The sequence below is a fragment of the Paenibacillus sp. FSL H7-0942 genome, from assembly GCF_045040715.1.
Classification (GTDB): Bacteria; Bacillota; Bacilli; order Paenibacillales; family Paenibacillaceae; genus Paenibacillus; species Paenibacillus amylolyticus.
In genome coordinates this window covers 2537541-2595211 of record NZ_CP150279.1, presented here as the reverse complement: position 1 = coordinate 2595211, position 57671 = coordinate 2537541, and the positions used below count along the sequence as shown (strand labels likewise).

Here is a 57671-nt window from a genome sequence, read left to right as displayed (position 1 = left end):
TCTCACGACCTTGTCCTAAACGCTCGCCTTCGTAGGAATACCATGCACCACTTTTATTAACGATGTCCAGCTCTGTACCAATGTCAATGATACTGCCTTCTCTCGAGATACCCTCGCCATACATGATATCTACTTCCGCTTGTTTAAACGGAGGTGCCACTTTGTTTTTCACAACTTTAATACGAGTACGGTTACCAATCATGTCATTGCCTGATTTGATACTCTCAATACGACGCACATCCAGACGTACTGTGGAATAAAACTTCAGAGCACGACCACCAGGTGTTGTTTCCGGGTTACCAAACATAACGCCGACTTTCTCACGAAGCTGGTTAATGAAGATTGCGATTGTTTTGGATTTGCTGATTGCACCAGACAGTTTACGCAGCGCCTGAGACATCAAACGCGCTTGCAAACCAACGTGTGAATCGCCCATTTCGCCTTCAATCTCTGCTTTTGGAACCAATGCGGCTACAGAGTCAATAACGACGATATCTACTGCACCACTGCGTACAAGAGCTTCTGCAATTTCCAGCCCTTGCTCACCCGTATCTGGCTGAGACAGAAGCAATTCATCAATATTAACACCAAGTTTACTTGCGTACTGTGGGTCAAGAGCATGCTCGGCATCGATAAATGCAGCTTGTCCACCCGCTCTTTGTACTTCAGCGATAGCATGCAATGCTACGGTTGTTTTACCAGAGGATTCAGGTCCATATATTTCAACAATACGGCCTTTAGGCAAGCCGCCTGTTCCTAATGCAATATCCAAAGCCAAGGAACCACTGGGAATAATTTCCACATTCATATGAGTGGACTCACCCAGTTTCATGATGGATCCTTTACCAAATTGCTTCTCTATTTGACGGAGCGCCATATCAAGCGCGGCACGACGGTCTGACAATAAGCTCACACCCTTTACTGTTTATAAGATAATGATACCTTGTTTTAACACGTTTGCCAAGCTTTTTTTCGAACATACATTCGTTTTTTTGTAAAGGCCGAGGCGCCTCTTCCTCAAGGAAACTTTCCATTAAACAGAAAAAAGAACCGTAAACAAGGCTGTAAAGCCTAATTCTACGGTTCTTCCGTCTTCCTTAATTATACTTGCTTGGAACTGTAAATGCAATCGAAGCTATTAACTAATCAATCCATCGCCACAAGTTTTTGCCATAAGCGATATAGAATTGCTTTGGCTGAACGAATGCGAACCGTCTCGCGATTACCATTAATACGCAGCTCATGGATTTCCGTCTCTTTTCCACGTTCTGCAAGAGCGATGAAGACAAGTCCGGGTGGCTTGCGTTCCGAATATCCCGGTCCAGCTACACCGGTAACAGCCAAGCCAAAATCAGCATCGCCAATCATGCGGATCTGCTCAGCAAGCACTTTTGCAACCTCAGGACTTACCGCCCCAGGTGCATCTTCACCCTCCAGATAATCATGAGGCACATTCAGCAGCTTTTCTTTAATTTCATTGGAGTAACAAACAATACCACCTTTGAGCATTGATGCACTTCCGGGTACAGAGGTCAGACTCTGCATGACAAGCCCTCCTGTACAGCTCTCAGCAGCGCTGAGCGTCAGCCCCATGTCAGACATCATAGTTACAATCGTGTACTCTATAGGCACATCCTCGTTCGCGTAGAGATGTTCTGTCAAACGTTCCCGAATCTGAACCTCCATCGCATCCAGCTTCAGCTTCGCCTCTCCCTCACTCGCAGCCTTTGTGGAGACACGTACCGTAACTTCGCCTTCGCTCGCGTAAGGAGCAATCGTAGGGTCTGTCTGCGCGTCAATCAGATCCAGAAGTCGATCTTCCAGAGCAGATTCACCAATACCTGCGAATTTGAGCATTCGGGAATAGATCGGCATCTCTTCTGTGAGTACATGCTGGAACAGCCAAGGTTTGACTTCCTGTTCAAACATTGGAATCAACTCTTTAGGTGGTCCAGGCATCACAACATAATATTTGTCATTGTCAGAAATCGCATTTCCTGCCGCAAGGCCCGTTTCATTGGCCAGAGGTGTTCCGCCATCAATAACGATCGCCTGACGTCGGTTATTCTCTGTCATATCCACATTACGATCTCTGAAAAAGCTCTCAATTTTGTCCATTGCCATTCGATCTGTATGCAGGTTCCGGTTAAGAACAGCTGCGAGCGCATCCTTGGTCAGATCATCTTGTGTAGGTCCGATGCCACCGGAAAATAAAATAACGTCTGCACGGCTCTGCGCAATACGAATAGCTTCACTAAGTCGGTTCAGGTTATCCCCAACCACCGTTTGGAAATATACATCGATCCCCATCGCAGCCAATTCACGGGATAGGTATCTGGCATTGGTATTGACGATTTGTCCAAGCAGTAGCTCTGTGCCAACTGCAATGATTTCTGCCTTCATTGAGCATCCTCCTGTACACGTGGTGAGTGATCAAAGGGCAATAGGATAATTTCCTATTGCCCCTGACCCAATGCTTCCTTCATGATTACCCATTTAAGAACAAACCATTATGCTTTTGTTAAATGAAGCAGGTTTTTGTTTTTGATAAAGTAATCGATACCCGACCAGATGGTAATAAGCGCTGCTGCCCATACCGCGATAATATCAACGTGAATACCCGTGTATGAAAACGGGAAATTGTTCAACAGCAACAGCACAATCGCCACAATCTGCACTACAGTCTTCAGCTTGCCCCAAGCACTGGCGGCAACAACCGACCCATCCAGCAAAGCAATTTGACGCAAGCCGGTAACTGCGAATTCACGACTAATAATCACAACTGCAATCCAGGAATCCAGCTTGCCCATCTCCACAAGCGAGATCAAAACTGCAGTAACCAGCAACTTGTCTGCGAGTGGATCGAGCAGTTTCCCCAGATTGGTAACCATGTTATTTTTCCGCGCAAGGTATCCGTCAATTCCATCTGTGCTTGCGGCGATGATAAAAATAACAGCAGCAATCAGTTGATTATACGGAAGCGACAAGCTTCCAAGCTGCAACGGCTCTGGATAAAATGGAAAATCCACGAGCAGGAACACCATCAAAAAAGGGATTAAGCAAATTCGTGCAAGCGTAATCCGGTTGGGTAAATTCACAAGACGCCCTCCCTCATATCCTCCATTACTCCAAACAATCATCATAATCCCGTTATCATCATCCGGAACATGAAATGTACAGTTTCAATGTCAATCATCCATATTAACATGATCCCACTATGTAGAAACGCAAAAAATAAAGTCAACCGCTCAAAAGCAAAACGCTTTAAACGTTCCGGTGACTTCCAGAAGATGTACTGCTTTTCACAAAGTCAGCAAACGATGAGGACTGGACTTGATGCTTGACTGCCAGCAATGCACACTTAGTATAATATACGCCCAATACCGTGTCAAAAAACACTTTTGCTACAAAAAGGCCTTATTACTTGAAATTTGTATATTGCAAATCCAGAGGCAGGTTAGCACCATTTAGCAACTGCATGACAGCTTGCAAATCATTTTTACTCTTACCAGTTACCCGAAGTTGATCTCCCTGAATCTGACTCTTCACCTTCATCTTGGAATCCCGAATCAGGATATTGATTTTCTTGGCGATGTCCTGATCAATCCCCTGTTTAAAATTCAAACGCTGGCGGACTGTACCAGAAGACGCTGGCTCTACCTTTGCGTAATCAATGTTTTTCAATGGTAGACCACGCTTCGCCATTTTGGATTGAAGCACGTCAATGACAGCCTTGAGTTTGGTTTCATCATCAGATACGATCGTTAACGCATCCTTATCCAGTTTCAGGCTACTCTTGCTGCCCTTGAAGTCATAACGAGCGCCAATTTCTTTCTCGGTTTGTGTAACGGCATTTGTCAGTTCTTGCAAGTCCATTTTGGACACGATATCAAATGAATTTTCTGAGCTCAAACCAGTCACCCTTTCAGTTAATCGTATGTTCTGTAACATTATAGAGGATACCTTAAGCAAAAGTCTAATTTCAAGCTGTTTTACACAAAGAAAAAAGCATTTTTGGCTTCCACTTCAAGTGGCTGCCAAAAATGCTTGCTGGTTTAGCTTCCAACCTAATAGCGGCTACGGTTGGGCTGTCTGAACATATCGAGCACACCCAAAAGTACATGTGCAAGTCCAAAACCCAATATTCCGTAACCCCAAGCACTTGGAGTCAGGTAATAACCCAGGAGGCTGACAATGATCCCTAAACCTATTACGATCCAGCTGACTGTCACAGCCATCCACCTCACTTCACCAAAAGTTAACTGCAAGTTAAGACACGATTATTGTCTCCTGCAGTTGACCCGGTTATTCGCTACCAGTGGTACCCCCTGTACCGTCCGTTGATCCATTTTCAACACCTGTGGAAGAAGGAGTGCCACTACTATCTTCACCAAGCTTCAAACGGATCCGATTGGTCGCCTTGCCATCCGTTACAACCTGCCCGCCAACCTCAATCGTGGTCGCTGCAGCGTAACCGGACTTAATATACATGCCTGTACTATCAAGCTCAAAGGTATAGCTGTCACCTTCGGCTGTGTTACCATACTCCAACTTCTCTCCACTGGAGTTTTCGCCTTTGTACACTTCCAGCCAGCTATGACCTGTGGCTTTGATCGTAACCGTTACAGGTTGCCCTGCACTACCGTTAACTTTAAAGTTCGTAATATTTCCTGATTTCCCATCTTCTGCAACACTCACATTAGATGGTGAATTGTCAGTTGGTTCTTCCTCAGTTTCATCCGTCTGTCCGTCCGTTTGGCCATCAGTTTGACCGTCCGTCTGTCCTTCCGTGTCTGTACCGCCACCGTTACCGCCAGCGTCGCCCTCACCAGTACCGTCAGTACCTGAGTCTGTCGCAGGCGGATTAGATGCCTGTCCGTTGTCGGCAGGTTGATCCGGTTTGTCCTCAGGCTGTTGTTGACTGTCTGTAATTTTGACCTGATCAAGACCCGGATTATCTGATTCATCACCATTGTTATACACCACGTATACATACAACAGTACTACGATCAAAACAGGGAATGTCCACATCAACGCGACAGACATCCACCGATTACTACGCTCAACCGGACGGCTGGAACGCTTCTGAATAACCGGTTCCATCGTTGCTTCCGTCTCTTCTTCGGGTACGTCTTTTTTGTGTCCCTCCAGCAGCTCATCAGGGTTCAGTCCCACGGTCTCCGCATAGGTTTTGATGAAAGCACGCACATAGAAGCTACCCGGCAGCACTTTATAGTCTCCTGCTTCTATGGCCTCCAGATACCTCTTGCGAATTTTTGTCATTTCCTGTACATCGTCAAGACTCATCCCTTTTTGCAGCCGGGCCTCCCTTAACTGCTGACCCAGTTCAGACATGCCATCTCCTCCTTATGTTTATCTCTTGAGTTGTTGCTAATCTATTCCATGATTCCGTACGGTTCCTTACAATTCATCGGTGTAGCTAGCCGTAAACGTATCATAAATAATCTCTTCATTGGGAATGTTACGCAATTCAATAATAATATCAAAATCATTAAAATCATATTCGGATTCCTGTACAAAAATATCCGGATGTTCAATAACTTTGGTGCTAGGCATGGACATAATATCCTGCAACAGGTTGTAATGCCGCTCACTGGAACGAATCGTACTTACAATTCCGTCAATGATGAAGACATTGTTTGGGTTCAATTCGTCTTCGGACATTTGACTCCTTATCGTCTGACGAAGAAGTGTGGAGGAAACAAACGTCCATCGCTTCATTGCACATACGCTGCCCGCAATAATAGACTCTGTTTTGCCAACACGAGGCATTCCGCGCAAACCGATGACCTGATTGCCTTCCCTCTTAAATACTTCACCCAAAAAGTCCACAAGTAACCCAAGTTCATCTCGAGTGAAACGAAATGTCTTGCGATCATCCGAGTCACGGTCAATGTATCTGCCATGACGTACGGCCAAAATATCCACCAATTTAGGTTGCCGCAAAGCCGATACGGTGATGCTGTTTACTTTGCCAAGCATTTCACCAAGCAAACGGATTTTTTCATCATCATCCGATTCAAGCAGCATGCCTCGAGTTTTGCCTTCAACACCGTTAATGGTCAATATATTCACTTCAAGCATCCCCAGCATAGAGGCAATATCGCCTAACAAACCGGGTCTGTTCTTATGTATTTTATATTCCATGTACCATTGTTTAGATTCCATTTCAACACCCCGTAATGCATTATTCCCCATTATTCGACAGCAACAGAACATATCCACTGGACAACAATCTGAGACATCTTCTAAAAATGGGTCACGTTAATGATATATAAAATGAAAATGAATTACAAGAACAGCTCTGTAATCCGTTTGTAATCATTAGAGAAAAGCCCCCTTGCGGGAGCTCTTCATCTGTAATCTTATGCGTTTTGTTTGGCCAATTTGACCATCAGGCACGCAATCGTACGACGCTCATCAGCATCGCCGACATCCCATAACTCTTTCAATGCCCGGTTGGAATGGTTCGCCGGATCGACTTTCTCATCAAGGAAGTCGCCGATTTCATACGCAAGTTTGTTGATGGTTTCTTCACTCATCCCCATCTTCTCTGCTTGCAGTACGCGGTCACCCAGGAACTTCTTCCATGTGTCAAAACTGGAGAGCACTGTTTTTTCTGTTGACATGATAAATCCTCCTTAGATGACGCATGAGATTTAAAATCAACAGTTGTAATATGTGCTTTCGAGGCATTTTATATACGAGCATTTTGAAAATAATCCGGAAGACGACTGCTTCTCAGCAACCTTCACCCGGTTCGTTCACAGCCAGGCAAGTTTTCTTGCTTTTTTTACGTTAACCAACCGCCATTTGGACTGATGATCTGCCCATTGATATAACCCGATTCAGGGAGAGCCAAAAAATAAACCAATGATGAGATTTCATCAGGTTGAGCAAGTCTTCCTGCCGGAATTTCCTCTTCCAGCATCTTCAGTTCACTCTGATCCAGATGGCTCAGCATGGATGTCTGAACGGCACCAGGAGCAACGGCATTTACAGTTACTCCGGAAGGTGCGAGTTCTTTCGCAAGCGCTTTGGTGAATGCATTCACCCCACCCTTAGTTGTGGAATACAGCACCTCACAAGAAGCACCAGACAGCCCCCAGATCGACGATACATTAATGATCCGGCCGTACCTTTGGGAGATCATGTGAGGCATCATTTCCTGTGTACACATAAACGTGCCTTTGAGGTTAATCGCCATCACTTCATCCCAGATCTCCTCTGTAACATCAGACAACATCCCATAGTGCGAGATTCCTGCATTGTTCACAAGGATATCTGGCATGAGATTGTGCGACTCCAGCTTCTCACGCATACGCTCAATCTGTTCCCGGCTGCGAAGATCCGCAGACACGGTCATGATTTTTCCACTGCCTTGTTCCATGCACCGTCTGGCGGCTTCATTCGCTGCTTCATGCGATCTCATATAGTGTATAACAACATTCATTCCCACTCTGGCAAAGCGTTCTGCGATAGCCGCTCCGATGCCACCGCTTGCGCCAGTTACCAGTACAGTCATTTCCCCGATTGCCTTCAATTGTCCCGTTCCCCTCTCCATATCAAGGACTCACGACTAGCGATACAGCCAGATGATCCCACCGAATATGCTCTCTCAGTCTGAGATTTACATCTTCCAGTGTAATCGATTCATAGAGCGGCAGCATATTGAAAAAATCACCGCCACGGAATTGCTGACGTGTAAATTCATGCGCAATGTTCTCCGGAGAATTGAGCATACGCAAATATCCGCCTATTTTCTTTTTGCGTGCACGTTCAAAATCCGTGGAATCGAACCCTTTTTCTACAATGGCATCCACTTCTTCACGTATACGCGCGAGCAGTTGATCCGGGTCTTTTGTATCACCACCAATGGCTGAAAAAGCATATTGCGGCGAACTGTTATACTCATGTCCAAAGCTGTCCGAGATCAGATCTTCATCGTAGAGCTTCTGAAATAATCGTGTGCTTGAGCCAAACAAAAGGTCCATCATCAGCTGCGTTGTCATATCTTGCCGTAACAATTGTTCCCCCGTGAGTCCAACGTCCGTCTCCTTGAATCCAAACAGACATTTGGGCAGTGAAACAGCCAGTTTCGCTTCCCGTCTGGCTTCTCCTACCTGCTCAGGCTCCGGTTCGAAGAAACGTTGAATGCTCCCCTGTGGCTTATAATCCTTCTGCTCCTGGTTCGATCGAACCATATCAATGACTTCTTGTGGATCTACACCACCCACCACAAACAAGAGCATATTACTCGGGTGATAGAAGGTGTTATAACACTCATATAACATCTCTTTGGTAATCGTACGGATGGATTCCACCGTTCCTGCAATATCGATATGCACCGGATGTTTTTGATACATGGCTTCGATCAATCCAAAATAAACACGCCAGTCCGGATTATCAGCATACATGTCAATTTCCTGTCCAATAATGCCTTTTTCCTTTTCCACATTTTGATCCGTGAAGTAAGGATTTTGCACAAAGTCGACTAATGTTTGTATATTTTCATTCACATATTCGGTCGCTGAAAACAAATAAACCGTCTGATCAAAGCTCGTAAATGCGTTAGCTGAAGCACCATGAGACGCAAATGTTGCAAAAATATCACCTGTTGGTTCTTCAAACATTTTATGCTCCAGGAAATGAGCAATCCCATCCGGGACCTTCACTGCTTCCTGCCCTTCAACCTGAAAATGATTATCCACCGATCCATACTTGGTTGCAAACGTAGCATACGTTTTCTGGAATCCCGGTTTAGGCAAAATATACACATGCAGTCCGTTATCCATTACTTCGTAATATAGTGTCTCCTGCAAATGCTCATACCGAATGCTCTCCACCGATTATTCCTCCTTCTCGTCCCGCAAGAAATAAATCGTATCCAGACGGAATTGTTCTGCCGCCTCACGTACATCTTCCTTGCTAATATGTTCTACCTGAGCCAACAGTTCTTCAGCCGTTCTTTCTTTGCCAGACAACTGTCGATTGAAGTCATAAGCGATCATCTCAAAAGCAGAATCCTGCATTTCCTTAAGCAAGTTACGGATCATTGCTTTGGTCTGAGACATTTCCAGATCACTGATTGTACCGCTTTTCATTTCTTCCAGCTGCTGCTTGATGATAGTAACGGCCTTCTCATAATTAGGGATTTCAATCCCGGATTGAATCGTTGCAATGCCCTTATGTCCGTCATATCGCGAAGACGCGTAATATGCCAGGCTTTCTTTTTCACGAACATTTACAAACAGTTTGGAATGAGGATACCCACCGAGAATCCCGTTGTACATTAGTGCTGCGGCATACTGAGGATCTCCATAAGTGATAGATGTACGGAGTCCCATATTGAGTTTTCCCTGACTCACATTCAGTCGCTCAACAACGGTCTCCACTTCCTTATCTCCTCGAACCGCTGCCTGTGTCTGGTAATCGGAGGAGGACGTTCGATCTACATTGAAATGACGCTGAACAAGGTTCTCGACCTCCTCCAGTGTCGTATCCCCTACCACGTACAGATCCATACTCGCCTGCTGCAGCCACTCCTGATAAGACGCAGTAAGTGTGTCAGGCTCAATCCCGGGCAGATCCTTTCGCTCACCCAGTGGGTGAAGACGGTACGGCTCGTTCTTGCACATTTCCTCAATACTGCGTTCAGCGGCATAGCGCATTTTATCATTCACGATGGACTCCAGCTTTTTACGAACAGTCTCTCGCTCTGCTTGTACATAAGACGTCCTGAAATGTCCATTCTCCTGTGCAGGTCGTGTAAGAACCTCTCCTAGGAAGGCAAATGAACGATCCAGTAGCTGTTCATCTCCTCCAACAAAGGAATCATTAATGGTATCCATTCGGAACTGTACAATCTGGTAATCCCCGCGTTTATAGACGTCAAAACCAAAACCTGCTCCATACAGATGCTCCAGTTGCTCACGAAATTGCGTTGTTTCCGGATAGGACTCCGTGCCGCGTCGCAGAACAAAAGGTGTCAGCGCTACTTTGGTTACTGTATCCTCCCGTAAGGGAACTCCTGCATATAACGATATAGCAAACGTTTTAAAACGTTTAGTTGGAAGCACATGTATACGAAACTCTCTCTTGCTACCTCGTTCGAATCCTGATGTATTCAAATGTCAAAACCCCTTTACGGCGTCATTTATCATGCAATCATTTTAAGCTAAACGTAACAACCATTTTAACCCATTCAAAAGGCAAGAAGCAACCGAAGTCACGCCTTCTGGTTGCTTCCAACATCATCACATACAAAAGATATGCTGTCCGATTGTTTTCACTTGTGGACGGGTCCAGATCCATTTGGATGTTGCTGTCTTAGGGTTAAAATAATAGAGACATCCACCGGACGGATCCCATCCATTCAGGGCCTGCTCAACTGCCTTTTTGGCTTGTGCGTTTGGTTCCAAATAGATCTGTCCGTCCGCTACAGCCGTAAATGCACCTGGCTGAAAGATCACGCCAGAAGGCGTATTTGGAAAGCTTGGTGATTTCACGCGATTCATAATTACTGCTGCTACTGCGACTTGACCTTCAAACGGTTCACCCCGGGCTTCACCATATACAGCGTTAGCCATAATCTTGAGTTCATTCTCTGAGAGACCAAGGGCATTGGCAGATCCCATATTGTCTTGCTCTTTATCTGCCGTATTGTTGCTGTCTCCACCCCCACCTGAGGATTCCTTGTGTAGCGGTGGCTCTGTTGGCGACCATTTGGTTGACGCATTGTACAGCTTGAGCTTGGTCTCAGCTCCAACCACACCATCTGCCTTCATGCCAAACTCGGATTGAAACCATTTAACGGATTTCAGTGTGCTGCTGCCAAAATTACTGTCGATTTTACCATTGTAAAATCCCAGGTACTTCAGACGCCCCTGAAGCTCATATACATCCTGACCGTAACTTCCATATTTCACTGTATTGCTGCTAAACGTAGGCAAGGCCTTTTCTTCTACCTGCGGTGTACGCTCGGCTGAACTTTCAGTTGCTGTATTCCCAGGAAGCAAATAACGAATTCCCAATGCGGATATCAGCAAAATAGCAGTGAAAAGCCATAGGTTCATTTTTCGCATCGACTGTGCTCTACCTTTCTCTTGTGGGATTAACAGAATCGCTAAGGTTATTATGACAAGCCTGCTTGTTTCCTATGCACCAAAACATCCGATCTTTGGAGTAGATGGCAAAACTTCAGTCTGCTGAGCAAGCAAAAAGCCCTCAACCAATACGGTTGAGGGCTTAAACGATTCGTTGTAACCATTTTACATGTTAAACTACGAACTTATTTTATTCTGCTGATACTGTTCAAGTGAAACCAGTACTTCCCTTGGTTTGCTACCCTCGTAAGGACCAATCACGCCCCGGGATTCCATGGAGTCAATCAAACGTGCAGCACGGGTGTATCCTACTCGCATTCGACGTTGTAGCAGAGAAACAGACGCTTGCTTGGCCTCCAGAATAATCTGTACTGCCTTTTCGTATAACTCGTCCTGTACTTCATCTTCAGCCTGGATAGAGTCGTCCACCTCAGGTACAAGGGACTCATCATACTGTGCTTCACCTTGACCACGTACATAATTAACAATATTTTCCACTTCTTCATCACTCATAAAAGCACCTTGTACACGAACCGGTTTTGATGCGCCCATTGGCATGAATAACATGTCTCCGCGACCCAACAGTTTCTCAGCCCCCCCCATATCCAGAATGGTTCGAGAATCCACCTGTGAGGATACACCGAAGGCGATACGAGAAGGTATGTTGGCTTTGATTACGCCAGTAATAACATCCACAGAAGGCCGCTGTGTAGCAATAATCAGATGGATACCGGCTGCACGAGCCATCTGGGCAAGCCGAGCAATCGCATCTTCAACATCTCCGGCAGCAACCATCATGAGATCTGCAAGCTCATCCACTATGACAACAATATAAGGCAGAACAGCCGCAGGATTATCTTTCATCAGATTATTGTAACCTTCAACGTTACGAGTGCCTGATTTGGAGAACAGTTCATATCGTTTCTCCATCTCAACCACAATCTTTTTGAGAGCAAGTGACGCTCTCTTAGGATCAGTTACTACCGGTGCCAGCAAATGGGGAATCCCGTTATATACGTTCAACTCAACCATCTTGGGATCGACCATCAGGAACTTCACTTCATCCGGCTTGGCTTTGTACAATATGCTGGTAATAATTCCGTTAATACACACCGACTTACCGGAACCTGTAGCACCCGCAACCAGCAAATGGGGCATACGAGCCAAGTTACCAATAATCGTCTGTCCCGAGATATCTCGGCCAAATGCAATGGTCACTTTGGATTCTGCATCCTGGAACGTTGCTGTCTCCATTACTTCACGCATCGTTACAACCGATACTTCACCATTAGGTACTTCGATACCAATAGCAGACTTTCCGGGAATCGGTGCTTCCATCCGAATATCTTTTGCCGCCAGAGCCAACGCGATATCATCAGTTAGGCTGACAATTCTGCTGACCTTGACACCAATGTCAGGTTGAATTTCATATCTTGTAACAGCAGGACCCCGAACCACTTCAAGTACTTTGGCACGAACACCGAAGCTTTCCAGTGTGGCTTCCAGCTTACGTGCTGTTTGCATATAATCCTTCTGGTCACCCGCCTTACCCCCATTGTTTGGCTTGGCAAGTAGACGGAATGATGGCAACTTGTACGGCTTAGGAGGTGGCGGTGGTGGTTTCACCGGTTGTGTGTCCTGCCCTTCAGGAGTTGGAGTATCTGTTCCCTGCATTGCATCATTAGATACTTCTTCTCCACTCTGAATCTCATCCACAGCATTCATCCCGTTTGTACCCGCATCGGATGCAGACCACTCTGTCTCTACAAGTTCATCCGTTATTTTAATGGTATGCTCGCCCTGTTGTACTACGTTTGGATCGGCCAGATTATCCGGGAAAGGATAAGCATCGTCCAGATCATCTTCAATGCTTGCCTCTTCTGTTCTGACGTGCTCGAAAAAGTCTCGAATGATCGGCGCTGAATTAGGTTTAGCCTGAACAGGAACACGTGATGAAGCTGATTTGTTAGTTACGTCTTCGGTTGCATCCTGCCACGCCTCTAGATTGTGATCTTGTTCGGCGCGGTACACAATCTGTTCTGTTTCTGCCGAATCGACCTCATCCATTTCACGTCCTGATGTCGCCTGTTCCCGTTTAGCTCCCCATTTCCCAAAAAGTTGGAAGAATATGGGCGAGTTTCGTTTTGGTAGATGCTGTTCCTCTAATTCATCCTCATACTCGTCTTCGTCATCTTCAACAGGAACAGGTACCACTTTACGGGCGTTACCTTTCTTTCTGGCATCAGAAGTTGAAGCAGAACGTGCAGAGGGTCTCGACTCCAGCTTTTTGTACATCGAACTCCCGGCATCCCAAATCTTTGTTCGGAATATTCGTATCAAATCCACATAAGATAGACTCGTAATCAGCATAAAACTGATGATAAACATGACAATCATGATGAGTCTCGCCCCAAGACTGCCGAACAGCCACAGGAAAAGAGCAAATTGCCCAGCTCCGAGATAACCACCGCTGATGTCCTTGTTAAGCATGGAGTCCCTCTCACCTGGCACAGCAGGGGTTAGCAACTCGGTTTGCATATCATTATGTACCTGCGTAATCACAGCACCAGGCTCAAGCGCACCAACCGGAATGAGCTTCTGGTGCATTGCAGAGACAGTACTCATCAAGGTTAAGGCAAAGACCAGCAAAACAAGTCCTGTCTTGCGTGTGGTCCAACCACTAGGCCATTTCCGGTGAATCATCACCATGAGACCATAATAAATACCAACAAGTGGAATCGCAAAATAAAACTTACCAAGCATCAGTCCGAACATCTTGGAAAGCGAACGTCCAACGGTGGCTTCACCCGATAATGCTATGACAGCAAGGGTAATAAGCACAATCCCGTAAATTTCATATTTTAAAACGCCACTAAAACCAGCGCCCTTTTTTTTCCTCTTTTTTCTTCTGGCCAAAATCAGGTCACCCCCAGAAGAATATTATACCATACAAATATAATCCGTACATATGTTCTTTTTCTGCTCAATTTGTCTGAATTCGTCGCGTTATGCTGATCCCAAGTTACCCGAAAGCGGAATGGTCGAACCGGGCATATTAGCAGGATTGAGATAGGCTTCAAGTGGACAATCCAGCAAACGTACAATAACGGCTTCATTGTCATTAACAGGTCTCACCTGCATCAATAAACCATTCATCTTGATCTCCTTTGTATCTTCGCCTTCTTTCCACATTCCCGACCAGAGTTGTTCCGGGGGCATCACTGTATATAATGTCATTGGGTATAACCTCCCGCTTGCAGAGTCTGTCTCTTGTCTCCTATGAGCTGATTTAACTGAGCAATAGCCTGTCCAATCCCGCCCACTGCATCCATTAATCCATGTTTCACTGCATCTGCGCTTCCTACAGCTGTACCAATATCCCGATTCAACTCACCAGTCTTAAACATCAGTTCTTTGAACATCTCTTCAGAGATATTCGAATGAGAAGTCACGAACCGAACAACTCGTTCCTGCATTTTCTCCATATACTCAAACGTTTGAGGTACACCAATGACAAGGCCGTTCATCCGAATTGGATGGATCGTCATCGTTGCACTTCCGGCAATCAGGGAATATGTTGAAGCTACAGCAATCGGTACTCCAATGCTATGCCCGCCTCCAATGACCACAGTCACCGTAGGTTTGCTCAGAGAAGCAATCATCTCTGCAATGGCCAGACCCGCCTCTACATCTCCACCTACCGTGTTCAAAATGATCAGTATACCTTCAATACGCTGATTCTGTTCTGCGGCCACCAGCTGTGGAATGATATGTTCATACTTTGTTGTTTTGTTTTGTGGCGGCAAAATCAAATGCCCTTCGACCTGTCCAATAATGGTCATACAGAAGATATTCGATTCACCTGCTGGCGACTGTGTCTGCCCAAATTGCTGAATAGTCTCTGTCACGGGAGAGATGGCCTTTTCCTCCTGAATCGGAATTTCCGGCGCTTCAACTTCCGGTTGATTGGATCTTGATGCCTGCTTGTCATTCATACGTTCATTCATTTCAATAATCCCCTTCTCCAGAAACATTTAATGTATTTCCTTAGTATGGGGATTTTCCCAACCGCCTTATACCCGCTGCATCAAATTGCTTCACATATTGAAGCTATTGCAGATCTTCCTGAAAACGCAAAAAAAGCCCCTTCTCTACGAGGAACCGTCCAATATTACTCGTAGAGAAGGGGCGACTGTGTGCCTGAATATATGTTTTTGTTTAGCTTATTTTAAACTTCCATAATGATTGGCAAAATCATCGGTCTACGACGAGTTTGCTCATACAGGAAGCGTCCCAGTGCATCTTTAACATTTGTTTTGAGTGAAGCCCACTCGTTAACGTTCTCACTCATCAACTTCTGCAATGTGCTGCTAACGATCCGGTTGGCCTCATCCAATAGTCCTTCCGATTCACGAACATACACAAATCCGCGAGAGATGATGTCAGGACCGGAAACAATTTTTCCATCCTGTTTGCTCAGTGTTACCACAACAACAAGGATACCATCTTGTGACAACAATTTGCGGTCACGAAGTACAATGTTACCCACATCGCCTACACCCAAGCCATCGATCAACACATTACCTGCAGTAACTTTACCTGCTCTACGTGCTGCTCCACCTTGAATTTCAATCACTTCACCGATATCCGTGATGAAAATGTTCTCAGGTTCTACCCCTACAGATTCAGCAAGAACCGCGTGGCGACGCTGCATACGGAATTCACCGTGAATCGGCAAGAAGAATTTCGGTTTCATCAGGTTGAGCATCAGTTTCAGCTCTTCCTGGCTACCGTGACCAGATACGTGGACGCCACTGTTAGCACCGCTGTAATGCACGTTAGCACCCAGACGGAACAGTTCATCAATCGTACGGCCTACATATTTCTCATTACCTGGAACCGGAGTTGCTGCGATAATGACGGTGTCACCTGGCAGGATGTCCACTTTACGGTGCGTGGAACGAGCCATACGTGTCAGTGCTGACATTGGCTCTCCTTGACTTCCTGTGCAGAGAATCACGACACGATCAGCTGCCATCTTGCCTACTTCTTCAGGTTCAATGATCATGCCATCCGGAATCTCAAGATAACCCAGTTCTGAAGCAATACCAACCACGTTCACCATGCTGCGTCCGATAACTGCAACTTTACGTCCAGTCACTTCTGCTGCATTGATCACCTGTTGGATACGGTGTACGTTGGAAGCAAATGTCGCCACAACAACACGTTGACTTGCTTTACGGAAGATATCTTCCAGCACGATACCCACATTTTTCTCCGATGGTGTGAATCCAGGTTTCTCAGCGTTCGTACTGTCGGACAACAGCGCTAACACGCCATTTGTTCCGATCTGTGCCATACGCTGAAGATCTGCATATTGACCATTGACTGGAGTATGGTCGAATTTGAAGTCACCTGTGTGAACAACTGCACCTTCCGGTGTTTCGACACATACACCAACAGAATCCGGAATACTATGGTTAGTAGCGAAGAACGATGCTTTCAGAACAGATCCAAGTTGGATCTCGGAATCAGCATCAATCAGAATACGTTTTGTATCACCCAGCAAATTCGCTTCTTTCAACTTGTTTTCTACAAGTCCAAGCGTAAGTCTTGTTCCGTATACAGGAACATTCAGATGTTTGAGAACATATGGCAGACCACCAATGTGATCCTCATGTCCGTGAGTAAGGATGATTCCTCTTACTTTGTCACGGTTCTCAGTCAGGTAAGAAATGTCAGGGATGACAATATCAATACCAAGCATATCTTCTTCCGGGAATTTAAGACCAGCATCTACGACTACAATGTCGTTGGCGTATTGGATGACGTACATATTTTTACCAATCTCGCCTACGCCGCCCAAAGCAAAAATCATCAGTTTATCGTTATTATTTTTCTTAGACAAATGAATCTAAACCTCCTATGGTAGTTGGACGTCGTACCTTATTATTTATTGTAAGTTAAGAAAAGTAGTCCATACATCACATACCCACCTATCGGGATGAATGCAAAAGAACACCTTTATTCACGATATTTGGAAGAAGTTCTTCGAAGTTATTCCCTTTGACCAACAAGTTGGAGTTGAAATTCCCTCTTAGCCGTTCCTTCCTTTTTCACCGCAAAGCTACACCACGAAGCGATGTCGCTTTCAATTTCAAAAAAATACCGCACCCAGTCACTTGACATCATTATACATGATTAAAAACAAAAAAAACAAGTCACTCTCTCGTTAACCTGTAGGTTTCCCCTTAGCAGTGGAAAAGAAACCTCACATTACTCGTAAAAAAAAGAACCGCAGCCTCTACGAAGAGGAGCGGTTCTTTTGCTGATCTGAAGGATATTCCCATGATTAATAAAATAGTCCATATACAACCAAAATGATTACAAATTAAGCAAACCTTTGATATAAACCTGCTCCTCTTCCGTTGGCGGAATAAGTGGCAACCGTACGGAACCAACGTCTAGACCACGCAATGTCAGCGCATATTTCACCGCTACGGGGTTTGGTAGAGGCTGTGGACACTCAAACAGGCCTTTGAACACCGGGAACAACTGCTGATGAATCTGAGCAGCCTGAAGAGGTGCTCCGCCATAGAAGGCGTCAATCATTTTCTTCATTTCTGCCCCTACGACATGACTGGCCACGCTGACAATTCCATGTGCTCCAACCGCAATCGCTGGTAAGCCTGAAGCATCATCACCGGAATAAACTCTAAAATTTTCTGGAGCACTTGCTGCAATCAGCGTAACCTGCTCCATAGACGCACATTCCTTCGTAGCGACGATGTTAGGAATCTGTGCAAGACGAAGCGTTGTCTCTGCTGACAGGCTGGTTACTGTACGTCCAGGCACGTTGTAGAGCATAATTGGCAGCTTGGTGGAGCCTGCAATCGCTTCAAAATGTTTAAACAAACCTTCTTGGCTAGGTTTGTTGTAATACGGAACAACCAACAAAATGCCATCCACTCCGGCACGTTCAGCTTCCTGTGTCAAATGGATGGAATGTGCCGTGTTATTGCTTCCCGTTCCGGCTATAATTTTGCACCGACCGCCCGCATGTTTCACTGCAAATTCGAATAATTGAACTTTCTCAGTATCACTAAGTGTTGGAGACTCCCCTGTTGTTCCAGAAACCACAAGCGTCTCCGACTTTTGATCTACAATCAGATAGTCGATTAGACGTGCCGTTTCCTCCCAATGAATCTCTCCTTGTTCATTGAACGGAGTGACCATTGCTGTAATCAATCTTCCAAAGTCCAATTCGATTCCTCCTTCAAAACAGGTTTGGCTCCTCTAACTTCAGTTATTTACAAATGAAGTTCGAATGAGGCGTGAAGTGCCCTCAGGGCCTGAACCATATCTTCTTTTTTTACGAGTACCCAGATCGTTGTATTCGAATCTGCCGATTGCAGGATCTGAATGTCTGCCAGTGTCAAGGACTCCACGATTCGAGCCATGATTCCAGGTACACCATTAATGCCTCCGCCAATGACGGACACTTTGGCACAACCGGACAGGCTTTGTGGCTTGAGACCTATCTCCTGCAATACCTGTATGGCTTTCTCGGAATCACTGTCAAAAACCGTATAGACAACTCCCGAGGGGGTAACATTAATAAAATCAACGCTGATTGAATTCTCAGCCATGGTTTTGAACACTTTTAGTTGCAATCGATCTGCACCACCACCAGGCACATCCACCGTAATTTGCGTTACATTGCTCACGTAGGCGATGCCTGTTACATAACGGTCAACAATGCCTGTCTGCACATCCTGGAATCCTTCCGGATGCGTAACCAGCGTTCCCTCCGTGTCTGCAAAAGTAGATCTTACCCGCACTGGAATCTGGGATTGCATCGCAATCTCAACCGCACGTGGATGGATTACCTTGGCCCCGTGGTGGGCCATGTTACAGATCTCTGCATAACTCACAACAGTCAGTGGACGTGCATCCTCAACAATTCGCGGATCAGCGGTGAGTATCCCGTTCACATCTGTGTAGATATCCACCATTTCAGCACGTAATGCTGCACCGAGAGCTGTAGCAGACGTATCGCTTCCCCCACGACCCAATGTCGTGAAGTCTCCGTTCTCTGTCTGCCCCTGGAATCCGGTTACAACAACGACACGGCCAAGCTGAAGCTGCTCCAACACACGAACAGGACGGACATCCAATATCCGGGCATTCCCGAAATTGTCGTCCGTCACAAAACCTGCTTGTGCACCGGTCAGCACTGTAGTTGGAATGCCTTCATGTTCGAGTAAACTGCTCAACGTTGTCGCCGATATGATTTCACCACAGCACAGCAGTAAATCCTTTTCGCGTGCGGATAGTGCGTTTCCGTTCTGTGCAGCCCAGTCCAGCAACGTATCGGTCGCATATGGCTCGCCGCGGCGCCCCATCGCAGACACAACGATGACCAGACTCAATCCTGCTTCAAGTTCACGTTTAACATGACGGAGCACATGCTCTCTCGCCTGAACAGTGGAGAGAGACGTGCCTCCGAATTTCTGTACCATGATACGCATCTTTATTCCTCCATTTGTGTACGCAAGAAGACTGGACACGGGTCAAATCAACAAATGGATCACTCTAGGGAGCGTTCTGATGCGATAATTTCAGCATTTTATACGGCATTCCATGCCGCTCCTTATTTTCTGTAATTGTCTGGGACAATCGCAAATCAAAGGTCGCGGTTGTTATCGAGGTCATGATGCATACATTCACAATAGACCTCTCCCGCTTGCTTAACCTGTACTGCCCGCAAGCAGGAATGCCTTATAGACAGGAACGTGGACATAGTAGCTGTTCAATCCAGCATATTGTCCCCCATGATTTTCTTTGTCTCTCGAACCCTTCTTCATTTCTCCAAGCGTATAAACGTTGTCACCGAATCATTGTTCCATCAAGCCTGTGAAGAACGCTCCACAATCATCGGCTGCAACTGTTTGCCCTCAAGAGCACTCCAGCAAGCCTCTGGAATCAATTCCATTTTGGCGACTAACGAGTTTGGTTTTTTCACTGGATCGTCCTGCCCAAATGGCACAAAATACAAGTATTTAGCCACAAGCAATTTGGCGATATTCGCAGCATTCAAGCCCAGACCGTCATTCGTGGAAATCGCGAGCACAAGCGGACGCTGATTGCGCATCTGCGCTTTGGCTGCCATTAGCACTGGACTGTCGGTCATCGCATTAGCCAGCTTACTTGTTGTATTCCCTGTGCATGGAGCAATAACCAGCACATCAAGCAGCTTGGAAGGCCCTAATGGCTCCGCTTCAACAATTGTAGAAATGATATCATTACCTGTTATATCTTTCAACTGTTTTTGCCAATTTTGCGCCGTACCAAAGCGTGTATCCGTCGTCAGAACCGAATTCGAAATAATCGGAATGACGTTGGCACCTTCAGCTACGAAGCGGCTAATTACCGGCATAACCTCTTCAAACGTACAATGAGAACCCGTAATTGCATAACCTACCGTTTTTCCCTGCCAGTTCATGATTTAACCTCCCGTGCGTTCTGTTCTTCCAAAAGCAAACGGATCAACGCGTCGGCAATAATGCCGCCAGCCGTTTTGGGAGCAACAATGCCGGGGAGGCCAGGCGCAAGTAGCGCTTTGATACCGCGTTTGTCGGCATACCTGAAATCACAGCCGCCAGGAGCGGATGCGAGGTCGATAATGACAGCCTTTTGCGGCATTCTGGACAGGATTTGTGCTGTGATTATCATAGTCGGTATCGTATTAAAAAGCAAGTCAACTTCCCCGGTCTGAGCGGCCAAATCCGTTGTCATGAAAGGCTTCCAGCCCATTATTGTAGCGCGGGCAGCATCCTCTTCCCGCCTGATTCCCACCCGTACATTTGCTCCAAGTCCCTGCAGTGTTTTGGCCATTGTGAATCCTGTTCGACCAATGCCAAGCACAATGCATTCCGAACCATGGATTGTGAAGTCCGTCTCCCGAATAGCTATGGCGATGGCTCCCTCAGCTGTTGGAATAGAGTTATAAAGTGCAATATCATCACGATCAAGTACTTCAACAAGTCGCAGCCCATTTTCAAGACAAAGTTCGCGCAAGAACGGCTTTGCCATACCCGTGAACACAATACAATGCTCTGGTAATGCTGCAATATGTTCCTTTTTCAAATAGATCGGTGTGTCACTGAATGAAGTACTTACTTTTCCCTGCTCATCGCAACCGACAACAGGCAGCACGAGCACATCTGCGGAAGCAAACACTTCATCCTCCAGTTCCTGGTGCTCGATCCCTGGAATGGAACGTTCTATTTTATCGAAACCCACCACACTTACCGTTGCATCCAGCTCAGCGCACTTTTGAATGACTTCAAGCTGCCGCGCATCTCCGCCCAGGACTACAATCCGGACTCCGGTCAGCATCGGGACGTCACTCCTTTCACCACATGTATGCCTTATCGTATGCAGGGGCCCACAGGGGGGTGAAAACAATAATTGCATTCCACCGTCCGTTTCTCAAATGTAAAAAAGAGCCGCCCCTGTCAGGGACGACTCTAAAGTATGAGTAATACTTACGCTACTTATTTCCCGGTATGACCGAATCCGCCTTCGCCCCGTACCGTTTCCGAAAGTTCATTCACTTCCGTCAATTCAACCGCAGGCACGGTCTGGAAGACGATCTGTGCAATGCGCTCTCCCCGTACAATCGTGAACGGTTCCTGACCCAGATTAATCAACAGCACTTTAACTTCTCCGCGATAATCCGCATCAATGGTCCCCGGTGTGTTGAGGCAGGTTATTCCATGTTTGAAAGCCAGTCCGCTCCGAGGACGGATCTGAGCTTCCAATCCAGCTGGCATTGCCATCGCAAGTCCGGTAGGAATCAGCGTACGCTGACCCGGCTGCAATACAACGTCTTCCTGAAGTGCAGCTACTACATCAAAGCCGGATGCCAGCTCCGACATTTTTTGAGGCAGTTTAATATCTTCATTGCCCGGCAGTTTCTGTATTTGAACGTAATGCAACAAAATCATCCCTTCTCAATCCAGCGATCGTTTTATCTGAAGCGCCAACCATAGCAAGTGCAAAAGGTTCAGCAAACATCAGATCTAGTACCGCGTTAATATCGTCCATGGTAACTTGCTCAATTTTGGCAATCATCTCATCCAGTGTATGGTGTCTGCCCAGCATGAGCTCGTTTTTACCCAGACGATTCATGCGACTGCCTGTGCTTTCCAAGCTTAGAATCAAGCTGCCTTTCAGCTGTTCTTTTCCTTTACGAAGTTCATCTTCGGACAAGCCGTTAACAGCCAGGTCGCGTAGAACCTCTTTGGTCAGATCGAGCACTTCTTTGGTCTGTTTCGGTGCTGTACCTGCGTATATCGTGAAAAGTCCGCTGTCCGCATGAGAGCTATGATAGGAATACACGGAGTACGCAAGACCCCGTTTCTCACGAATTTCCTGGAACAGCCTGGAGCTCATGCCTCCACCAATGGCGTTATTCAGAACAACCATAGCGAATTGCAGCGGATCTCCGATTTTACAGCCCGGGAACGAAATACAGATATGATTCTGTTCCGTTTTCTTTTTGTGAAAGAGCTGTCCGCTTTGGAAGGCTGGCATCGTGACTGCTTCCGATACTCCATTTACATCAAAAGCACCAAAATGCTTCTCCATCAGATCGATTACACTGTCATCAATATTACCCGCGATACTAATGACCGTGTTCTCAATCGTGTAGTGCTCCTTCATATATGCACGCAGATGACTGGAATCCATCGCTTTGAGACGTTCTTCCGTACCCAGGATTGGGTATGCGAGTGGATGCTCACCATAGGCGGCCAAGGCCATCAGATCATGAACCATATCATCAGGCGTATCTTCATACATCGAGATTTCTTCCAGAATGACGTTTTTCTCCTTGATCAATTCACCATCATCCATTTTGGAGCGGAAAAACATATCAGACAATACATCAACCGCAATCGGCAAATGTTCATCCAACACTTTAGCATAATAACACGTATATTCTTTGGAAGTGAATGCATTCACGTTACCGCCAATCGCATCGAACTGCTCCGCAATCGCCTTGGCATCATAACGATCTGTTCCCTTGAATAACATGTGTTCAATAAAATGTGATACTCCGTTACTTGCAGGTTGCTCATTGCGCGAACCTGTCTTGACCCATATTCCGAAAGACACAGAACGGCAGGTCGGTATCTGTTCCATGACAACTCTGAGGCCATTGCCCAGCTGAATTTTTTTCATGGTTGGCCCTCCTACATCTCTATAATTGCCTTGATCTCAACCTTAAAATTGAAATCGACATTTGGTTCCAACTGTTTGATATTAACAAAAAAACAACGTTCACTCAACCGCAGACGTATTTACACGTTCCGAAGACAGCGTCTCACTTACTGTTCCGAGCACCAGACCTTTGGCCCGTATGGATTGAATCATGCCCTTTAAAGCTCCCGAAGAAGCAGCTGTAGGGTGCATTAGAATTAACGTTCCAGCCTCGGTATTTTTTGCAATTTTGGCAACAACGGCATCTGGGCTTGGCTTACGCCAATCCACAGTATCTACTGTCCATAACACGGTGTGCAGTCCCATGGATGAAGCAATGTCAACGGTCTTCTGATTAAAGTCACCGGAAGGCGGAGCAAACCAACGATTCTCTACGCCCAGTGTTTTATGGAGCAGATCCTGGGTTTTGCTAATTTCCAGCTTGGCCCGTTCTGCGCTCAATCGACTCATATTAGGGTGAGAATAAGCATGGTTGGACATCTCATGCCCACGTTTCTGAATTTCTTTAGCCAGTTCAACATTTTTGCTTAACCAACTTCCATCCAGAAAAAAAGTAGCCTTCACTTTCTCGGCATCGAGCGTATCCAGCATCGGTTTAATGTATTCGTTCCCCCAGGCCACATTAATCATAAAAGAAACCATCGGTTTGTTTGCATTCCCCCGATAGATCGGATGTGCACCCAAATCCTTAAGCTGGATCTCCGGCTCAATCTGACGGTAGACATACGCTATTTTGGTATTCAATGTTCCACTCAGCGCCTTACGGTATGTCGCTTCCACATCAATCTCCATGCCATTATAACCAGGAATCGCTTTCCATACCCGATCCACTCTGGCATTTACCGGAGCAATTTTCGTTTCAGCCGCTTTATCCCGAATCGCAGACAACAGCGCATCTTCTCCAGTTGCCTCCTTAAACATGTCAAAAGCATTTTGCGTACCTGGCCCATCACGGATCTCCGTAATGTATGTACGTACACTGCCAACTTGTCCGATCAATATGACCGCAGTCACACCCGCCAGAACAGCCGCCAGCTTTTTGGATTGGTTTCCCACAGCTCCATCCTCCCGCCGTCTTTGTCCCCATCATATGAGGACAAGGGCAAAAATATGAATGCTGAGCCATAGTTTCATCCTTGCTTTACGTATTTAAACGTTAAAAAAAGAGCCAGAAATTCACATTCTGTCTCTTCATTCAATCTATCCATTTATAACCTGTCGCTTCGGTATCCTAGGATTGAGCCGGAGCTTCAGCAGTCAAAACTGCTTTACGGGACAAGTTGATTCGACCTTGTGGGTCAATTTCCGTTACTTTTACCGTAATGGAATCACCGATAGCTACAACATCTTCCACTTTGGCAACACGTTCAGTTGACAGTTGCGAGATGTGTACCAGACCTTCTTTGTTCGGAAGTACTTCAACAAATGCACCGAATTTTTCTACGCGTTTTACTTTACCGACATAAATCTCGCCGACCAATACTTCGCGCACAATACCTTCGATGATCGCTTTGGCTTTATCATTCATCTCCTGGTTGGAAGAAGCGATAAAGACACGTCCATCCTGTTCAATATCAATTTTAACACCGGTTTCTTCGATGATTTTATTGATAATTTTACCACCTGCACCGATAACATCACGGATTTTGTCCGGATTGATATGCATCGTTGTAATTTTAGGCGCATATTGTGATAACTGCTCACGTGGAGTTTTCAAAATTTCGTTCATTTTGCCCAAAATGTGCATACGACCTTCTTTGGCTTGCGCCAATGCATCAGACAAAATTTGACGATTAATACCAGCAATTTTGATGTCCATTTGGATTGCAGTTACACCTTCAGGTGTTCCAGCTACTTTAAAGTCCATGTCACCGAGGTGATCTTCCATACCTTGAATATCACTCAGAATGGATACATGATCTCCATCTTTGATCAGACCCATAGCTACACCCGCAACTGGAGCTTTGATTGGTACACCTGCATCCATCATAGCTAAAGTGCTGGCACAGATACTTGCCTGAGATGATGAGCCGTTGGATTCCAGAACTTCAGATACCAAACGAATCGTGTATGGGAAATCCGTTTCGGAAGGGATTACTTTGGAAAGAGCACGCTCACCCAGAGCACCATGTCCGATTTCACGACGGCCCGGAGCCCGCAATGGACGAGCTTCACCTACGCTGAATGGTGGGAAGTTATAGTGATGCATGAATCGTTTCGTTTCTTCAAGACTGATTCCGTCCAAAATCTGAACATCACCCAGTGCACCAAGTGTACAAACGCTAAGTGCTTGCGTTTGACCGCGCGTAAACAGTCCTGTACCATGTGCACGTGGCAACAGAGATGTATCACATTCAATTGGGCGAATTTCAGCAAGTCCACGTCCATCCGGACGAACTTTATCATGCGTGATCAGACGGCGCACTTCTTCTTTGACGATATCGTGCAGAACTTCCTTCACGTCTTTGAACAATTCCGGACTTTCAATATATTTCTCTTCAAAGTGAGCAACGGTTTCGTCATTCACTACATCGATTGCATCTTGACGAGCATGCTTCTCGGCGATTTTAACCGCTTCGACCAGACGAGCGCTGGCGAATTCACGCACACTGTTGTTAACTTCAGCATTAACGGTACGCAACTTAACAGCCATTTTTTCTTTTCCAGCAACTTGTACAAGTTGTTCGATTACAGCAATAATGTTTTGGATCTCATCATGTCCAAACATGATTGCTTCGAGCATCACTTCTTCCGGCACTTCGTTTGCTTCGGCCTCAACCATCATGATGGCATCCTTGGTTCCTGCAACAACCAGTTCAATATCACTAACTTCAAGCTGTGCAATCGTTGGGTTAATGATGAACTCGCCATCAATACGTCCAACTTTCACGCCACCAATCGGTCCGCTGAATGGAACATCCGAAATGCTCAATGCTGCTGATGTACCAATCATTGCAGCGATTTGCGGTTCGCAGTCCTGATCCACACTCATAACGATATTCAGAACTTGTACATCATTCCGGAAGCCTTCCGGGAACAAAGGACGAATTGGACGGTCTGTCAGACGGCTTGAAAGAATCGCTTTCTCACTCGGTCTGCCTTCACGTTTAATAAATCCTCCCGGGATTTTACCTACGGCGTACAATCTTTCTTCATAGTTCACCGTTAATGGGAAAAAGTCCAGATCTTTCGGCTCACTTGATGCTGTCACGGTACACAATACCACGGTATCCCCGTATGTTACCTTAACGGCAGCATTAGCCTGCTTGGCCAAACGCCCGGTCTCAAGCGTAAGCTTTCTTCCACCAAGCTGCATTTCAACACGCTGTTCCATGAAACCCCTCCTTTTATTCGTTCCTAATTCAATGGATTCTGCATATTTACAGTATTTCCTGCTTGTCCTGCATTCATTAGCTATGTATGGATCTTTCAACATGCTAACCTGCACAACAAAAGCTCCTCACGGAGCCCCATCTACAAATATATGGCAACATGTTCATCTACAAAACAACCCGGCTGTAGGTTCCGCTTGTCCTTTTAGACAAAAGAATGACGGATAACAGCCAGGTTGATTTTGAAAACATGTACGATAATTAACGACGCAATCCGAGTTTTTCGATCAGTGCGCTGTAACGTTTAACATCTTTGTTTTTCACATAAGCCAAAAGCTTACGACGTTGACCTACCATTTTCAAAAGTCCACGACGTGAGTGGTGGTCTTTCTTATGCGTACGCAAGTGGTTTGTCAAACTTGTGATGTTTTCCGTAAGGATAGCAACTTGCACCTCTGGAGATCCTGTATCGGACTCGTGAGTTTTGTGCTCGTCGATCAGTTGTTGTTTACGTTCTTGAGTCAATGCCATCCTGTTCACCTCCTTCAATATAATCGCCATTAGCCTCGTCACCGCCGGTGAGAGCAAGCAACCAAGCCAAGGTTAATGTTGCCTCAATCGACAACGTAGTACAGTATATCATAATTGCCTAGTTAAAGTAAATGTAAACATGCATTTAATCCTGAACCTTTAAGATAACAGGCGGCCGGCAGTTAATGCATCTTCACGAATCTGGCTAATCAATGCCTCAATGGAGTCAAACTTTCGTTCTGCACGAATATAGTGAACGAGCTCAACCTTTAGTTCCTGGTCATACAAGTGTCCATCAAAATCAAGCAGGTGCACTTCAAACGTAGGTTTCATCCCACTTTCGTGAAACGTAGGTTTCACACCGAGATTCATTACGCCATGCAGTTCCTGTTCGCCATACTGCACACGAACAGCGTAAACACCCTTCGACGGGGTAACGTAATGATCCGTGAGTTCAAGGTTGGCTGTAGGAAATCCAATCGTTCGTCCACGCTTCTCCCCGTGAATGACGGTTCCTCTGATGCTGTAAGGTCGGCCAAGCCACTGACTGGCCTCATCCATCTCCCCACGCTTCAACAGGCCACGAATGAGAGAACTGCTCACTTTTTCACCATTCAACAAGAAAGGAGGAACGGTTTCCACCGTCATCTCTCCTTCTCCCAAAGTACGAAGAAGTTGTTCATCCCCTGCACCCTTGTGACCAAAACGGAAGTCAAAACCCACCACCGCTGTTCGTGTCTGAAGAGGAATCAACAAGTCGTGTACGAATTGTTGCGGCGTCAACCGTGAGAAATCTTCATTGAACTCCACCACATAGAGTACATCAACGCCCATTCCTGCCAAGATCTCTTCTTTATCTCTCAAGGGAGTTAAATAACCCTCGTAATCCCCTTTGCGCATAACTTCCTTCGGATGTGGATGAAAGGTCATGACCGCTGCCTGCATGCCCGTTTCCCGCGCAATGCGGACAGCTGATAAAATGACACTTGCATGTCCGAGATGCAGTCCGTCGAATTGACCAATCGCAAGCACTTGGGGCAGTGTGCTCAGCTCAGTCGAATGTAACGTCTGCGGATAGGTTAGCATTACGGTTTTCACAATCATTCACCTGCATTTCACTAGATAGGCCAAGCCAGAGCATCACCACAACTCCAAGCCCGAAACCTCTTTATTCCGGCAAAAAGACTTTAACTGCCCTCACCGTTGGTTTTAGTTCATCCCGTTCAAATATCCCCAGAAACGTACCATCCTGAGCATACAACCGCAATAAACCAGGTTGCTCTACAGGCGGTTCCAGAAGACGTGCAGACAGTTTCTGACCTTGAAGTGCTCCTTTGGTCTGTTCTTCTCCAACCTTATGGGCCGGAATTGAAGCAATAGCCTCGTCAACAGGAATCAGCGCCTCCGCCAAAGTCCCGTCAGCCATAAGTTGTTCCACTTCTTCAATTCGAAGACAACGATCTGCAGAGATACCTGCCGATATCGTACGCTCCAGTTGAACCATGGTTGATGGATATCCGAGTTGCCGGCCAATGTCTACACACAATGTCCGAATATAAGTACCTTTTGAACATAAGGCCCGGAAGGATATATCGGTGGTCTCACCCTGAGTCTCAATCCCTGTAAGTTCGAGCTCATAGATTGTGACCTCACGGCTCTTACGCTCTACCGTCTTACCTTCACGAGCAAGCTCATAAAGACGTTTGCCGTCTACCTTTACCGCAGAATACATGGGTGGTACCTGTGAGATCGTGCCCAGAAACTGCTCAAGCACCTGTTGAACCTGTTCCTGTGTTACTTCCACAGTCGTTTCAGCCCGCTCAATGACTTCCCCTGTCATATCCTCTGTGTCAGTAGACAGTCCCAATCTCAGCGTAGCCAGATATTCCTTCGGAAGCTCCTGCATGTACTCCACCACACGTGTCGCCCGTCCAAGACAGAGCGGCAGAACGCCTGTAACTTGTGGGTCAAGTGTGCCCGTATGCCCAATGCGCTTCATTTTGAGAATGCGACGCATTTTGGCTACAACATCATGAGAAGTAAATCCCGCCGGTTTATATACCGGAAGTACACCTTCAAATGGCTTTACCATTGTGAATTCACCTGCTTCAGTACTTTTGCGATAATATCATCAAGTCTGCCTTCCAGACGACATCCGGCTGCGAGCACATGCCCGCCTCCGCCAAAGGTCTGTGCTAGTGCAGCAACATCAATTTTACCAGCTGAACGCAAAGAAACCTTGACTGCATTCTCGTTGATGACTTTGAAAAAGATACCAACTTCCACGCCCTGAATGTTGCGCGGATAGTTCACTACCCCTTCAAGATCTTCATTAGCTGCTCCACAAGCCACCATATCATCTGGTGTAATAACAACCCAGGCTATCTTTCCATCATCTGTCATCTGCAGGCTTGATAGTGCCTGATTCAAAATCCGAACTTGCGGAAGAGTCACCTGCTCCAACAAGGTTTGGGCGAGATAGGGTCCATCCACGCCATGTTCAAGCAGTCTGGAGGCCGTTGTCATTACATTTGGGCTGGTGTTGGCATAGCGGAATCCCCCTGTATCGGTAAGCAATCCTGTATAAACTGCCGTCGCAACATCTTGATCCCATGTTACTTGGAACAGGTTAAGAAAATCGAACAAGATTTCAGCCGTTGCAGCAGCATCTGACTTAATGATGTTGACTGTACCATAACCGTCATTTGTAGGGTGATGATCAATATTCAAGATAACAGCATCATCTTCGAAATAATGACGTGTCAAACCTACTCTGGCAAAGTCTGCACAATCCACACAGATAACAGCTTTATATTTTCGCTGCGGTGGTTGTTCGGTCATGTTCACAATGTTGCCTGCTTCCCACAAAAATTGCATGCGCCCGGGGATTTCACCTTCATTAATCATCGTGAATGTCTTACCCAGACATGACAGCAGCCAGCCCACCGTTACCGTCGAGCTGACTGCGTCACCGTCCGGCTGTACATGCGACACGACCAGGTAATCATCATGCTCCAGCAGAAATTGCTTTCCGGCCTGGAGCGCCTGTTCATAAGTGTGCATTGCCGTCTCCTCTATTCTGTTACTGGGATTCGTTCTTGTCGGAACCAATATCGCCAAGCAGCTTCTCAATTCGGCTGCCATAAGCGATGGATTCGTCAATCTTAAATATCAACTCGGGAACATGCCGGAACCGGATACGTTTGCCCAGCTCCGAACGCAAAAATCCATTTGCTTTTGCCAGAGCTTTCAGCGTGTTATCTTTTTGTTCCTGTTCACCGAAGACACTCAGATAAACTTTGGCTTGCGACAAGTCTCCTGTCACTTCGACTCCCGTTACCGTAATAAAGCCGATACGTGGATCTTTCAGTTCAGACTGGATGAGCAGACTTATTTCTTTCTTGATCTGCTCGCCCACTCTACCTGTACGAATCTTAGCCATTGTTGTTCACCTCATGCTTCCTTGCTTATCGTTGTACTGTCTCCATAATGAAAGCTTCGATAACGTCGCCTTCTTTGAGATCATTATATTTATCAAGTGTGATACCGCACTCGTAACCTTGTGCTACTTCTTTGGCATCATCTTTATAACGTTTCAGGGAATCCAGCTTACCTTCGTAAAGGACAATACCATCACGAATCAGGCGTGCTTCCGCAGAACGCGTAATTTTACCCGAGGTAACCATACAACCAGCGATGGTACCCACTTTACTGATGGAGAACGTGCTCCGAACTTCAGCATGACCGATAACTTTTTCTTTGTAGATCGGATCAAGCATACCTTTCATCGCTTGTTCAATTTCTTCGATAACACTGTAGATCACGCGATGCAGACGAATGTCTACTTGCTCTTGATCTGCAGTTGATTTCGCCTGGTTATCAGGACGAACGTTGAAACCGATCACGATAGCATTGGATGCTGCAGCTAAAATGATGTCGGATTCTGTGATTGCACCAGCGCCGCTATGAATGATTTTCACGCGTACACCTTCAACTTCGATCTTCGCAAGGGAACCTTTCAATGCTTCAACCGAACCTTGTACATCACCTTTGATGATTACGTTCAGATCTTTGATCTCGCCATCTTTGATGTGCTGGAACAGATCGTCCAACGTCACACGAGTATGCGTACCCAGATCGGATTCACGTTGCGTGATCGAACGTTTGTCAGCGATGGAACGCGCTTTGCGCTCATCTTCAAACACCATGAATGGATCTCCCGCACCTGGAACTTCAGTCAGACCTGTGATTTCTACAGGTGTTGAAGGTCCAGCTTCTTTCAATTTGCGACCTTTGTCATTGACCATCGCACGAACACGACCGAAGCAGTTACCTGCTACGAAAGCATCGCCGACTTTCAATGTACCGTGCTGTACGAGGATACGTGCAACTGGGCCACGTCCTTTATCCAGCTCGGCTTCAATCACTGTACCACGGGCACGTTTGTCCGGGTTCGCTTTGTATTCATTCACTTCTGCAACCAGCAGAATCATTTCAAGCAGACCTTCCAGACCCATTCTTTGTTTCGCTGACACGTTAACAAAGATGGTATCTCCGCCCCACTCTTCCGGAACGAGTTCATAGCTGGTTAATTCTTGTTTCACTTTATCTGGATCAGCGCCCGGCTTGTCAATTTTGTTGACAGCCACGATGATTGGTAGCCCAGCAGCTTTGGCATGGTTAATCGCCTCAATGGTCTGTGGCATAACACCGTCATCCGCAGCTACGACAATAATCGTCATATCCGTAACTTGTGCGCCACGTGCACGCATCGCTGTAAACGCTTCGTGACCCGGAGTATCCAGGAACGTGATCTTTTTGTTGTTAATTTCAACTTGATATGCACCGATATGTTGCGTGATTCCGCCTGCTTCGCCATCGGATACGTTCGTGGAACGAATCGCATCCAGCAAAGTAGTTTTACCATGGTCAACGTGACCCATGATCGTAACTACTGGTGGACGAGCCTGCAAGTCAGCAGCATCATCATTCTCTTCCAGTGTTTCGAAACGGTCATCTTCAAGCACAATCTTCACTTCAACCTCAACACCGAATTCACCTGAAAGCAGAAGGATCGTTTCGATATCAAGCTCTTGGTTGATTGTTGCCATAACGCCCATAGCGATGAGCTTTTTGATAACTTCGGAAGCATCCTTGTGGAGCAACTTCGCTGTTTCACCAACGGTCATATCACCACGAACGATGATTTTCTTAGGTGTGTTATCAATTTTCTCACGTTGTTGGTACTGTTGTTGATTTCTGTTGCGGTTGTTCTTGCCACCACGGTTACCACGGAAGTTACCGCCACGGTTGTCATCATAACGACGTCCACCGCCACCGCTGTTCGAACGGTTACCACTATTGTTGTTGCTGCCAGTAGTACCACCTGGGCCGCTTCTACGTTGGCCTTGTCCTTGGCTCTGACCTTGGCCACCGCTACGGTTGCCAGCAGTACCTGTATTACCACCGCTGTTAGGGCCTGAAGTTCTTACTTGACCGCCACCGCTGTTATTCGGACGTTGACCACCCGTTCCTTGCGGACGGGATGCAGTACTGCTTTGTCCACCTTGAGCTGGTCTTGGACGGTTAGTTGATTGTCCTCCTTGGCTTGAGCCTTGGGAAGAGTTCGTTCTGTTGCGACTGTCTTGGCCGCTGGGTCTTTGAGTGCCATTGTTATTGTTGGAATTTGGTCTATTGTTCATACCTACCTGCTTTTCCTGTTGTATTTTTGTTTGTACGGGACTACCGGATGGGTTGCTGCTAATCGGCGTGTTCACTCCGCCGGCCGGCTTGTTGCTGTCCACTGGTTTGTCACTACGTACTGCCGAAGTTGCAACTGGTTTTGCATCGTTGCCTTGTTTCGAAGCAGCAGTGGATTTTATATCTTTAAAAAATTGTTCCACCTTACCGACTGAACCATTCTCCATGACACTCATATGATTGTTTACGGGAATTTCCAGCTTTTTAAGAATGGTTATAATTTCTTTACTACTCATATTAAGGGACTTCGCATATTCATAAACCCGCAATTTATCCTTGTTTTCCTGTTTACTCAATATACTCCACCTCCGACATTATACCGACTTGCTTGGAGATCATTTTTGCAAACCCTCGATCCGTTACTGCAAGAACAACACGCGTGTCTTTACCGATACTTGAACCCAGACTATCCCGGTCAAATCCGATCAACAGAGGAACCTTATAAGTTCCGCATTTATCGCGAAATTTCTTTTGTGTATTGGCTGAGGCGTCACCCGCAACAATAACCATTTTAGCTTCGGAAGAACGGATCGCTTTAAGTACAATTTCTTCACCTGTTACAAGTTTACCTGCACGCATAGAGAGTCCCAAATAAGACAGCGTTTTAATATTAGTCATGTTCACGCTCCTGTGCTGCTATGAATTCATCCTCAACCGCGATGAAGTCAGCTGCTAATTGCTCGTAAATTTCAGGTGAGACTTTGCCTTTTAACGCCCGATCCAAAGCCCGGTTTTTGAGTGCGAGCTTAAAACAGGACTCTTTGCCGCATAAATAGGCACCACGTCCGGATTTTTTGCCAGTCAAATCGATCAGCACTTCATCCTCTGGCGTTTTAACAATGCGAATCAGCTGCTTTTTGGGCATCATTTCTTGGCATGCCACACATTTGCGCAGCGGCACTTTTTTTGGTTTCATACGTCAGCGCCCCCCGTACTTTACTTTAGTCGACGGAGACGGAATCCTGATGCATTTCAGAAGAAGAATCTTTTTCTCTGCCGAATTCCTGTTCCGCCTGGCTCTCGCTCTTAATGTCGATTTTCCAGCCGGTTAATTTGGCTGCCAATCTGGCATTTTGGCCTTTGATACCAATTGCGAGGGACAGTTGATAGTCCGGAACGATAACCCGAGCCATCTTTTCTTCCTCAAATACATGAACTTCCAATACTTTGGAAGGACTCAGTGCATTAGCAACATATTCGTCTACCTGATCGGAGAAACGAACGATGTCGATTTTTTCACCGCGCAGCTCACCCACAATGGTCTGCACGCGCATTCCCCTAGGACCTACACAAGATCCAACTGGATCAACTTCCTCGTTGCGGGAGTGAACGGCAATCTTGGAGCGGAACCCTGCTTCGCGAGCGACGGAGCGAATTTCAACTACACCGTCAAAGATCTCAGGCACTTCCAGTTCAAAGAGACGTTTCAAGAGGCCCGGATGGGTACGGGACAAAATGATTTGCGGCCCTTTTGTCGTATTCTCGACCTTGGTGATATACGCCTTAATACGGTCACCATGAACAAACTTCTCGTTCGGCATCAATTCGGTCAGCGGTAAAGCCGCTTCGATTTTGCCCAGATCGATGTAGATATTGCGCAAATCCTGACGCTGCACCACTCCCGTAACGATATCTTCTTCCTTATCTACGAAAGCGTTGTAGATCAGGCCGCGTTCGGCTTCACGAATCCGCTGGGTCACTACCTGTTTGGCAGTTTGTGCCGCGATACGTCCGAAATCACGCGGCGTAACTTCAATCTCCGCAATATCTTCCAACTGGAAGTGTGGGTTGATTTCTCGTGCAGCAGGCAATGAAATTTCGGTACGTGAATCCAGGACTTCTTCCACGATCAATTTACGGGCATACACCCGAATAACTCCCGTATTACGGTTCATGTCAACACGCACATTCTGGGCCGTGTTGAAATTCCGCTTGTAGCTGGAAATTAGTGCAGCTTCGATCGCTTCAAACAGCACATCCTTGCTGATCCCTTTTTCCCGTTCCAATTCATTCATTGCTTCAATAAAATCCGTACTCATGAATGTTGATCCCCCTTTCAAACATGGCATCTCATACGTAAAACGGCGAAAGGCTCTGAACTCATGAGCACCTTGCCGTTATCGTGAGATGTGTCTTTTTCATTAATAAAGTGAACAAGGCACTTAAAACAAAATAGCTAGGCGCGCACTGGCAACCTTATCATAAGAAATGGCATGCTGTTTTTTGCCTGCTTCGATCACGAGTTCATCGTCATCAAAGGAAAGCAGCTTGCCTTCAAATTCCTTCAATCCGTTCACCGGCTCGTAGGTTGTAACAAAAACATTTTTGCCTACAGCTTTGGTAACGTCCTCAGGTTTTTTCAGTGGACGCTCCGCACCGGGAGAAGACACTTCAAGGAAATAGATGGTTGGAATCGGATCGTTCTCATCCAGCTTGGCGCTCAGCTTTTCGCTGATCAAGACACAATCGTCGATGTCGATGCCACCCTCTTTGTCGACATACACCCGTAAAAACCAGTTGCTGCCTTCTTTGACGTATTCGATGTCAACCAGCTCGAAGCCTTGTTCGTTCAAGTAGGGTTGGATCATTTCTTCCACGGTAGATTTAATGTTCGTTGTGCTCAAAACCAATAACCTCCAACTTAGGTTACACCAGCAAAAAAGCACTGGCAGATTATTCAATACCCAAGATTCTTGTATACCAAAGACTAAAGAGTGGGTTTCCCCACTCTTTAGAAATTCGTACTATCTCGTTCACTTCAAAAATTATAACATAGTCTGGTAATAGTGACAAGTAAGCGATGCTTCAGGCAGTTTACTTACTAATGAAGGAAAAATTACGTTCCCCCAACAATCGCTATGGTTAGATCCAAATTCAATCCTAGAAAAGGGAAAGCTGATTGCTCTCTGGCAAGCCACGGAAACATCCCATATTCGACAGGAGTTCAACAATGGTCTTACTTGCTTTCGACTTCTGCTGGAAGTCTTCCACTGACAGGAATTCACCATGATCTCTTGCCGCAGCAATATTGCGAGCTGCATTATCCCCGATTCCTGCCAAAGCTGAAAATGGAGGGATTAGTGTTTTTCCGTCAACGATGAACTTTGTCGCTTCTGAACGGTATAAGTCAATGGATTTCAGCGAGAATCCGCGTGCTGCCATTTCCAGACCCATTTCCAGGACAGGTAACATGTTTTTCTCTTTTGGAGGTGCCTGGAAACCTAATTGCTCAATTTCCGTAATTTTGCGATAGATCGCGTCATATCCCTGACACATCAGTTCGATATCAATCTCATCAGCTCGAACAGTAAAGTAAGTTGCGTAATATTCAATCGGATGATACAGCTTGAAGAACGCCGTACGTACTGCCGAAATAACATAAGCGGCCGCGTGAGCCTTCGGGAACATGTACTGGATTTTGAGACACGAATCAATGTACCATTGAGGCACTTTACAATTCTTCATCTCGTCAATCCATTCCTGTGGCAGACCCCGTCCTTTACGAACACTCTCGGTAATCTTAAATGCCAGACTTGCGTCCATTCCCGTTTTATAGATCAGGAATAACATGATATCATCCCGACAACCAATTACCGTCTTAATGTTACACGTTCCGTTCTTAATCAGATCCTGGGCGTTTCCAAGCCATACCCCTGTACCATGGGACAATCCGGAAATCTGCAGTAAATCGGCAAAAGACGTCGGCTGGGATTCAACAAGCATCTGACGTACAAACTTCGTTCCCATCTCTGGCACGCCAAACGTCGCGACTGGCGACCTAATCTGTTCCGGTGTAACACCCAGAGCGTCGGTTGAGTTAAACATGCTCATGACTTTGGGATCATTCATCGGAATGGTCGTTGGATCGACCCCTGTCAAATCCTGTAACATCCGCATCATAGTTGGATCATCGTGCCCCAGAATATCAAGTTTCAGCAAGTTTTCTTCAAAAGCATGATAATCAAAGTGTGTCGTTTTCCACTCCGCATTAACGTCGTCAGCCGGAAACTGAACAGGTGTAACGTCTTCGACCTCGATATAATCAGGTACTACGACAATACCACCGGGATGCTGACCAGTACTCCGTTTCACCCCAGTACAGCCAGAGGCCAAACGATTCAATTCAGCTCCACGCCATTTCTTCTGATGATGTTCCTCGTACTTCTTGGCAAAACCAAATGCTGTTTTCTCAGCCACCGTACCGATGGTCCCCGCACGGAAAACACTCTTCTCACTAAATAGTACTTTCGTATAGTTATGAGCATGAGGCTGATAATCACCAGAGAAGTTCAAGTCAATATCGGGAACTTTATCTCCCTTAAATCCAAGGAAGGTCTCAAACGGAATATCCTGGCCTTCTCCTTTAAGTGTGCCACCACAATCCGGACACTCTTTCTCTGGAAGGTCAAATCCACTCCGAACACTGCCGTCCAGGAACCACTCGCTGTGTTTGCATTCTGAATTCACACAAATATAATGAGCAGGTAGTGGATTAACCTCGGATATACCCAAAAATGTAGCAACAACAGAGGAGCCTACCGATCCCCGCGAACCTACGAGATAACCATCCTGATTCGATTTTTTAACCAAGCGTTCCGAGATCAGATAGTTGGCAGAAAAACCGTATTTAATAATTGGAATGAGCTCTTTTTCTAGTCGTGCCACGATTACTTCTGGTAATTCCTCGCCATAGATGGACTTGGCAGTGTCATAACAGGTATTACGGATTTCTTCGTCCGCACCTTCCAGAATCGGAGTAAACAGTTTGTCCGGGAATAACTTAATTTCCTCAAAACGATCAGATAACTCTATCGTATTTGTAACAACGACTTCGTAAGCCTTATCTTGGCCCAGGAACTGGAACTCTTCCAGCATTTCCTCTGTCGTTCTAAAATGTGCATCCGGTTTACGTTGATCTTTGAGTGGACTAAAACCTGTAATTCCGTGAATGGTGATATCCCGATATAACTTGTCACGCGGTTCCAAATAGTGCACGTTACCTGTGGCTATGACTGGTTTATTAAATTTTGCACCTATATCAATGACTTTACGGATCGCTGTTTTGATTTCTTCGGGTGTAGCCACCAACCCTTTATCCACCAAATGCATATACATGGTAAGTGGTTGAATCTCCAGTATGTCATAGAACTCAGCGATCTCTTCCGCTTCTTCGAGCGATTTGTTAAGCACCGCTTCGAAAAACTCCCCTTTTTCACAGCCCGATATAATAACAAGGCCTTCACGCAAATTAATCAGTTTTGATTTGGGAATGCACGGTACCCGCTTGAAATGTTCCGTATGAGAGAGAGATACCAGCTTGTATAGATTTTTCTTACCGACATCATTCAATGCATAGATTCCACAATGGAAAGGTCTTGTATTCGACAAGTCGACACCTACATAATCGTTCAAGCGATCAAGCCTCGTTAACCCTTTCATCTGAGCAGCATCATTTAATAATCCGATCAGTATACCCGCGAGTGCAATCGTATCATCAATGGCACGGTGATGACTTTCAAGTCCAACCTTATATTTATCTGCCATCGTATTCAGACGGTGGTTCTTATTTTTTGGAAATAACAATCGCGCCAGTTCCAACGTGTCAAGGACAGGGTTAGGAAGCTCTGGCATTCCAATTTGCTTCAGCGAAGCCTGGATAAAGCCCATATCAAAACGTGCATTATGCGCAACAAGCACACCATCACCAGCAAACTGCACAAACTCACGAATGACAGGCTCCAGCTCAGGTGCGTCTTTTACCATGTCATCATTAATATTGGTCAACTGCTGAATGTTGTAGGGAATGCGTTCATGCGGATTCACAAACGTTGCAAACCGGTCGATTTCTTTACCATCTTGCATCTTCACGGCTGCAATCTCAATGATTTTGTTCTGTGTTACCGACAAACCTGTGGTCTCGATATCAAATACGATGTATGTTGCTGTTTGGAGATCCAATGGCTGAGGAGCCATTACAACGGCAACAGAGTCATTCACGACATTGGCCTCGAGGCCGTAGATCATTTTAATCCCGTTTTTCTTAGCAGCCTTGGAAGCCTCGGGATATACCTGCACCCCACCATGATCAGTGACTGCAATCGCCTTATGTCCCCACTCTGCTGCCATTTTCACGTATTTGTCGATTGAAGTTACAGCATCCATCGTACTCATCGTAGAGTGCAAATGGAACTCCACCCGTTTCTCTGGTGCATTATCTTTGCGAGACGGCGGTGCTTTAACTTCAATCAAATCCGATGGAATCATGGCCAGTTCAGGAATTTGCATAAACCGGTCATATTCTACACGACCACGCACTTTTACCCATTTACCGTTAGCCAACAAACTGAGAATTTTAACATCCTCTTTTGTTTTGGCAAACATCTTCATTTGCATGGAGTCCGTGAAGTCGGTCAGGTAGAAGGTAAACAACGTATTTCCGTTTCGCAGTTCTTTACGATCCAGTCCAAACACCGAACCTTGAAGCGTGACCTTTTTCTCTTCATCCTGGATTTCCTGCATAGGTACTGCAGGTTCCTTGATGTCATAACCCATTTGCAAACGCAGATCACCCTGCTCCTCATCCACCGGGATTTCTGTGTCTACTTCACTCATCATCTTCTCGATGACCTCAAGTTCTTCTACACGTTTTTGGGCTTGGAACTGTTCCATGGCCTCTTTATTGCTTCCCACTTCACCCACTTGCATCTTGATGCGAAGAGGTAGATGAAAGTATTTTTCATAGAATTTCGTAATAGCCTGATCAATCTGTTTCTTACGAGCCAATTCCATCGACGTTGCATCACTCATTGTCAGTTGTAGGAGATCCTCTTCACATTCAAAGGTTGTCCGGTTCATCCAACCATTTACAGATGGAATCTCACGGGTAACCCACTCAAGAAAGAGATTCCAATATTCACTGACGATATCACCATTTTGTACTTGGTCCGTGTATTTGAAGCCAAATGAAATTTTGGCGATATGATTCATTTTCTCTTGGATATGCAGGCAAAATGTGCGATAGATTGGAGCGGGTACCAACGTATCCTTTGCAATCAGAATATTCCATTCCCGATTACTTCGATTAGTCTCTACTTGTTCAATCCATCCATCCAAAAAATAGGGCTCTAACAGACCAGCCGGAAGCTCTGCCTGTTTCATCAACAACTCAAACCGTTTTCTTTTCTCCTCGAATCCGCTCATCGTGTTCCTCCTTGTACCCCCTTAAAGCATGAAAAGCCCCTGCATTCAAAAATGTCACCGATCCGAACTCGCACCGACTCATTTTATCCGACAGAAGCTCTCCATTCATTACTCTTACAGTCCGTACGTGCCATTATATACATTGAACAAAAAGATATTTACACTTACCACTCCGATAACAGAACAACCTTCCGATCGCTGTTACCCCCAGATTTTTTGATTCCCATTTACAAAGGGGAAAATCCGGGGATAAAGGCGCAGCGTATGCTTCCGATGTAGCTATCTTTCAGAAAGCTTTTAGCTCCACTTCTTCAGGTTATTTCTGTTCTCTACGTTCTCATGTAAATGTTTAGTTCAATGTATATAGTCAGGTTATCCTGACTTAATACGCTCTTGCAAACACAACCGTGTGTTCTGCCTGTTCACCACAAGCCAGGCACGTATGTTTTTCTTCCGCAGGCTGGAACGGAATGTTCCGGCTTGTTGCACCTGTGACTTCTCTTACTTTATCTTCGCAAGCTTCTGAACCGCACCATCCGGCCAGTGTAAACCCACGTTTATTTTCCATCAGTTCTTTCATCTCATCGAGTGTATCCACGGAATAGAAGTTATCCGACATAAATGTGCGAGCACGCTCTAACATATCTACCTGGATCTGTGTCAGCATAGCCTGGATCTCTTCTACCAGGTTCGCTTGTTCTACCACTTTCTTCTCACCTGTGATCCGTGATACGAGCACACAAACGCCATTTTCCATATCACGTGGACCAATCTCCAGACGAATCGGAACGCCGCGCATCTCGTATTCATTGAATTTCCAACCTGGGCGAACATCGCTGCGATCATCCATTTTCACACGGACTCCAGCTTTTTTCAACTCAGTGAACAGCTCATCTGCACGCCCAACAACAGCATCACGTGTTTTCGGAGGCCCAATTGGAATCATGACCACTTGAGTCGGTGCGACTTTAGGAGGAAGTACGAGACCACGGTCATCTCCATGAACCATAATTAATGCACCGATCAAACGTGTGCTTACTCCCCATGAAGTAGTGTAAGCCAGCTCCAGCACATTATTCCGGCTAAGATACTGGATTTCAAATGCTTTTGCAAAGTTCGTCCCCATGTAGTGAGATGTACCTGCTTGTACTGCACGTCCATCCTTCATCATGGCTTCAATCGAGTAGGTATCCACCGCACCTGCAAACTTCTCGGACTTGGTTTTCTGACCCACAATTACAGGAATAGCCAAGTATTCCTCAACCACTTCACGATAAATCTCAAGCATTTTCATCGTTTCTTCACGTGCTTCTTCTTCCGTCTCATGCGCTGTATGACCTTCCTGCCACAGGAACTCACTTGTGCGAAGGAAAGGCAATGTTCTTTTTTCCCAACGAACTACGTTAGCCCACTGGTTGATCAGTACCGGAAGATCCCGATAAGACTGAATCCACTTGGAATACATGTGACCAATAATCGTTTCGGATGTAGGACGGATTGCCAGACGTTCTTCCAGCTTCTCTCCGCCAGCTTCCGTAACCCATGGTAATTCAGGGTTAAAACCTTCCACATGCTCTTTTTCCTTTTGAAAGAAGCTCTCAGGAATGAACATCGGGAAGTATGCGTTACGATGACCCGTTTCCCGGAAACGACGATCCAACTCATCCTTAATATGTTCCCAGATTTCAAATCCGTCTGGTTTGAACACAATACAACCGCGTACTGGTGCATAGTCCATGAGATCAGCTTTTTTGATAACATCAATGTACCAGCGTGAGAAATCCTCACCCTGTGGTGTGATTTCAGTCACGAACTGTTTATCATTTTCCTTTGACATAAGACTCCAGCGTCCTCCCATAACGACTATCTCTGAATGTCCAGAGCGTAGTCCAACCGTAATTATCCGTTAATTAAACGTAATATATCATTGTAAGTTACTGCCAGCATCAACACAAACAACATCGCAAATCCGACGAAATGCACCATGCCTTCGCGATTGGGATCAACAGGTCTGCCGCGCAGCGCTTCAATTCCCAAAAATACCAGACGACTGCCGTCCAGTGCAGGTATTGGTAGCAGGTTGAAAATCCCAAGGTACAGACTCAAAATCGCTGCCCATCTCGTTAACTGTTCAATCCCTTGTTTAGCAATTTGTCCTGTCACTTCAAATGTGCGAACTGGACCACCGATATCATCCATGTTGAACTGATTGATCAGATGTTTAAAACCTTCAAATATTATTTTGGTTGTATCAACCATGGCCACGCCTGAGACTTTAAATGTCTCTACAAATCCAACAGATCGGGTTGGTAACGTAGGTACGATTCCCACTTTACCGCCCTCTTGTCCTTCTACAGCACGTGGAGTAATCGTTATATTAAACGTATCCGAACCCCGGCGCAGCGTCCATTCCATCGGCTTGTCTTTGGAATCGGCAATCATCGACACCATTTTTTGTGAATCCGTACCAATTGCAGTACCATTGATGGTTTCGATAATATCGCCCTTTTGCAGGTTCGCCTCATCGGCTGCCCCACCTTCAAGCACTTCACCAATTACAAGATTTTTTGGATTTTCCACTGGAACTCCTGCCATCTGGGCATATACAGCAAACAGCACAAAGGCCAAGATAAAGTTCATGAGTGGGCCCGCAAAAATAGCCAATGCACGCTGTCCAACAGTTTTGCTGCCGAATTGACGATCTTTCGGTGCAATCTGCGTTTGTTTACCACGACTTACCAACATTGCTTGAGGATGAATACGATACTCCTGAATCTCTCCATCTACATCGAGTTGAAGCTTCAGCGCTCTCTCCATATCAATGGAGATGACTTCACCACGTATTACATTTTTACGGTTATCCAGCTGATCCAGATAGATCATCTTCACCTGGTCATCCGCTGATCTTACCGCAATGGTCTGTCCTTCCTGGATCTCTACCAGTTCCGGATCTTCCCCTGCCATCCGTGCATATCCACCAAAAGGCAACAAACGCAATGTAAACTGGGTCTCGTTTCTTTTATATGAGAACAATTTGGGACCAAAACCGATCGCAAACTCCCGTACAAGAATACCGGCGCGTTTGGCAAAATAATAATGCCCCCATTCATGAACCGTCACGATGACAAAGAACATGAGCACCGTTAGAAATACCACTTGTATGGTTTCCAATCCCTATCCATCCTCCTTCACGGCACATACCGCAGTCTGTCCCTCTAGATTATCATTATTCTCTGATGCCGCACAAGAGAATCACTTCTTCCAATTTGTTATGAAAAAAGAGATTACAGACTCGCCGCAAGCTTACGGCTCTCCTGATCACAACGCGCGATCTCCTGAAGATCAGGCTCGTCCACATTGTGGTGTGCTTCCAGCACAGAAGCAATAATATCTTCTATTTTAAGGAATGAAATCTCTTTACGCAAGAAACGGGCTACAGCAACCTCGTTGGCTGCATTAAACGCCGTTGTTGCGGTTCCTCCCATTTTACCACACTCATACGCCATTCTTAAACACGGGAACCGTTCCATATCCATATCACGGAAATGTAATTTCCCAGCTTGAGCAAGAGACAGACGCTGTGCCGGTGATGGCAAGCGGTCAGGGTAAGTCAGTGCATATTGAATTGGAACTCGCATATCCGGATTCCCCAGTTGTGCGATGATGCTTGTGTCATCAAATTCCACATAGGAATGAATAACACTCTCTGGGTGAAGCAATACATTAATCTGATCATATCGAAGACCAAATAACCAATGTGCTTCAATGACCTCGAGCCCCTTGTTAACCATCGTTGCCGAGTCTATCGTGATTTTGGAGCCCATTGACCAATTTGGATGTTTAAGTGCATCCTCTATAGTCACGTTCTTTAACTGTTCACGGGTAAGATCACGGAATGATCCACCTGAAGCGGTGAGCGTGATGCCTGTCAGGCGTTCTTTGTTTTCACCATTTAAACATTGGAATATAGCAGAGTGCTCACTATCAACGGGCAGTAAAGAAACTCCTTTGGCAGCCGCTCTTGTCGTAACGATATGCCCCGCTGTAACCAATGTCTCCTTATTGGCCAGTCCGATCTGTTTGCCTGCATCTATGGCAGCAAGCGTTGACTCCAATCCAACACTGCCCACCACCGCTGTAACAACCGTATGCGCATCGGTTCCTGCCGCAACTTCTACGAGTCCTTCGTTGCCATAAAATAGTTGCGTTCCTGCTGGCAAATGTGGAGCTATCTTCTCCGCCAGTTCTTTGGACCCCACTGATACTTTCTTCGGCCGGTAACGTTTGGTTTGTTCGATCAGCAGGTCTGTATTGCCTCCGGCAGCCAGTCCCTCCACTTGAAAGAGTTCTGGATGCATGTCAACTACATCCAGTGTCTGGGTTCCAATGGAACCGGTTGACCCAAGAATCGCAATTTTTTTCATGCTGCACCTCATCTTTAATTATCCAATGCCTACGGCGAACAATGCTGTTATCTCAGACTCATGTTCTTCTTTAGTAGGGCAGTAGCATTAGTATATGTACGAATGGAAAAACAACAATCCAGCTGTCGCACCGATCAAGAATGCCTCCATGCCCTGGGAGAAGACTGCCTGAATCCTTGATATTATATACACGTTTGTATGCAGACTGGATCAAGTCACCCATCTGACCTACAACTGCACAGGCAATTCCGATCACAATCGCTCTCTGCCAGGAAAGCAAACCATCTGATACTAATGCAAAAATAACAGAAGTAACAATTGCAATTACGATGCCACCCAGTGCACCCTCTATAGTTTTGTTTGGACTGATAGAAGGCCACAGTTTGTTTTTACCAATGAGTTTCCCTACAAAATAAGCTCCTGCATCACTGGCCCATATGGAGCCCAGCAACAGGAACGTCCAGAACAACCCATGATGCAGATGTCTGGATTCTGCAATGTAATAGAAACCGATCCCTATATACAACACGCCGAGGAAAAGCATGGCCACTGTATTCACGGGAACCTTATTTTTGGTGACAACCGAAGCTGTCATCAGTACAAGCATTACTATCCAGATGACCTGAAATAAGGATAGCGGTCTTGCCTCCCAAAACATTTCCCAAGGAAACACAATGGCAAACACACCAGCATATCCAATCAGGGCCACACCTGAAAAAGGCATCACCCCGGTCATTTTAACAAATTCATAATAACCGATGAGAGCCATAAGCAATACCAAACCATGGTACCAGGGTCCGCCCAGCATGCAAAAACCTAAAAACAACACACCTGCTATGATTCCTGTCGTTAGTCGCTGTTTCAACGGCTTCATCCTCCATCTATTTCAAACCGCCGTAACGCCTTGTTCTGCGCTGATATTCGGCTACTGCTTCAAGCAAATGCTTTTTGCCAAATTCGGGCCAGTATATATCCGTAAACCATAATTCACTATATGCAAGCTGCCAAAGCATAAAGTTGCTTAATCTCAACTCTCCGCTCGTCCGGATCAGCAGATCCGGATCAGGCATGTCAACCGTCAGCATATGTCTATCAATGAGTTCAGGTGTTATATCCTCTGCCGATAGTTCCCCCGATTTCACCTGCAGAGCGATCTGTTTAACACAGTCCGTCATTTCACGACGACTTCCATAGTTCATTGCAAAATTCAAAACGAGACCTGTATTATGTTCCGTAAGACGAATGGCTTCCCGCAAGGCATTAATGGTATGAGAAGGTAAATGTTCCTCTTGACCCATCATGCGAATGCGCACATTTTTTTCTATAAGTTCATCCAGCTCTATAGCTAGAAATTCTTGCGGAAGTCGCATCAGAAAATCCACTTCTTCTTTTGGACGCGTCCAGTTTTCTGTCGAAAAAGCGTACATCGTCAGATATTTGATGCCCAGTTCATCCGCCGCGATGGTCGCACGTTTGACCGCCTTCATGCCATTTTGGTGCCCGGCTATACGCGGCAGCCCCAAACGTTTGGCCCATCGTCCATTGCCGTCCATGATGATGGCGACGTGCTGCGGGATATTGTCCTCGGATATAGTCAGCGTTTCCTGCTTGTCAGCCCCATTCCACCACGACCGAACCCGTTTGATCATTCCTGTTCCTCCAAAATCCCTGAAGTTTCTTTATCTGAAGCTTGGAAAAAGAGACAAAACCCCACCGTATTGGAGGGGCTGCGCTTGTCTTACACTTCCATGATTTCTTTTTCTTTGGCAGCGAGTACCTTATCGACTTCAGCAATAAACTTGTCGGTCGATTTTTGGATATCATCTTGATGTCTCCGGGATTCATCCTCAGAAATATCTGACTTTTCCAGTTTCTTGATGTCATCATTCGCATCACGGCGAATGTTACGAATCGCTACTTTACCTTCTTCACCGAACTTCTTCGTCAGCTTAACAAGTTCCGCTCTACGTTCTTCCGTCAATGCCGGAATAGACAAACGGATCATGCTACCATCATTGGCTGGAGTAAGACCCAGATCCGATTTCATGATGGCACGCTCGATGTCACTCATGGAGGATTTGTCCCAAGGCTGAATCATCAGTGTACGGGAATCCGGAGTACTAATATTAGCGAGTTGATTCAATGGCGTCATTGCTCCATAATACTCTACCTGAATTCGGTCCAGAAGAGCTGGAGTTGCGCGGCCTGCACGCAAAGTAGCCAGGTCACGACGCAATGCTTGAATTGCTTTTTCCATACGCTCTTCGGCATGTTGTTTAACCGCTTGTGGCATTAATCTACACTCCCTTTAACGATTGTTCCGATACGTTCGCCCAGAACAACACGTTTGATGTTACCTTGTTCCGTAATGGCAAATACGATCAACGGGATGTTGTTGTCCTTACAAAGCGAGGATGCCGTTGAATCCATTACACCAAGGTCTTTGTTAAGAATATCCATGTAAGTCAACTGATCAAATTTCACAGCTGTACTGTCCTTAAACGGATCTGCTGAGTATACACCATCAACTTTATTTTTGGCCATCAAGATAACTTCTGCTTCAATCTCCGCTGCGCGCAGTGCTGCTGTTGTATCCGTGGAAAAGAACGGGTTACCTGTACCTGCTGCAAAAATAACGACCCGGCCTTTCTCCAGATGGCGAATAGCTCTACGACGAATATAAGGCTCTGCAATCTGTTGCATTGCAATAGATGTCTGTACACGCGTAGGCACTTCAATCTGTTCCAAAGCATCCTGCAGTGCCAGCGAGTTCATTACTGTCGCCAGCATACCCATATAATCGGCAGTTGCACGATCGATGCCGTTTTCGCTACCGGCAATTCCACGCCAGATGTTTCCGCCGCCACATACAATAGCAACCTGTACACCAAGTGCAACAACCTCTTTTACCTGTTGGGCAATCGACGAGATCGTATCTGCATCAATACCGTAGCCGTTTTGACCGGAAAGAGACTCTCCGCTGACCTTTAAGACAACACGTTTAAATACTGGCTGTTCCAATTATTCACCCTCCACTTTGAATCGAACACGCTTGGTGTTCAACCAACAAAACTTCTCGCGCATGGCCTCCTGCTTAAAAAGAAAGGAACACAGTTGTGTTCCGCTCTTTTAGGAAAAACGTTTAACCGGTAAGGCACTGTTTTCCTGAGATATAAGGGAGTTTACGCTTCGAAGTTTCATCATTCTTATATCTTCGAAAATCAATTCTGCTCGCCGGTTTATAGAAACCGTCTTATTTGTTTACTTGGGACATTACTTCTTCTACGAAGTTGTCTACTTTTTTCTCAAGACCTTCACCCAGTTCGTAACGAACGAAACGACGGATGGAGATGTTTTCACCAATTTGGCTGATTTTTTCGTTCAGCAATTGAGAGATCGTTTTGTCTGGATCTTTAACAAAAGTTTGTTCCAGCAGGCAGTACTCTTCGTAGTATTTACCGATACGGCCTTCAACCATTTTTTCAATGATTTTTTCTGGTTTGCCTTCGTTAAGAGCTTGAGCTTTCAGGATTTCTTTTTCTTTTTCCAGCTCATCTGCAGGAACTTCTTCACGTGTAACGAATTTAGGATTAGCTGCAGCGATTTGCATAGCTACATCTTTAACGAAATCCTTAAATTGATCCGTTTTACCAACGAAGTCTGTTTCACAGTTAACTTCAACCAAGACACCAATACGTCCACCAGCGTGGATGTAAGATTCAACAACGCCTTCAGTTGCTGCACGGCCTGCTTTGCTTGCTGCTGCAGAAAGACCTTTCTCACGCAACAATTCAGCTGCTTTTGTTACATCACCGTTTGCTTCTTCCAGTGCTTTTTTGCAATCGAGCATACCAGCGCCCGTTCTTTCGCGAAGTTCTTTTACTGCACTCGCATTAACTGCCATTATAAATTCCCTCCAACATTAAGTATTGTACGTACACTCTAAAAAAAGGGCAGTGAGAGGTTATCCACCTGCCAACCACCCTTTTCATTTAGTTTATAACATATGTTCGAATCTATTAAGCGGAAGTTTCTTCGCCTTGGTTAGCTTCGATTACAGCATCAGCCATTTTACCTGTAAGCAATTTAACAGCGCGGATCGCGTCGTCATTACCTGGGATAACATAATCGATCTCATCCGGATCGCAGTTAGTATCAACGATACCAACAATTGGGATACCCAATTTGCGAGCTTCCGCAACAGCGATACGCTCTTTGCGTGGATCGATGATGAACAGGGCGCTTGGCAGGCCTTTCATATTTTTAATACCGCCCAAGAATTTCTCCAGACGATCTTTTTCTTTGCGAAGCAAGATTACTTCTTTTTTAGGCAATACAGCGAATGTACCGTCTTCTTCCCAAGCTTCCAACTGTTTCAAACGATCAATACGTTTTTGAATAGTTTGGAAGTTAGTCAGGGTACCGCCGAGCCAGCGTTGGTTAATGTAGAATTGACCAGCACGTTCAGCTTCTTCTTTAACAGAATCTTGAGCTTGTTTCTTAGTACCCACGAAAAGAATTTTACCATTCTCTCCTGCGATTCCTTTAACGAAATTGTAAGCCTCTTCGACTTTTTTCACCGTTTTTTGCAAATCGATGATGTAAATTCCGTTTCTTTCAGTGAAGATATAACGATCCATTTTTGGGTTCCAACGACGAGTTTGGTGACCGAAGTGTACCCCAGCTTCGAGAAGCTGCTTCATGGAGATTACTGCCATCTTCACACACCTCCTAATATGGTTTTTATTGTGTCCTCCGCCGGCATCATTTTTCGCCAAGACTCTCCATAAGGAAAGCACCCTCAACAAAATTAGCACATGCGTGTGTTTTAACACCGTTATCTAATATAGCATAACTGACTGTCCGATGCAACAGTCTTTGAAGCTAAAATCTACTTTTCGTTTTTTGCTAGTATCGAATCATTTTAAACTTGATATGTAACTCAGGCGCTAATTATTATCAAGCTTTGAAAATGTACCGTTTAATACGCAAAAACCGTCCAGTCCGAGCATGCTCAGTTTGACGGTTCTTTCGTAATTTTTGCGATAATGGATTTGAAACTTTCGCCTTTTTCAAGCGCATAGGTACCCACTTGGATTTTGGTATTGATTCGCTCAGCCTTGCCAGCCTTTATGAATGCTTGAGCATCATCTACGATTCCCGCGGTTTTTAGGTTTGCTGCAACGATCGCCAGACTATTGCCTGAACGTACTTTGAATGATACTGTTGCGCCTTTCGGATTGCTCGGCGTTACAGGTTCTGTTGTTTTCGGCTCAGTTATCTCTTTCTGCCCTTCAACTTCACTTGTAGCAGGCTCTTGTGGCTTCTCAGGCTCGGTAGGTGTTTCCGTAGAGGTTGCTGTCTCTGGCGGTGTTGCTGTACTCCCCTGCAACTCACTGCTCTCCTGCTTTTTCTTTGCCACCCACTCTGCTTCTGTGTATAGTTCCTCTTCAGAACCGACCAACTTCATATCCAAGGTTTTCGCGGCCGTTTCAAGCTGTTCTTTGGTCATATTGGCAGTCTGCTCGGGGTCCAGATTACTATCCGACAATGCATTTTGTCCAACTGTGGCCAGTTGAAGCAAAACCGCACCAATAATCATGCCGCTCCCCAGACCAATCCATAAGGATCGCTTGTCCATGACTTAGCTTTCCTCCCGTTCTGCCAGTTGTAGTATTAACTGTACCTCACCTCGCTGAATGCCTGTCTGCTTGGATATGGCATCCATCGACTTACCTTCAGCATGTAGATTAAAGAGTTCTGCATATCGATCTTTAATCGATTCACGCCCAGGCAAAGATTCGACTTCACTGGTCTGTTGGTCTGCTTCTAACGCCTGCTGGGCCGCCTCTGCTTGTACACTTTTCACGAGCGCTTGTGCTTGCAAACCTTCGGAAGATTGTACAGATACATTACCGGAGTGTGGAACAGGTGATGCGACAGCTTCGTTCTTTTTGCTCTGTTCCAGCTGATCCAACCGCTGCTGTAATTCCTGAAGTTGCAATTGCATACGTTGATCGGCTGCTGTCGCTTCTCCCTTCATTTCAGCCACACGTTGAATAAGAGCATCATTATCATTTTCGATCTCGGTCATGTAGTGCTCAAGCGTAGATTCCATCTCCTGCACCAGTTGATGCCCAGGCTCTTGCGCCTTGTTTTTCCGAGGCATAATACAAGCGTAGGCGATGGCGCAGGCCCCTAATATGACAATAATGATCCATGGTGACAAATTGGGTTCTCTCCTTCTGATTCAACCATCGGTGCGCAAGACTGCATGTCCATAACAACCATTTATTATAAAGACAGATCTATGTGTTTTCCCTTGTACGGGTGCTCTGCAGGTTTGACAGTTTCTTGAGCCTGAGCAGTCTCCTGTCCATCGGAACCACTCTGCTGATCCCCATCATGGTTATGACCATCACGCACCGAAGTCTGTGAAGTTTCGTCCATTGCTTCACTTCGTTGCCTTGCTTCATTTGCTTCTTTCGACGTTTGCTCTGCCAAAAGATTCTGATCCGTAATCGGTCGCTGCTGGGCTTCACTTTGATAACGTCCCGCTTCACTTGTTCGTGGTACCGCAATCTGCAACTCCACTGCTTTGAAACTCATACGCTCACCTCACGGTTTCGAATGGATTTCTTCCTGTGCCTGAATGCTGTACTTAAACGTATGGAACCATCGTAATATCACCATCGTGATAATAAAATGAAATTCGACTCACTGGATCTTTAATAAATTTCGTGTATCTGCCGATAACTATTTTAGAGCCTCCATAAATCATCTTCAGAATATCAACACGAGCATTACTTGTATCTTCAAGTGCCTTTTCAATTTCAAAGATACGCATTTTCGTTTCTTCACTTATACGAAGAGCAGATTTCTGCGTAGCATTCAGCTTGATTCGCATCGACATCTTATCTGGAGTTAGTTGTCCAGCGGCAGCTAATTGATCCAGCAATGTCAAAGCTTTCTTCGTTTTGTCCAAGGAATCCATCTGCTCTCTGACTTCCTTGCGCAAATCATTGAGTTCGTTACGCAGCTTTGGTAGCACACCAACTTCAATGGAAGTGACCGTGGACATGCTGTTGCCCACAACACGCGCTGAGACGTTCTGGCCAGCCTGGATCGAGCCACCAACAATAAGACCCTTGGTTCCCGCACAGATGACACCGTGGCCAGCACGAATATTAGAATGCATAATACTTTGGGAAACCAGAACATCTTCACCGGCATCTACGTTGCCTTCTTGAATGAAAGTACATTTAACATTATGGCCTGCTTGTACCAGTCCTTTGTTATAACCAATAATACCACCGGTAATTTCGATTGAGCCGCCTGCTTCCAGTTCAGCTCCTTCGACACCTCCGACGACACGAATGTCCCCTGCTGCTTTTACTTTAAATCCGGTAAGTACATTGCCTCGTATGACAACTGTGCCTACAAAGTCGATATTACCGTTATTGTAGTCAACGTCACCATTGACTTCATAAACCGGAAACACATTCAGTTTGTTACCGTCCGTTTTGGTAACCAGCCCATCCAGTGCAGCATACATCGCAGAACCATCCGGGTTAATCACAACGTTTTTCCCAACTTTAAACCGAGCTTCTTTTCCCGGACGATAAGGAATTTCCTCACCCGTTACTGCCCTGCCTGGTATGCCATCGCTAGGAGCGATCCGCTCTGCAATGATCTGACCACTACGGACATTGTTTAATCGGGTCACTTCTTTGTAATCGACAGTTCCATCTTCCGATTCCAGTGGTCGTCGTTCATTCGTATCGTCCATTCCAACCAGGACCTTGATGAAGCCATCTGTTCCTTGAATGGGAGCGACACCTTCTGCAATCTTGTATTTATCTTTCAAATAGGTTTCAGGGTTGTTCACAAAAAGTAATAATGCCTCTCGCGATACACCTTGTTTGATGCCCTTGTTTGCCACAAATTGTTCAAGTTCATCGATCGTGCAGGCAAAGCCTTCTTCCTCTTTGGAAAATTCAAGGTAGGCTGTGCATTTGTCGTCCGATAAAACAATGTTTAAACATTGTTCCAAAGCAGTCCGCTGTGTCACCGCAATTCTTCCCCCTTTTAGACTTTCCACTCCCCAAACTCCAATGATATTACTTCTCTCTATTAATCTTTACGCATCAACAAATCTTTCTGTTTGTCCAACGTGCCGCGTAATCGTAATATTGCCTTGGAATGTAACTGGGATATACGAGACGGAGAAAGAGACATAACCTCAGCAATTTCACTAAGAGAAAGATCTTCGTAATACAAGAGTGAAACAACCGTTCTCTCTTTTACCGTCAACTTGTCAAGCCCTTGCACCAAAGCTTCCTTCAAATAAAACTCATTCACTTTATAATCCGGATTTTTGGCTTTCTCATCCACCATCAAAGACAGACGAGTCTCAGACTCTTCCTCACGAATTGGGTCCTCCAACGAGCAAAGTGACATGACTGCCACTTCCTGAAGCATATGTTGAAAATCTTTAGTGGATACGTCCAAGTACTCGCTCATTTCCTCATCACTAACAGACCTGAGATAACTTTGTTCCAGCTGTTGGTAGGCGTCTTCAATTCGCTTGGCCTTCTCACGCACAGAACGCGGAACCCAATCACCTTGACGCAGACCGTCAAGAATGGCTCCGCGGACCCTCCATGATGCATAAGTTTCAAATTGCAGACCACGTTCATAGTCGAACTTCTCCAATGCATCAATTAACCCCATAACGCCATTGCTCTCCAAGTCATCCTTGGGAACATTTTTGGGTAAACCAACAGCCAGTCGACCGGATACATAATTTACAATATGAAGATACTTTTCAATCAACGTTTTCTTGGCTTCAAGATCTCCATGTTCTTTCCACTTTTCCCACAGATCAGAATGGTTCAAATGTGAAGCTTTACGCTCGTTCAATTACTTTCACCCTCCTTATTTGTCTGTCAGGTGACGAACGGCCTGCGCCAATTCCTCCGGATCCTTGGTCCGGACAAGTTTAGGCGGATCCAAAGGGGCGAATCCCGTTGGAGCTTTCGTCTCAGATGGCGGAAGATCGTCCCCAGATGAAGCGTTCTGTCCACTCTTGAGCAAATCATTCAGCTCTTGTCCATCGTCTTCGATTTTAATGTCCACCTGTGAACCTCTTTGATCTTGAGCACTTGATGAATCATAACCATACCCATTTCCCTCGATCTGAGGGTTCAGCAGCAATCCCAATCCCCAGCGTAAACCATATGCAAGGACAAACCAGGCTACGAATCCGATCAATCCGCGAATTAAACTGGTCATCAGCACATTGCTGCTGTATGCTACAAAAAAAGTAAGAATAAACCCAACGATGCCTGCTCCAAGATTAATGCGGTAGTTTCCTATCATAGTCTTATAGTTCCTTTACACCCATTTGTACGCTTCGAATAGTCAAAAGTCCAGTTTCACAATCCATCTCAATCGTTCGTCCATAATTCCCACCCGTATCTTCTGCTAGAAGAGGGATATTTAGTTTTTGAAGCCACTCTCGACAAGAATCTGCATTCCTTGGTCCAATACGCATTGTATCTCCAGCGCCAGCAAAGGCAAACATCTGAGAGCCTCCGGCCATTTTAGACACAATACGTGAGCGAGAAGCGCCTAGTTTAATCATCTTTTCCAAAAGCTCAGGCAACGCCGTGTCCGCATATTTCGCAGTGTTCAGTTTCCCTTCACGGGCGATCTCTGAAGTAGGAAGCATGACATGCGCCATTCCAGCCAGCTTCAAATGTGGGTCATACATTGTTAATCCCACACACGAACCCAAGCCAGTCGTACGGATTACACCAGGAAGATGAGCGATGTTTAAATCCGCCATACCGACTTTAACGACGCTTTTGTCCTCAATCATAGCTCAGTGGCACCCCTAGCGATTCAAATATCTTTGCAAAGGATGGTGGATCCGGAATGAGGAAAAACTGACCCTCAACTTGATCTTCACCTTCAAAGAAAGATGTGTCAATCAACAATGCAGCGTCACCCATCTCGCCAAATTGCAGCAAGCCATAACTTAGAATGGCACCTGCCATGTCGATGGCAAGTCCAGGGACAGTTGGATACATAGACAACTTCGTGAAATCTGCCAGAGAAGAAAGATAGGATCCAGCCAAAATATTTCCAATCTCGGAAAGCGCTGATTGTTCCATATCTGTAAAATCAAGTCCTTCTTTCAGATCAAACCCGGCAAGTCTATTTAATAACATTTTAGCAGCCTCTGGTGTCATCATAAAGAAAAGATTTCCCGGTGCCTCGCCTTCTACACGAAGAAACACGGTAACCACGATGCGTTCATCTCCGCCCACTTTTTCGGCAACTTCTTCAAAAGGGAGCATTTGTACTGTAGGTACACCCATGTCAATCGGTCTGTTGAGGAGTTGAGACAACGCCGTTGCGGCGTTGCCTGCTCCAATGTTACCGACCTCTTTGAGCACATCCATCTGGAATACCTCAAATCGGTTGAACATCTCCACGGTACTAGCCCTCAACACTTTCCAGCTGTACAATCTCGCTTTTATTTAATACTTCGTTTAGGTTGAGCATGATCAACAAGCGTGAATCTTCCAATTTAGCAACACCTCGCAGGTATCTCGCTTTGACGCCGCCAACCACTTCTGGTGGGCTATCGATCGCACTGCTCTTGATATCAATAACATCATTGGCAGAATCTACGATAAAGCCAACTTGCATGTCGTCTACACCTACGATAACAATACGAGTCTGATCCGTGTATTCCGTTTCCGGAAGGGAGAAACGACCGCGTAGATCAATGACCGGAATTACAACACCGCGTAGATTAATAACTCCTTTTACAAAGGAAAGTGTCTTGGGAACACGGGTAATTGGCATCATGCGCTCAATCGTCTGAACCTTGTCTACCTCAATACCATACTCTTCGGAACCCAATTTAAAGACGATGACTTTCAACTCTTCTTCCATGTAAAAAACCTCCCTATTAAATGTAAGACTTAGCTCTATGCTTATTTAATAAATGCATTAGGATCAAGAATCAGGGCTACTTGCCCATCTCCGAGAATGGTTGCTCCAGAGATTCCTTCAATAGCAGGAAGATAGGTTCCCATTGATTTGAGAACAATCTCACTTTGTCCAATAAATTCTTCAACAGCTACGGCTGCAAGACGGTCGCCTTTGCGAATCACGACAATTTCTGTTTCTTGCTCATCAGCGTCATTGAAATCCGGTACAGAGAATACTTCGCTCAAAGACAAGTACGGAATAAGTGACTCACGGAACGTGATCATTTTATTGCCGTGAATATTACGAACTTGCTCACGTTGTACAATGGCCGTCTCTACAATGGAAGACAACGGAACAGCATATTTCTCAGAACCAAGTCGTACAAGCATTGCAGCAATAATGGATAGTGTCAACGGAAGCTGAACAGAGAAGTTCGTTCCTTTGCCTGGAATTGAATGAATCGTTACATTACCGCCAAGCGAAGTGATCTTCGATTTTACTACATCCAACCCAACGCCCCGGCCAGAGATATCCGAGATAATATCAGCAGTACTAAAACCAGGTGCGAACAACAGTTGATTCACTTCATCGTCACTCATCTTGGCACCTTGCTCTTCGGTTACAACACCACGTTTGATCGCGGTTTTCAAAAGCTTGTCGCGATAGATACCTTTACCATCATCTTCAATCTCGATAAATACGTGATTTCCACTGTGGAAGGCACGCAGGTTTACTGTACCCATCTCTGGTTTACCTGCGGCTACACGCTCTGAAATGGATTCCACACCATGGTCAACCGCGTTACGCAGTAAATGCACAAGCGGATCACCAATCTCATCAATTACCGTACGATCCAGTTCCGTCTCAGCACCTGTAATCACCAGATCGATTTTTTTATCAAGTGTCTTAGCCAGATCACGGATCATACGCGGGAATCGATTAAATACGGTATCTACCGGAACCATCCGCAATTTCAGTACAATATTTTGCAAATCTGTGCTAACTCGACTTAAATGAGCTACTGTATCGGATAAATCATTATTGCCTGTTTCACTGGCCAGTTGCTCCAGACGTGAACGGTCAATCAACAATTCACTGAACAGGTTCATCAATACGTCGAGACGTTCAATATCCACACGAATGGTACGTGAAGGTGCAGCAGCTTGCTTCGGTGCAGCTGTTTTAGCTGGTGCCGTTGTGGTTTCTTCTTTGGGTACAGAATTCTTATGCGGCGAAGCAACCTCAGCTACAGCTGTTGGTGCGGGTGGCGCTTCAACTGTAGCTGCTACCTGATTGGCCATCTGCTGAAGAGTCTCCTGATCCAGTTGAATGAGCTTTGCACTTTCAATTTCAGAGATACTCATGATGCCTTCTTCCAGTTCGTGCGCCTCTTTAGTTGTTATGTAATACAACGAGAAACTGCGCTCAAACTTCTCCTGCTCAATATCCTGAACGGATGGGTAAGCCTTAACGACTTCACCTGAACGTTCCAGCATATCAAAGACCATATAAGCCCGTACACCTTTTAACTGGCTATGCTCGCTAACAAGCACATCCACGTAGAACACACGATGACCTTCGGCGATCGACTGATCCAGCACTGAATATTGGAATTCATCCAGCTCCACAGCCGAAGAGATTGAAGCGTTAGCCGGCTTGTTTGTTTCTGTAGCAGGTCCATTTCCGTTTGTCATTTCACCATTTTCAATGGCTTGAAGTGAAGCTACGATTGACGACACATCTGCTTTACCTTGTCCACCTTCGGTAATATCCTGAACCATAGTTTCCAAAGCGTCCAGACTCTTGAACATGGTATCAAAAATGTAATCCTGCATTTTCAACTTCTCATTACGAACCAGATCCAACACATTTTCCATTTTATGTGTCAGTGATGCCAAATCTTCAAAGCCCATAGTTGCTGCCATACCCTTCAAGGTATGAGCAGAGCGGAATATAACCTGAACTATGCCCAGGTCTTCCGGATTGCCTTCAAGTTGAAGCAT

54 protein-coding genes (2 of these 54 cut by a window edge) are annotated in these 57671 nt (G+C 45.7%); all 54 read right to left on the bottom strand.

Annotation, left to right across the window (positions count from 1 at the left end):
• Positions 1-904, bottom strand: the 5' portion of a protein-coding gene (recA, locus tag MHI48_RS11735; protein WP_036609261.1) for a recombinase RecA. Its footprint begins 161 nt before the window's first position; 904 of the gene's 1065 nt are visible here — the first part of the coding sequence; it begins with the start codon at positions 902-904; its stop codon lies beyond the left edge, outside the window.
• A gap of 242 nt (positions 905-1146) precedes the next feature.
• Positions 1147-2403 carry a competence/damage-inducible protein A gene (locus MHI48_RS11730; protein ID WP_405144011.1) on the bottom strand — a complete coding sequence of 419 codons (1257 nt, stop codon included), beginning with the start codon at positions 2401-2403 and terminating at the stop codon, positions 1147-1149.
• Positions 2404-2510: 107 nt separating this feature from the next.
• The gene (gene pgsA / locus MHI48_RS11725; protein WP_017689114.1) at positions 2511-3098 is read right to left on the bottom strand and encodes a CDP-diacylglycerol--glycerol-3-phosphate 3-phosphatidyltransferase; all 588 of its coding nucleotides are present in this window, start codon (positions 3096-3098) and stop codon (positions 2511-2513) included.
• Between the two features lie 322 nt (positions 3099-3420).
• Complete coding sequence (locus MHI48_RS11720; protein WP_047842512.1) at positions 3421-3912, bottom strand: YajQ family cyclic di-GMP-binding protein; 492 nt, start codon at positions 3910-3912, stop codon at positions 3421-3423.
• Positions 3913-4067: 155 nt separating this feature from the next.
• On the bottom strand, positions 4068-4238 hold the full coding sequence (locus tag MHI48_RS11715; protein WP_405144762.1) for a hypothetical protein: 171 nt from the start codon (positions 4236-4238) through the stop codon (positions 4068-4070).
• Between the two features lie 67 nt (positions 4239-4305).
• Positions 4306-5355: a RodZ domain-containing protein gene (locus MHI48_RS11710; protein WP_353882703.1), complete on the bottom strand. Its 1050-nt coding sequence runs from the start codon at positions 5353-5355 to the stop codon at positions 4306-4308.
• 66 nt (positions 5356-5421) lie between these two features.
• Complete coding sequence (locus MHI48_RS11705; protein ID WP_036609270.1) at positions 5422-6189, bottom strand: DUF3388 domain-containing protein; 768 nt, start codon at positions 6187-6189, stop codon at positions 5422-5424.
• A gap of 197 nt (positions 6190-6386) precedes the next feature.
• Positions 6387-6650 carry a DUF3243 domain-containing protein gene (locus MHI48_RS11700; RefSeq protein WP_017689119.1) on the bottom strand — a complete coding sequence of 88 codons (264 nt, stop codon included), beginning with the start codon at positions 6648-6650 and terminating at the stop codon, positions 6387-6389.
• A gap of 164 nt (positions 6651-6814) precedes the next feature.
• Positions 6815-7585 carry an elongation factor P 5-aminopentanone reductase gene (ymfI, locus tag MHI48_RS11695; RefSeq protein WP_405144007.1) on the bottom strand — a complete coding sequence of 257 codons (771 nt, stop codon included), beginning with the start codon at positions 7583-7585 and terminating at the stop codon, positions 6815-6817.
• A gap of 1 nt (position 7586) precedes the next feature.
• Complete coding sequence (yfmH, locus tag MHI48_RS11690) at positions 7587-8867, bottom strand: EF-P 5-aminopentanol modification-associated protein YfmH (RefSeq protein WP_405144005.1); 1281 nt, start codon at positions 8865-8867, stop codon at positions 7587-7589.
• Between the two features lie 3 nt (positions 8868-8870).
• Positions 8871-10151, bottom strand: a complete 1281-nt coding sequence (yfmF, locus tag MHI48_RS11685; protein WP_074094590.1) for an EF-P 5-aminopentanol modification-associated protein YfmF — start codon at positions 10149-10151, stop codon at positions 8871-8873.
• A gap of 126 nt (positions 10152-10277) precedes the next feature.
• On the bottom strand, positions 10278-11105 hold the full coding sequence (sleB, locus tag MHI48_RS11680) for a spore cortex-lytic enzyme (RefSeq protein WP_405144003.1): 828 nt from the start codon (positions 11103-11105) through the stop codon (positions 10278-10280).
• A 198-nt stretch (positions 11106-11303) separates the two neighbouring features.
• A complete protein-coding gene (locus MHI48_RS11675) occupies positions 11304-14042 on the bottom strand; it encodes a DNA translocase FtsK (RefSeq protein ID WP_405144001.1) in 2739 nt (912 codons plus the stop codon).
• Positions 14043-14132: 90 nt separating this feature from the next.
• The gene (locus tag MHI48_RS11670; protein ID WP_036670404.1) at positions 14133-14363 is read right to left on the bottom strand and encodes a YlzJ-like family protein; all 231 of its coding nucleotides are present in this window, start codon (positions 14361-14363) and stop codon (positions 14133-14135) included.
• Positions 14360-15121 carry a ClpP family protease gene (locus MHI48_RS11665; protein ID WP_036609439.1) on the bottom strand — a complete coding sequence of 254 codons (762 nt, stop codon included), beginning with the start codon at positions 15119-15121 and terminating at the stop codon, positions 14360-14362. The genes MHI48_RS11670 and MHI48_RS11665 overlap by 4 nt, the downstream gene beginning before the upstream one ends.
• Positions 15122-15354: 233 nt before the next feature.
• The gene (locus tag MHI48_RS11660) at positions 15355-17034 is read right to left on the bottom strand and encodes a ribonuclease J (protein ID WP_036609284.1); all 1680 of its coding nucleotides are present in this window, start codon (positions 17032-17034) and stop codon (positions 15355-15357) included.
• A 476-nt stretch (positions 17035-17510) separates the two neighbouring features.
• Positions 17511-18389, bottom strand: a complete 879-nt coding sequence (gene dapA / locus MHI48_RS11655; RefSeq protein ID WP_100529411.1) for a 4-hydroxy-tetrahydrodipicolinate synthase — start codon at positions 18387-18389, stop codon at positions 17511-17513.
• Positions 18390-18436: 47 nt separating this feature from the next.
• On the bottom strand, positions 18437-19657 hold the full coding sequence (gene dapG / locus MHI48_RS11650; RefSeq protein WP_036670402.1) for an aspartate kinase: 1221 nt from the start codon (positions 19655-19657) through the stop codon (positions 18437-18439).
• A gap of 377 nt (positions 19658-20034) precedes the next feature.
• Complete coding sequence (locus MHI48_RS11645; RefSeq protein ID WP_062833836.1) at positions 20035-20631, bottom strand: dipicolinate synthase subunit B; 597 nt, start codon at positions 20629-20631, stop codon at positions 20035-20037.
• Positions 20628-21527, bottom strand: coding sequence for a dipicolinate synthase subunit DpsA (dpsA, locus tag MHI48_RS11640; protein ID WP_017689131.1), 900 nt, complete (start codon positions 21525-21527; stop codon positions 20628-20630). The genes MHI48_RS11645 and dpsA overlap by 4 nt, the downstream gene beginning before the upstream one ends.
• Before the next feature lie 158 nt (positions 21528-21685).
• A complete protein-coding gene (dut, locus tag MHI48_RS11635; protein WP_017689132.1) occupies positions 21686-22132 on the bottom strand; it encodes a dUTP diphosphatase in 447 nt (148 codons plus the stop codon).
• Positions 22092-23375, bottom strand: coding sequence for a pitrilysin family protein (locus tag MHI48_RS11630; protein WP_036670399.1), 1284 nt, complete (start codon positions 23373-23375; stop codon positions 22092-22094). Before MHI48_RS11630 ends, dut begins: the two co-directional genes overlap by 41 nt.
• Positions 23376-23474: 99 nt before the next feature.
• A complete protein-coding gene (locus MHI48_RS11625) occupies positions 23475-24470 on the bottom strand; it encodes a polysaccharide deacetylase family protein (protein WP_127543747.1) in 996 nt (331 codons plus the stop codon).
• A gap of 175 nt (positions 24471-24645) precedes the next feature.
• A complete protein-coding gene (gene pnp, locus MHI48_RS11620; RefSeq protein WP_074094584.1) occupies positions 24646-26748 on the bottom strand; it encodes a polyribonucleotide nucleotidyltransferase in 2103 nt (700 codons plus the stop codon).
• Between the two features lie 259 nt (positions 26749-27007).
• Positions 27008-27277, bottom strand: coding sequence for a 30S ribosomal protein S15 (rpsO, locus tag MHI48_RS11615; protein WP_036609297.1), 270 nt, complete (start codon positions 27275-27277; stop codon positions 27008-27010).
• 159 nt (positions 27278-27436) lie between these two features.
• Entirely contained in the window at positions 27437-28375 is a 939-nt protein-coding gene (locus MHI48_RS11610; RefSeq protein ID WP_076327368.1) for a bifunctional riboflavin kinase/FAD synthetase, read from the bottom strand.
• A 70-nt stretch (positions 28376-28445) separates the two neighbouring features.
• Positions 28446-29369, bottom strand: coding sequence for a tRNA pseudouridine(55) synthase TruB (gene truB / locus MHI48_RS11605; RefSeq protein WP_036670396.1), 924 nt, complete (start codon positions 29367-29369; stop codon positions 28446-28448).
• Positions 29363-30340 (bottom strand): bifunctional oligoribonuclease/PAP phosphatase NrnA, encoded by a 978-nt coding sequence (locus tag MHI48_RS11600; RefSeq protein ID WP_405143995.1) that lies wholly within the window; start codon positions 30338-30340, stop codon positions 29363-29365. Before MHI48_RS11600 ends, truB begins: the two co-directional genes overlap by 7 nt.
• 19 nt (positions 30341-30359) lie before the next feature.
• Entirely contained in the window at positions 30360-30719 is a 360-nt protein-coding gene (rbfA, locus tag MHI48_RS11595; protein ID WP_017689140.1) for a 30S ribosome-binding factor RbfA, read from the bottom strand.
• Positions 30720-30744: 25 nt separating this feature from the next.
• Positions 30745-33333: a translation initiation factor IF-2 gene (gene infB, locus MHI48_RS11590; protein ID WP_036609305.1), complete on the bottom strand. Its 2589-nt coding sequence runs from the start codon at positions 33331-33333 to the stop codon at positions 30745-30747.
• Entirely contained in the window at positions 33326-33655 is a 330-nt protein-coding gene (locus tag MHI48_RS11585; RefSeq protein WP_017689142.1) for a ribosomal L7Ae/L30e/S12e/Gadd45 family protein, read from the bottom strand. Before MHI48_RS11585 ends, infB begins: the two co-directional genes overlap by 8 nt.
• Complete coding sequence (gene rnpM, locus MHI48_RS11580) at positions 33648-33953, bottom strand: RNase P modulator RnpM (protein ID WP_036609307.1); 306 nt, start codon at positions 33951-33953, stop codon at positions 33648-33650. The genes MHI48_RS11585 and rnpM overlap by 8 nt, the downstream gene beginning before the upstream one ends.
• Positions 33954-33978: 25 nt before the next feature.
• Positions 33979-35076: a transcription termination factor NusA gene (gene nusA, locus MHI48_RS11575; protein WP_036609309.1), complete on the bottom strand. Its 1098-nt coding sequence runs from the start codon at positions 35074-35076 to the stop codon at positions 33979-33981.
• Between the two features lie 123 nt (positions 35077-35199).
• A complete protein-coding gene (rimP, locus tag MHI48_RS11570) occupies positions 35200-35661 on the bottom strand; it encodes a ribosome maturation factor RimP (protein ID WP_036609311.1) in 462 nt (153 codons plus the stop codon).
• Positions 35662-35917: 256 nt separating this feature from the next.
• The gene (locus MHI48_RS11565; RefSeq protein ID WP_405143991.1) at positions 35918-40237 is read right to left on the bottom strand and encodes a PolC-type DNA polymerase III; all 4320 of its coding nucleotides are present in this window, start codon (positions 40235-40237) and stop codon (positions 35918-35920) included.
• A gap of 382 nt (positions 40238-40619) precedes the next feature.
• Entirely contained in the window at positions 40620-42074 is a 1455-nt protein-coding gene (gene proS, locus MHI48_RS11560) for a proline--tRNA ligase (RefSeq protein WP_091031854.1), read from the bottom strand.
• Between the two features lie 62 nt (positions 42075-42136).
• A complete protein-coding gene (gene rseP / locus MHI48_RS11555) occupies positions 42137-43408 on the bottom strand; it encodes an RIP metalloprotease RseP (RefSeq protein WP_036609317.1) in 1272 nt (423 codons plus the stop codon).
• 113 nt (positions 43409-43521) lie between these two features.
• Positions 43522-44661, bottom strand: coding sequence for a 1-deoxy-D-xylulose-5-phosphate reductoisomerase (locus MHI48_RS11550; protein ID WP_036670386.1), 1140 nt, complete (start codon positions 44659-44661; stop codon positions 43522-43524).
• A 70-nt stretch (positions 44662-44731) separates the two neighbouring features.
• On the bottom strand, positions 44732-45526 hold the full coding sequence (locus tag MHI48_RS11545) for a phosphatidate cytidylyltransferase (protein WP_036670385.1): 795 nt from the start codon (positions 45524-45526) through the stop codon (positions 44732-44734).
• 16 nt (positions 45527-45542) lie between these two features.
• Positions 45543-46310 carry an isoprenyl transferase gene (locus MHI48_RS11540; RefSeq protein WP_017689151.1) on the bottom strand — a complete coding sequence of 256 codons (768 nt, stop codon included), beginning with the start codon at positions 46308-46310 and terminating at the stop codon, positions 45543-45545.
• Positions 46311-46399: 89 nt separating this feature from the next.
• The gene (gene frr, locus MHI48_RS11535; protein ID WP_036670384.1) at positions 46400-46954 is read right to left on the bottom strand and encodes a ribosome recycling factor; all 555 of its coding nucleotides are present in this window, start codon (positions 46952-46954) and stop codon (positions 46400-46402) included.
• Positions 46954-47682: a UMP kinase gene (gene pyrH / locus MHI48_RS11530; protein WP_017689153.1), complete on the bottom strand. Its 729-nt coding sequence runs from the start codon at positions 47680-47682 to the stop codon at positions 46954-46956. Before pyrH ends, frr begins: the two co-directional genes overlap by 1 nt.
• Before the next feature lie 232 nt (positions 47683-47914).
• Positions 47915-48565: a translation elongation factor Ts gene (gene tsf, locus MHI48_RS11525; RefSeq protein ID WP_036609326.1), complete on the bottom strand. Its 651-nt coding sequence runs from the start codon at positions 48563-48565 to the stop codon at positions 47915-47917.
• A 115-nt stretch (positions 48566-48680) separates the two neighbouring features.
• Complete coding sequence (gene rpsB / locus MHI48_RS11520; protein WP_017689155.1) at positions 48681-49379, bottom strand: 30S ribosomal protein S2; 699 nt, start codon at positions 49377-49379, stop codon at positions 48681-48683.
• A gap of 296 nt (positions 49380-49675) precedes the next feature.
• Entirely contained in the window at positions 49676-50302 is a 627-nt protein-coding gene (locus tag MHI48_RS11515; RefSeq protein WP_036609328.1) for an endolytic transglycosylase MltG, read from the bottom strand.
• A 3-nt stretch (positions 50303-50305) separates the two neighbouring features.
• Positions 50306-50890, bottom strand: coding sequence for a hypothetical protein (locus MHI48_RS11510; RefSeq protein ID WP_036609330.1), 585 nt, complete (start codon positions 50888-50890; stop codon positions 50306-50308).
• 65 nt (positions 50891-50955) lie between these two features.
• A complete protein-coding gene (locus MHI48_RS11505) occupies positions 50956-51270 on the bottom strand; it encodes a hypothetical protein (protein WP_036609332.1) in 315 nt (104 codons plus the stop codon).
• Positions 51271-51322: 52 nt separating this feature from the next.
• Entirely contained in the window at positions 51323-52732 is a 1410-nt protein-coding gene (locus tag MHI48_RS11500) for a DUF342 domain-containing protein (protein ID WP_076249810.1), read from the bottom strand.
• 62 nt (positions 52733-52794) lie between these two features.
• Positions 52795-53583 carry a FliA/WhiG family RNA polymerase sigma factor gene (locus tag MHI48_RS11495; protein WP_017689160.1) on the bottom strand — a complete coding sequence of 263 codons (789 nt, stop codon included), beginning with the start codon at positions 53581-53583 and terminating at the stop codon, positions 52795-52797.
• A 15-nt stretch (positions 53584-53598) separates the two neighbouring features.
• Positions 53599-54042, bottom strand: coding sequence for a hypothetical protein (locus tag MHI48_RS11490; protein WP_253507499.1), 444 nt, complete (start codon positions 54040-54042; stop codon positions 53599-53601).
• A gap of 4 nt (positions 54043-54046) precedes the next feature.
• Positions 54047-54544, bottom strand: coding sequence for a chemotaxis protein CheD (locus MHI48_RS11485; RefSeq protein WP_091031874.1), 498 nt, complete (start codon positions 54542-54544; stop codon positions 54047-54049).
• Positions 54537-55157, bottom strand: a complete 621-nt coding sequence (locus tag MHI48_RS11480; RefSeq protein WP_100529443.1) for a chemotaxis protein CheC — start codon at positions 55155-55157, stop codon at positions 54537-54539. The genes MHI48_RS11485 and MHI48_RS11480 overlap by 8 nt, the downstream gene beginning before the upstream one ends.
• A gap of 10 nt (positions 55158-55167) precedes the next feature.
• The gene (locus MHI48_RS11475) at positions 55168-55629 is read right to left on the bottom strand and encodes a chemotaxis protein CheW (protein WP_036609340.1); all 462 of its coding nucleotides are present in this window, start codon (positions 55627-55629) and stop codon (positions 55168-55170) included.
• 41 nt (positions 55630-55670) lie between these two features.
• Positions 55671-57671, bottom strand: the 3' portion of a protein-coding gene (locus MHI48_RS11470) for a chemotaxis protein CheW (protein ID WP_405143984.1). The gene runs 72 nt beyond the window's last position; the window shows 2001 of its 2073 coding nt (coding positions 73-2073); its start codon lies beyond the right edge, outside the window; it ends in the stop codon at positions 55671-55673.

What these genes read in the sequence shown, in the direction of transcription:
- MHI48_RS11730 (WP_405144011.1), bottom strand. Translation starts at nt 2,403, where the DNA reads ATGAAGGCAGAAATCATTGCAGTTGGCACAGAGCTACTGCTTGGACAA.
- MHI48_RS11700 (WP_017689119.1), bottom strand. Translation starts at nt 6,650, where the DNA reads ATGTCAACAGAAAAAACAGTGCTCTCCAGTTTTGACACATGGAAGAAG.
- ymfI (WP_405144007.1), bottom strand. Translation starts at nt 7,585, where the DNA reads ATGGAGAGGGGAACGGGACAATTGAAGGCAATCGGGGAAATGACTGTA.
- MHI48_RS11475 (WP_036609340.1), bottom strand. Translation starts at nt 55,629, where the DNA reads ATGGAAGAAGAGTTGAAAGTCATCGTCTTTAAATTGGGTTCCGAAGAG.
- MHI48_RS11670 (WP_036670404.1), bottom strand. Translation starts at nt 14,363, where the DNA reads ATGACATTATATACAGTGATGCCCCCGGAACAACTCTGGTCGGGAATG.
- dpsA (WP_017689131.1), bottom strand. Translation starts at nt 21,527, where the DNA reads ATGCTGACCGGAGTCCGGATTGTAGTCCTGGGCGGAGATGCGCGGCAG.
- rbfA (WP_017689140.1), bottom strand. Translation starts at nt 30,719, where the DNA reads ATGGCTAAGATTCGTACAGGTAGAGTGGGCGAGCAGATCAAGAAAGAA.
- MHI48_RS11710 (WP_353882703.1), bottom strand. Translation starts at nt 5,355, where the DNA reads ATGTCTGAACTGGGTCAGCAGTTAAGGGAGGCCCGGCTGCAAAAAGGG.
- truB (WP_036670396.1), bottom strand. Translation starts at nt 29,369, where the DNA reads ATGGTAAAGCCATTTGAAGGTGTACTTCCGGTATATAAACCGGCGGGA.
- pnp (WP_074094584.1), bottom strand. Translation starts at nt 26,748, where the DNA reads ATGGAACAGCGTGTTGAAATGCAGCTTGGTGGAAGAAAGCTTACGCTT.
- MHI48_RS11585 (WP_017689142.1), bottom strand. Translation starts at nt 33,655, where the DNA reads ATGACTAATATTAAAACGCTGTCTTATTTGGGACTCTCTATGCGTGCA.
- MHI48_RS11600 (WP_405143995.1), bottom strand. Translation starts at nt 30,340, where the DNA reads ATGCACACTTATGAACAGGCGCTCCAGGCCGGAAAGCAATTTCTGCTG.
- MHI48_RS11505 (WP_036609332.1), bottom strand. Translation starts at nt 51,270, where the DNA reads ATGAGTTTCAAAGCAGTGGAGTTGCAGATTGCGGTACCACGAACAAGT.
- frr (WP_036670384.1), bottom strand. Translation starts at nt 46,954, where the DNA reads ATGCCACAAGCGGTTAAACAACATGCCGAAGAGCGTATGGAAAAAGCA.
- MHI48_RS11705 (WP_036609270.1), bottom strand. Translation starts at nt 6,189, where the DNA reads ATGGAATCTAAACAATGGTACATGGAATATAAAATACATAAGAACAGA.
- rpsO (WP_036609297.1), bottom strand. Translation starts at nt 27,277, where the DNA reads ATGGCATTGACTCAAGAACGTAAACAACAACTGATCGACGAGCACAAA.
- MHI48_RS11485 (WP_091031874.1), bottom strand. Translation starts at nt 54,544, where the DNA reads ATGATTGAGGACAAAAGCGTCGTTAAAGTCGGTATGGCGGATTTAAAC.
- MHI48_RS11715 (WP_405144762.1), bottom strand. Translation starts at nt 4,238, where the DNA reads ATGGCTGTGACAGTCAGCTGGATCGTAATAGGTTTAGGGATCATTGTC.
- nusA (WP_036609309.1), bottom strand. Translation starts at nt 35,076, where the DNA reads ATGAGTACGGATTTTATTGAAGCAATGAATGAATTGGAACGGGAAAAA.
- MHI48_RS11565 (WP_405143991.1), bottom strand. Translation starts at nt 40,237, where the DNA reads ATGAGCGGATTCGAGGAGAAAAGAAAACGGTTTGAGTTGTTGATGAAA.
- MHI48_RS11630 (WP_036670399.1), bottom strand. Translation starts at nt 23,375, where the DNA reads ATGAAAAAAATTCAGCTGGGCAATGGCCTCAGAGTTGTCATGGAACAG.
- rpsB (WP_017689155.1), bottom strand. Translation starts at nt 49,379, where the DNA reads ATGGCAGTAATCTCCATGAAGCAGCTTCTCGAAGCTGGGGTACACTTC.
- rnpM (WP_036609307.1), bottom strand. Translation starts at nt 33,953, where the DNA reads ATGAAACCAAAAAAAGTGCCGCTGCGCAAATGTGTGGCATGCCAAGAA.
- MHI48_RS11480 (WP_100529443.1), bottom strand. Translation starts at nt 55,157, where the DNA reads ATGTTCAACCGATTTGAGGTATTCCAGATGGATGTGCTCAAAGAGGTC.
- tsf (WP_036609326.1), bottom strand. Translation starts at nt 48,565, where the DNA reads ATGGCAGTTAATGCGAGTGCAGTAAAAGAACTTCGCGAAAGAACGGGC.
- MHI48_RS11645 (WP_062833836.1), bottom strand. Translation starts at nt 20,631, where the DNA reads ATGAACTGGCAGGGAAAAACGGTAGGTTATGCAATTACGGGTTCTCAT.
- MHI48_RS11550 (WP_036670386.1), bottom strand. Translation starts at nt 44,661, where the DNA reads ATGAAAAAAATTGCGATTCTTGGGTCAACCGGTTCCATTGGAACCCAG.
- proS (WP_091031854.1), bottom strand. Translation starts at nt 42,074, where the DNA reads ATGTCAAAGGAAAATGATAAACAGTTCGTGACTGAAATCACACCACAG.
- MHI48_RS11490 (WP_253507499.1), bottom strand. Translation starts at nt 54,042, where the DNA reads ATGATAGGAAACTACCGCATTAATCTTGGAGCAGGCATCGTTGGGTTT.
- MHI48_RS11515 (WP_036609328.1), bottom strand. Translation starts at nt 50,302, where the DNA reads ATGGACAAGCGATCCTTATGGATTGGTCTGGGGAGCGGCATGATTATT.
- sleB (WP_405144003.1), bottom strand. Translation starts at nt 11,105, where the DNA reads ATGCGAAAAATGAACCTATGGCTTTTCACTGCTATTTTGCTGATATCC.
- MHI48_RS11540 (WP_017689151.1), bottom strand. Translation starts at nt 46,310, where the DNA reads ATGATCAAACGGGTTCGGTCGTGGTGGAATGGGGCTGACAAGCAGGAA.
- MHI48_RS11665 (WP_036609439.1), bottom strand. Translation starts at nt 15,121, where the DNA reads ATGAATGACAAGCAGGCATCAAGATCCAATCAACCGGAAGTTGAAGCG.
- dapG (WP_036670402.1), bottom strand. Translation starts at nt 19,657, where the DNA reads ATGCGTATCATGGTACAGAAATTCGGAGGCACGTCTCTCTCCACTGTT.